56 protein-coding genes (2 of these 56 running past the window's edge) are annotated in these 53,019 nt (G+C 68.4%); 22 read left to right on the forward strand and 34 right to left on the reverse strand.

Going from position 1 to position 53,019, the window contains the following annotated elements:
- Window positions 1–458 carry the 3' portion of a hypothetical protein gene (locus ACSFBM_RS14795; RefSeq protein WP_435485010.1) on the forward strand. The gene continues 376 nt to the left of window position 1, outside the view, so only the last 458 of its 834 coding nucleotides appear in the window; its start codon lies off the left edge, out of view; the stop codon is at window positions 456–458.
- A 98-nt stretch (window positions 459–556) separates the two neighbouring features.
- On the opposite strand, the gene ACSFBM_RS14800 is transcribed toward ACSFBM_RS14795, so the two are convergent.
- Entirely contained in the window at window positions 557–1,426 is an 870-nt protein-coding gene (locus tag ACSFBM_RS14800) for a PhzF family phenazine biosynthesis protein (RefSeq protein ID WP_435485011.1), read from the reverse strand.
- Between the two features lie 211 nt (window positions 1,427–1,637).
- On the reverse strand, window positions 1,638–2,840 hold the full coding sequence (locus ACSFBM_RS14805; protein ID WP_435485012.1) for a pyridoxal phosphate-dependent aminotransferase: 1,203 nt from the start codon (window positions 2,838–2,840) through the stop codon (window positions 1,638–1,640).
- Between the two features lie 126 nt (window positions 2,841–2,966).
- Between ACSFBM_RS14805 and ACSFBM_RS14810 the strand changes: the two genes are divergently transcribed.
- Window positions 2,967–4,415 carry an aminotransferase-like domain-containing protein gene (locus ACSFBM_RS14810; RefSeq protein ID WP_435485013.1) on the forward strand — a complete coding sequence of 483 codons (1,449 nt, stop codon included), beginning with the start codon at window positions 2,967–2,969 and terminating at the stop codon, window positions 4,413–4,415.
- Window positions 4,416–4,432: 17 nt separating this feature from the next.
- Here the strand turns inward: ACSFBM_RS14810 and ACSFBM_RS14815 are convergent, their stop codons facing one another.
- The 3 genes from ACSFBM_RS14815 to ACSFBM_RS14825 all read right to left on the reverse strand — a co-directional run bounded on the left by ACSFBM_RS14815 (window position 4,433) and on the right by ACSFBM_RS14825 (window position 6,069).
- The gene (locus ACSFBM_RS14815) at window positions 4,433–4,849 is read right to left on the reverse strand and encodes a ribbon-helix-helix domain-containing protein (protein ID WP_435485014.1); all 417 of its coding nucleotides are present in this window, start codon (window positions 4,847–4,849) and stop codon (window positions 4,433–4,435) included.
- A 58-nt stretch (window positions 4,850–4,907) separates the two neighbouring features.
- Window positions 4,908–5,486: a DJ-1/PfpI family protein gene (locus tag ACSFBM_RS14820; RefSeq protein WP_435485015.1), complete on the reverse strand. Its 579-nt coding sequence runs from the start codon at window positions 5,484–5,486 to the stop codon at window positions 4,908–4,910.
- A gap of 124 nt (window positions 5,487–5,610) precedes the next feature.
- Complete coding sequence (locus ACSFBM_RS14825; RefSeq protein ID WP_435485016.1) at window positions 5,611–6,069, reverse strand: hypothetical protein; 459 nt, start codon at window positions 6,067–6,069, stop codon at window positions 5,611–5,613.
- A 234-nt stretch (window positions 6,070–6,303) separates the two neighbouring features.
- Here ACSFBM_RS14825 and ACSFBM_RS14830 point away from each other — a divergent pair, with 234 nt between their 5' ends.
- The 3 genes from ACSFBM_RS14830 to ACSFBM_RS14840 all read left to right on the forward strand — a co-directional run bounded on the left by ACSFBM_RS14830 (window position 6,304) and on the right by ACSFBM_RS14840 (window position 7,962).
- On the forward strand, window positions 6,304–6,720 hold the full coding sequence (locus tag ACSFBM_RS14830) for a hypothetical protein (protein ID WP_435436949.1): 417 nt from the start codon (window positions 6,304–6,306) through the stop codon (window positions 6,718–6,720).
- Window positions 6,721–6,780: 60 nt separating this feature from the next.
- Window positions 6,781–7,509, forward strand: a complete 729-nt coding sequence (locus tag ACSFBM_RS14835) for a class I SAM-dependent methyltransferase (protein ID WP_435485017.1) — start codon at window positions 6,781–6,783, stop codon at window positions 7,507–7,509.
- Window positions 7,510–7,599: 90 nt separating this feature from the next.
- Entirely contained in the window at window positions 7,600–7,962 is a 363-nt protein-coding gene (locus ACSFBM_RS14840; protein WP_435485018.1) for a hypothetical protein, read from the forward strand.
- A 36-nt stretch (window positions 7,963–7,998) separates the two neighbouring features.
- Here the strand turns inward: ACSFBM_RS14840 and ACSFBM_RS14845 are convergent, their stop codons facing one another.
- From ACSFBM_RS14845 to rtcR, 8 genes are all read right to left on the reverse strand, one after another.
- Window positions 7,999–8,229: a hypothetical protein gene (locus tag ACSFBM_RS14845; protein ID WP_435436952.1), complete on the reverse strand. Its 231-nt coding sequence runs from the start codon at window positions 8,227–8,229 to the stop codon at window positions 7,999–8,001.
- A 136-nt stretch (window positions 8,230–8,365) separates the two neighbouring features.
- A complete protein-coding gene (gene lhpI, locus ACSFBM_RS14850; protein ID WP_435485265.1) occupies window positions 8,366–9,322 on the reverse strand; it encodes a bifunctional Delta(1)-pyrroline-2-carboxylate/Delta(1)-piperideine-2-carboxylate reductase in 957 nt (318 codons plus the stop codon).
- A 2-nt stretch (window positions 9,323–9,324) separates the two neighbouring features.
- Window positions 9,325–10,185 (reverse strand): alpha/beta hydrolase, encoded by an 861-nt coding sequence (locus ACSFBM_RS14855; protein ID WP_435485019.1) that lies wholly within the window; start codon window positions 10,183–10,185, stop codon window positions 9,325–9,327.
- Window positions 10,182–10,775, reverse strand: a complete 594-nt coding sequence (locus tag ACSFBM_RS14860) for a 3'-5' exonuclease family protein (RefSeq protein WP_435485020.1) — start codon at window positions 10,773–10,775, stop codon at window positions 10,182–10,184. Before ACSFBM_RS14860 ends, ACSFBM_RS14855 begins: the two co-directional genes overlap by 4 nt.
- A gap of 4 nt (window positions 10,776–10,779) precedes the next feature.
- Entirely contained in the window at window positions 10,780–11,109 is a 330-nt protein-coding gene (locus tag ACSFBM_RS14865; protein ID WP_435485021.1) for a low molecular weight protein tyrosine phosphatase family protein, read from the reverse strand.
- Between the two features lie 3 nt (window positions 11,110–11,112).
- Window positions 11,113–11,640, reverse strand: coding sequence for a 2'-5' RNA ligase family protein (locus ACSFBM_RS14870; RefSeq protein WP_435485022.1), 528 nt, complete (start codon window positions 11,638–11,640; stop codon window positions 11,113–11,115).
- 25 nt (window positions 11,641–11,665) lie between these two features.
- Window positions 11,666–12,247: a hypothetical protein gene (locus ACSFBM_RS14875; protein ID WP_435485023.1), complete on the reverse strand. Its 582-nt coding sequence runs from the start codon at window positions 12,245–12,247 to the stop codon at window positions 11,666–11,668.
- A 72-nt stretch (window positions 12,248–12,319) separates the two neighbouring features.
- Window positions 12,320–13,927 carry an RNA repair transcriptional activator RtcR gene (gene rtcR / locus ACSFBM_RS14880; RefSeq protein ID WP_435485024.1) on the reverse strand — a complete coding sequence of 536 codons (1,608 nt, stop codon included), beginning with the start codon at window positions 13,925–13,927 and terminating at the stop codon, window positions 12,320–12,322.
- A gap of 703 nt (window positions 13,928–14,630) precedes the next feature.
- On the opposite strand from rtcR, the gene ACSFBM_RS14885 reads away from it, so the two are divergent.
- From ACSFBM_RS14885 to ACSFBM_RS14920, 8 genes are all read left to right on the forward strand, one after another.
- The gene (locus ACSFBM_RS14885; protein WP_435485025.1) at window positions 14,631–15,782 is read left to right on the forward strand and encodes a slipin family protein; all 1,152 of its coding nucleotides are present in this window, start codon (window positions 14,631–14,633) and stop codon (window positions 15,780–15,782) included.
- Between the two features lie 294 nt (window positions 15,783–16,076).
- Window positions 16,077–16,577 (forward strand): hypothetical protein, encoded by a 501-nt coding sequence (locus tag ACSFBM_RS14890; RefSeq protein ID WP_435485026.1) that lies wholly within the window; start codon window positions 16,077–16,079, stop codon window positions 16,575–16,577.
- 42 nt (window positions 16,578–16,619) lie between these two features.
- On the forward strand, window positions 16,620–17,843 hold the full coding sequence (locus ACSFBM_RS14895) for an RtcB family protein (RefSeq protein ID WP_435485027.1): 1,224 nt from the start codon (window positions 16,620–16,622) through the stop codon (window positions 17,841–17,843).
- A 101-nt stretch (window positions 17,844–17,944) separates the two neighbouring features.
- A complete protein-coding gene (locus ACSFBM_RS14900; RefSeq protein ID WP_435485028.1) occupies window positions 17,945–18,583 on the forward strand; it encodes a zinc-ribbon domain containing protein in 639 nt (212 codons plus the stop codon).
- An 11-nt stretch (window positions 18,584–18,594) separates the two neighbouring features.
- Entirely contained in the window at window positions 18,595–19,581 is a 987-nt protein-coding gene (locus ACSFBM_RS14905) for a ribonuclease Z (RefSeq protein WP_435485029.1), read from the forward strand.
- Window positions 19,578–20,447 (forward strand): nucleotidyltransferase domain-containing protein, encoded by an 870-nt coding sequence (locus ACSFBM_RS14910; protein ID WP_435485030.1) that lies wholly within the window; start codon window positions 19,578–19,580, stop codon window positions 20,445–20,447. Before ACSFBM_RS14905 ends, ACSFBM_RS14910 begins: the two co-directional genes overlap by 4 nt.
- Window positions 20,444–21,514: an RNA 3'-terminal phosphate cyclase gene (rtcA, locus tag ACSFBM_RS14915; protein WP_435485031.1), complete on the forward strand. Its 1,071-nt coding sequence runs from the start codon at window positions 20,444–20,446 to the stop codon at window positions 21,512–21,514. Before ACSFBM_RS14910 ends, rtcA begins: the two co-directional genes overlap by 4 nt.
- 94 nt (window positions 21,515–21,608) lie before the next feature.
- The gene (locus ACSFBM_RS14920; RefSeq protein ID WP_435485032.1) at window positions 21,609–22,670 is read left to right on the forward strand and encodes a maleylacetate reductase; all 1,062 of its coding nucleotides are present in this window, start codon (window positions 21,609–21,611) and stop codon (window positions 22,668–22,670) included.
- A gap of 24 nt (window positions 22,671–22,694) precedes the next feature.
- Here the strand turns inward: ACSFBM_RS14920 and ACSFBM_RS14925 are convergent, their stop codons facing one another.
- Together ACSFBM_RS14925 and ACSFBM_RS14930 are read right to left on the reverse strand one after the other, a co-directional pair.
- Window positions 22,695–23,051, reverse strand: a complete 357-nt coding sequence (locus ACSFBM_RS14925) for an alpha/beta hydrolase (RefSeq protein WP_435485033.1) — start codon at window positions 23,049–23,051, stop codon at window positions 22,695–22,697.
- Between the two features lie 113 nt (window positions 23,052–23,164).
- Window positions 23,165–24,826 carry an adenylate/guanylate cyclase domain-containing protein gene (locus ACSFBM_RS14930; RefSeq protein ID WP_435485034.1) on the reverse strand — a complete coding sequence of 554 codons (1,662 nt, stop codon included), beginning with the start codon at window positions 24,824–24,826 and terminating at the stop codon, window positions 23,165–23,167.
- Window positions 24,827–24,882: 56 nt separating this feature from the next.
- Between ACSFBM_RS14930 and ACSFBM_RS14935 the strand changes: the two genes are divergently transcribed.
- A complete protein-coding gene (locus ACSFBM_RS14935; protein WP_435485035.1) occupies window positions 24,883–25,623 on the forward strand; it encodes a Crp/Fnr family transcriptional regulator in 741 nt (246 codons plus the stop codon).
- 23 nt (window positions 25,624–25,646) lie between these two features.
- On the opposite strand, the gene ACSFBM_RS14940 is transcribed toward ACSFBM_RS14935, so the two are convergent.
- Together ACSFBM_RS14940 and ACSFBM_RS14945 are read right to left on the reverse strand one after the other, a co-directional pair.
- Entirely contained in the window at window positions 25,647–26,120 is a 474-nt protein-coding gene (locus tag ACSFBM_RS14940; protein WP_435485036.1) for a DoxX family protein, read from the reverse strand.
- A gap of 127 nt (window positions 26,121–26,247) precedes the next feature.
- A complete protein-coding gene (locus ACSFBM_RS14945) occupies window positions 26,248–27,177 on the reverse strand; it encodes a LysR family transcriptional regulator (RefSeq protein WP_435485037.1) in 930 nt (309 codons plus the stop codon).
- Between the two features lie 177 nt (window positions 27,178–27,354).
- Here ACSFBM_RS14945 and ACSFBM_RS14950 point away from each other — a divergent pair, with 177 nt between their 5' ends.
- Window positions 27,355–28,194, forward strand: coding sequence for an intradiol ring-cleavage dioxygenase (locus ACSFBM_RS14950; RefSeq protein WP_435436974.1), 840 nt, complete (start codon window positions 27,355–27,357; stop codon window positions 28,192–28,194).
- 127 nt (window positions 28,195–28,321) lie between these two features.
- Window positions 28,322–29,080: a sulfite exporter TauE/SafE family protein gene (locus tag ACSFBM_RS14955; protein WP_435485038.1), complete on the forward strand. Its 759-nt coding sequence runs from the start codon at window positions 28,322–28,324 to the stop codon at window positions 29,078–29,080.
- Between the two features lie 45 nt (window positions 29,081–29,125).
- Here ACSFBM_RS14955 and ACSFBM_RS14960 read toward each other — a convergent pair whose 3' ends face one another.
- From ACSFBM_RS14960 to ACSFBM_RS14975, 4 genes are all read right to left on the reverse strand, one after another.
- Window positions 29,126–29,485 (reverse strand): DUF1428 domain-containing protein, encoded by a 360-nt coding sequence (locus tag ACSFBM_RS14960; RefSeq protein WP_435485039.1) that lies wholly within the window; start codon window positions 29,483–29,485, stop codon window positions 29,126–29,128.
- A 67-nt stretch (window positions 29,486–29,552) separates the two neighbouring features.
- Window positions 29,553–31,013 (reverse strand): DHA2 family efflux MFS transporter permease subunit, encoded by a 1,461-nt coding sequence (locus ACSFBM_RS14965; protein ID WP_435485040.1) that lies wholly within the window; start codon window positions 31,011–31,013, stop codon window positions 29,553–29,555.
- A 32-nt stretch (window positions 31,014–31,045) separates the two neighbouring features.
- The gene (locus ACSFBM_RS14970; protein ID WP_435485041.1) at window positions 31,046–31,573 is read right to left on the reverse strand and encodes an SRPBCC family protein; all 528 of its coding nucleotides are present in this window, start codon (window positions 31,571–31,573) and stop codon (window positions 31,046–31,048) included.
- Between the two features lie 52 nt (window positions 31,574–31,625).
- Window positions 31,626–32,072, reverse strand: coding sequence for a VOC family protein (locus ACSFBM_RS14975; protein WP_435485042.1), 447 nt, complete (start codon window positions 32,070–32,072; stop codon window positions 31,626–31,628).
- A gap of 131 nt (window positions 32,073–32,203) precedes the next feature.
- Here ACSFBM_RS14975 and ACSFBM_RS14980 point away from each other — a divergent pair, with 131 nt between their 5' ends.
- Window positions 32,204–32,857, forward strand: a complete 654-nt coding sequence (locus ACSFBM_RS14980; protein ID WP_435485043.1) for a TetR/AcrR family transcriptional regulator — start codon at window positions 32,204–32,206, stop codon at window positions 32,855–32,857.
- A 19-nt stretch (window positions 32,858–32,876) separates the two neighbouring features.
- Here ACSFBM_RS14980 and ACSFBM_RS14985 read toward each other — a convergent pair whose 3' ends face one another.
- From ACSFBM_RS14985 to ACSFBM_RS15030, 10 genes are all read right to left on the reverse strand, one after another.
- The gene (locus tag ACSFBM_RS14985; protein ID WP_435485044.1) at window positions 32,877–33,368 is read right to left on the reverse strand and encodes a MarR family winged helix-turn-helix transcriptional regulator; all 492 of its coding nucleotides are present in this window, start codon (window positions 33,366–33,368) and stop codon (window positions 32,877–32,879) included.
- A gap of 63 nt (window positions 33,369–33,431) precedes the next feature.
- Window positions 33,432–35,189, reverse strand: a complete 1,758-nt coding sequence (locus tag ACSFBM_RS14990; protein ID WP_435485045.1) for an acyl-CoA dehydrogenase family protein — start codon at window positions 35,187–35,189, stop codon at window positions 33,432–33,434.
- Between the two features lie 31 nt (window positions 35,190–35,220).
- Window positions 35,221–36,948, reverse strand: a complete 1,728-nt coding sequence (locus tag ACSFBM_RS14995; protein ID WP_435485046.1) for a tannase/feruloyl esterase family alpha/beta hydrolase — start codon at window positions 36,946–36,948, stop codon at window positions 35,221–35,223.
- A 37-nt stretch (window positions 36,949–36,985) separates the two neighbouring features.
- Window positions 36,986–37,723 (reverse strand): ABC transporter ATP-binding protein, encoded by a 738-nt coding sequence (locus ACSFBM_RS15000; RefSeq protein WP_435436984.1) that lies wholly within the window; start codon window positions 37,721–37,723, stop codon window positions 36,986–36,988.
- Window positions 37,724–37,888: 165 nt separating this feature from the next.
- On the reverse strand, window positions 37,889–39,700 hold the full coding sequence (locus ACSFBM_RS15005; protein ID WP_435485047.1) for a branched-chain amino acid ABC transporter ATP-binding protein/permease: 1,812 nt from the start codon (window positions 39,698–39,700) through the stop codon (window positions 37,889–37,891).
- A gap of 1 nt (window position 39,701) precedes the next feature.
- Window positions 39,702–40,742, reverse strand: a complete 1,041-nt coding sequence (locus tag ACSFBM_RS15010) for a branched-chain amino acid ABC transporter permease (protein WP_435485048.1) — start codon at window positions 40,740–40,742, stop codon at window positions 39,702–39,704.
- Between the two features lie 34 nt (window positions 40,743–40,776).
- Window positions 40,777–41,913, reverse strand: coding sequence for an ABC transporter substrate-binding protein (locus ACSFBM_RS15015; RefSeq protein WP_435485049.1), 1,137 nt, complete (start codon window positions 41,911–41,913; stop codon window positions 40,777–40,779).
- Window positions 41,914–41,950: 37 nt separating this feature from the next.
- Entirely contained in the window at window positions 41,951–42,715 is a 765-nt protein-coding gene (locus ACSFBM_RS15020) for an SDR family NAD(P)-dependent oxidoreductase (protein ID WP_435485050.1), read from the reverse strand.
- 22 nt (window positions 42,716–42,737) lie between these two features.
- Window positions 42,738–44,588, reverse strand: coding sequence for a feruloyl-CoA synthase (locus ACSFBM_RS15025; RefSeq protein ID WP_435485051.1), 1,851 nt, complete (start codon window positions 44,586–44,588; stop codon window positions 42,738–42,740).
- 55 nt (window positions 44,589–44,643) lie between these two features.
- Window positions 44,644–45,417, reverse strand: a complete 774-nt coding sequence (locus ACSFBM_RS15030; RefSeq protein WP_435436990.1) for a crotonase/enoyl-CoA hydratase family protein — start codon at window positions 45,415–45,417, stop codon at window positions 44,644–44,646.
- A gap of 104 nt (window positions 45,418–45,521) precedes the next feature.
- Between ACSFBM_RS15030 and ACSFBM_RS15035 the strand changes: the two genes are divergently transcribed.
- Window positions 45,522–46,415, forward strand: coding sequence for an amidohydrolase family protein (locus ACSFBM_RS15035; RefSeq protein WP_435485052.1), 894 nt, complete (start codon window positions 45,522–45,524; stop codon window positions 46,413–46,415).
- On the opposite strand, the gene ACSFBM_RS15040 is transcribed toward ACSFBM_RS15035, so the two are convergent.
- Window positions 46,404–47,291, reverse strand: coding sequence for a MurR/RpiR family transcriptional regulator (locus tag ACSFBM_RS15040; protein WP_435485053.1), 888 nt, complete (start codon window positions 47,289–47,291; stop codon window positions 46,404–46,406). The two genes, ACSFBM_RS15035 and ACSFBM_RS15040, sit on opposite strands and share 12 nt — an antisense overlap.
- A 124-nt stretch (window positions 47,292–47,415) precedes the next feature.
- Here ACSFBM_RS15040 and ACSFBM_RS15045 point away from each other — a divergent pair, with 124 nt between their 5' ends.
- A complete protein-coding gene (locus ACSFBM_RS15045; RefSeq protein ID WP_435485054.1) occupies window positions 47,416–48,411 on the forward strand; it encodes a Bug family tripartite tricarboxylate transporter substrate binding protein in 996 nt (331 codons plus the stop codon).
- A gap of 4 nt (window positions 48,412–48,415) precedes the next feature.
- Window positions 48,416–49,366 carry a M14 family metallopeptidase gene (locus ACSFBM_RS15050; protein ID WP_435485055.1) on the forward strand — a complete coding sequence of 317 codons (951 nt, stop codon included), beginning with the start codon at window positions 48,416–48,418 and terminating at the stop codon, window positions 49,364–49,366.
- Between the two features lie 13 nt (window positions 49,367–49,379).
- On the opposite strand, the gene kefC is transcribed toward ACSFBM_RS15050, so the two are convergent.
- Together kefC and kefF are read right to left on the reverse strand one after the other, a co-directional pair.
- Window positions 49,380–51,239 carry a glutathione-regulated potassium-efflux system protein KefC gene (kefC, locus tag ACSFBM_RS15055; protein ID WP_435485056.1) on the reverse strand — a complete coding sequence of 620 codons (1,860 nt, stop codon included), beginning with the start codon at window positions 51,237–51,239 and terminating at the stop codon, window positions 49,380–49,382.
- Window positions 51,240–51,965, reverse strand: coding sequence for a glutathione-regulated potassium-efflux system oxidoreductase KefF (gene kefF / locus ACSFBM_RS15060; protein WP_435485057.1), 726 nt, complete (start codon window positions 51,963–51,965; stop codon window positions 51,240–51,242).
- Window positions 51,966–52,061: 96 nt separating this feature from the next.
- On the opposite strand from kefF, the gene ACSFBM_RS15065 reads away from it, so the two are divergent.
- Together ACSFBM_RS15065 and ACSFBM_RS15070 are read left to right on the forward strand one after the other, a co-directional pair.
- Window positions 52,062–52,682, forward strand: coding sequence for a nucleotide-binding protein (locus ACSFBM_RS15065; protein WP_435436994.1), 621 nt, complete (start codon window positions 52,062–52,064; stop codon window positions 52,680–52,682).
- 72 nt (window positions 52,683–52,754) lie between these two features.
- Window positions 52,755–53,019, forward strand: the 5' portion of a protein-coding gene (locus ACSFBM_RS15070) for a MaoC family dehydratase (protein WP_435447364.1). Its footprint extends 206 nt past the window's final position; the window shows 265 of its 471 coding nt (coding positions 1–265); its start codon is at window positions 52,755–52,757; the stop codon falls past the right edge of the window.

The following is a 53,019-nucleotide window of genomic DNA, read 5'->3' on the forward strand; positions in this document are numbered from 1 at the left end:
CCGCGCTTGCGACCTTTGCGATCGGTGTCCTGGAAGAGGTGAAGACCGTCGAAAGCGTCGAGACCTTGATCGGCTTTTGCGGCTCGGCGCAGTGGCAATCGACAGACGCCACGCATGCCGAATGGAAGGCGCTGGCGGCGTTGAACCTGCTGCTGAGCCTGGACGATGGCGTGAAGGTCGAGAAGGCCGTCATGGACGATCTTCTGCAGGTTGTGGTCAAGGCGTTCGGCGCAGCATCCGAGCCGATCCTTCAAAGCATGTGCCTCTGGGCCGTGCGTGGCGCGCCCGCGGCCGAGTCCCTCGCATGGGTGCAAACGCTCGACGTGGCGGATGCGGCTGTCGACGCGGCGCGGGCGACCGCGATCAAGTCGCTTCGACGCCGGCTGCCGCCCGACTACAAGGCGCCCGATGGTCGGCAGAAGCGGCAGATCCGGCGGCAACGCGCCGCAGACGTCTAGCGACGCGCCGCAAGCACCGCCTTCGCATCGAGCGGGCCAATCGTCACCGAGGCGTCCGTCGGTTTGTCACCAAGATGAAATCGGTCGCGGGCCTGTTGCTAGCTCAGCATCGAGCCATCCACGCACGTGACGCAGGAACCACCGACGCGAATGCCGCCCTTCGAATCGATGTTCACCGCGATGCGGCCATTGCGACCCACGCAGCGCCCCTGCGTGGCGAGGTAGTCCTTGCCGCTGGAAGGCAACAGGCCACGCGCCCAGAGGAACGCGGCCACGCTGCCGTTGCCGCTTCCGCAGACAGGGTCTTCGTCCACGCCGGAAGACGGTGCGAAGGTGCGCACTTCGATCGCGGCATCGCCGGACGGGTGCGGGCCGAATACCGTGACGCCGGTGACGCCCAGACGACGCTCCAGTTCCGCCAGCTTCGCAAGATCCGGACGCAGACCGATCACTGCGTTTGCATCCTCGAGCTGCGCAATGATCCAGACCGGTCCTACGTTCACGACACCAGGCTCGACCTTCAGCGCGCTTCCGAGAATGGCCTCCAGTTCGTTCAGATCCGCTTTCCCCAAGGTGGTGATCGCTGCCGGCGGAAGCTCAAAGCTCAAGCGACGATCTCCGCCCTTGTCCGTGACGGTCAACGCGACCAGCCCCATGTCGCACTCCTGGACCAGGCTACCGTTGTCACGCGGTGTCACGCGTCCGGCTTCCAGGAGCGCGTATGCGCTGCCGAGCGTGGGATGGCCAGCGAACGGGAGCTCGCTGCGGGGCGTGAATATCCGCAGGCGGTAGTCAGCCTCCGGCGATGTCGGGGGCAGCACGAAGGTCGTCTCGGAGAGATTGGTCCACCCGGCAATGGCTTGCATCTGATGGGTGTCGAGCCCCTCGGCGTCGAGGATCACCGCGACAGGATTGCCCATGAAAGGCTGGGAGGTGAATACATCGACCACCTTGTATGTTCTTTTCATTTCTTACTTTCAACGTTCATGTTCAGGGCCGAGCCTAAGGTTGAGCCTCCTGTGCGGACGCTCCACATCGGCGAGCTCGAGATCTGGCCGGTTGGAACGCCATTCGAGCCCGTCCAGTAAAAGGGCGGCTCTTCGATGTATGCGATACGTACTCTCATGCGTCGACTCCAACTGAACAGGGAAAAGGCTTCCTCGAATCCGCGCTTGCTCGTCAGCGAGAGGCTGCATCCAGACTCGAAGAAAGCGCAGCCAAGGCAGGCTTCAGCCTTGCGTGGGGCAGGTACCCGAAGCCGAGCCGGAACACCCGGTCGGCCTCGCCAAACCATTTCCCCGACGCAAGCTGCAGGTCGTGGGCCGGCAACAGATCCCAGAAGCGAGAGACGGCCGCATCGTCGAACACATCGGCGCGCAGCCGCAGGCAGCACAACGCACCGGCATCGGGTCGGATCCACTCGATGCGGCCCTGTTCGGCCTGGCACCAGTCCAACAACACGTCCAGGGCATTCGCAAGCAGGCGCCGACGAGGCTCGAGCACCACCGCCCTGTTGCGCAGCAATGCGGCGGCAAGCGCCTCATCGAGCACCGAGCCGGAGAGCACGGTGTTCATCTTCGCAACCGTGAGCCTCGAGCGGAGGTCCGCGTCAGGCACTGTGAGCCAACCGGTTCGCAGCCCCGGTGCACCCAGTGCCTTGGAGACAGACGCGCCGGTGACGATGCGCGGATCGAGTCCTGCAAAGCTCTCGACCATCTGGTTGTCCCCGTAGGAGGCCTCGCGGTAGGTCTCGTCGACAAAGAGCAGTGCGTCGGGCGACAGCCTGCCCATCAGTTCGAGGAGTTGCTCGATATCGGCGTGCGACATCCGCACACCGCTGGGGTTCTGGGGTGAAGCGATGCTCACCAGCTTCGTCTTCGACGTGAGGCATGCCTCGATCTGCGCGAGATCCAGGGTGTAGCCATTCTCGAACGAGAGCTTGACCTCCCGCACGGTCACGCCAGCGCCCAGGAGGCTGTCACGGCTCAGCGGGAAGCACGGCGTCGCCAGCACCGCTTCATCGCCCGCACGGCAAACCTCGAAAGCAAGAAGGAAAAGACCGAGTGCCGTCCCCTGCGTGGTGAGGACGTATTCCGCCGGGACCTTGCAGGCATCCGCAATCGCCTGCCGCAGGGCGAGCGAGCCGGCAGAGGTGCCGTAGCCGAGCTTCAGGTCGCGGATGTTCTCCAGACCCGGAAGCGCCAGAAGCTCGCCGAGGGTCAGGTCTTGCGAGGTGCTTTCCGCCAGATTGAACGGCCGGTTCACATCGAGAAGCGAAATGATCTCGTTGTACGGAAACCTTCCGCGCCATGGCGGCGAGGCCGCCTCGCGAACGTCGCGGTCTCTGCGCTGGACAAGACTTTCTGGGGTGGTTTTCATCATTCGGCTTCGAATCTGTGGTCGGGTGCGGAGGAATCGTAGCGAGCAGATGCAGACCGCAACAGCCACAGTTTTTCTCTTTTTCGACCGGTACAGTTGGCTTGTCGAAGTGCACCCGCATGGCAGAAAATGAGCGCCATCATGGAAGCGCACGCACCCTACCGATACGAACAGCTGGCCGACCTCATCGTCGGCATGATCGACAAAGGCGCGTTGTCCCCGGGCATGCGCGTGCCGTCCGTGCGTACCGTCAGCGAGCAGCACCAGATCAGCATTGCGACAGCGCTGCAGGCCTACCGCATGCTCGAGGATCGCGGCATCCTCGTGGCCAGGCCGCAGTCGGGCTTCTATGTATCGAGTGCTCACCAAAAGACGTTTGCGCTGCCTTCCACCTCCCGCGCACGCACCAGGGCATCGACCGTGTCGATCAGCGGCGCCGTTGCCGTGCTGCTGGAGCACGCGTCGAACCTGTCGCTCGTCCCGCTGGGGTGTGCCGTGCCCGATGCGGGCGTGCTGCAATCGAAGCGGCTCGATCTGACGCTCGCACGCGTGGCGCGTCAACACGGCGCGCGTCACAACGTCTACAGTCCGCCGCGAGGCGAAGCGGCCCTACGCCGCGAGATCGCAAAGCGGTCGATGCAGACGGGCCACGCCTTGTCGCCCGACGACATCCTCATCACCGGCGGTTGCACGGAAGCCCTCACGCTGGCGCTGGGCGCGGTAGCCAAGCCCGGCGACACGATCGCCGTCGAGTCCCCCACTTACTTCGGGCTGCTGCACACGCTGGAGGTCCTTGGACTGAAGGCACTGGAGCTTGCGACCGACCCGGTGCGCGGCGTCGACGTGGCTGCGCTGGCACGCCTGCTCGACAAAGAGCCGATAGCGGCCTGCGTGCTCTCGTCCGGCTTCAGCAACCCCCTGGGATACGTGATGGCCGAGAGCGACAAGCGCTCGCTCCTCGCGGTTCTTGCGAAGCACGCCGTACCCCTGATCGAAGACGACGTGTATGGCGACATCCACTTCGGCCGCGAGCGCCCCAAGCCCTTCATGGCGCTGGACCGGGGCGAGAACAAGATCATCTACTGCAGCTCCTTCTCGAAGAGCCTTGCGCCCGGATACCGGGTCGGCTGGATCGCCCCCGGCGCCTACGCACAGCGTGTGATGGAGCGCAAGCTGGCATTCAGCCTGAGCAGCCCGGTGTTGCCTCAAATGGCGATTGCGCAGTTCCTCGAAGGCAACGCCTACGACGTGCATCTGCGCCGGGTTCGGCGTGTGCTCGAGGAGAACCTGACGCGGATGGTCCGGGCCATCGAAGCCAGCTTTCCCGCTGAAACGAAGGTGAGCCGTCCCACCGGCGGCTTCATGCTCTGGCTCGAGCTGCCCAAGCATTTCGACTCGCGCGCGTTGTTCGAGGAAGCGCTCGAACAGGGCATCTGCTTTGCGCCAGGCGATGTGTTCTCGGCAAGCCGCCGCTACCGCAACTGCCTGCGCCTGAGCGCCGGACACGCATGGAACGATCGCATGGATGCCGGCGTGCGTCGCCTGGGTCGACTGGCGCGCGCACAGCTGGCGTCATAGGCGGCCGTGATCCAGCCTCAGGCCTGCCGCCGCGCCGCGGCGCGAAAGGGACGAATGTCCGCCTCGCAGGACTGCTGCTGCGAGCTTCCCCATCCCTGCGGCAGTTCATGCAGCACGGCCTTGGCATCGAGCGAGCCGATGGCCACCGAGGTGTCCGCCGGAATACGCCCCTGCGCCAGCATCGCCTCGTAGCGCAACGCGCACACGCGCAGGAACGACGCGAAGTTGCCGACCTCGCCGCGCGCCGCAACCAGTTCGTCGTACAGCCGCTCGATGAGCTGCACCACGACCATGCCGTCGCGCTGTGCGATTTCCTCGAGCACCTGCCAGAACAGGTTCTCGAGCCGGATGCTGGTGACCACGCCGTGCAGCCGCACCGAGCGCGTGCGCGCGTCGTAGCTCTGCGGGTCGGCACTGATGAAGACTTCGCACATGCGGCCTCCTGTGTGGGATGGTGGGCGACGCACGCACTGTAGCGCCGCCCAGGGGCCTTCAATGCGCGATGCGCGTACCGAGCACCACCAGGAACTGCGCGAGCCATGCCGGGTGCGCCGGCCACGCGGGCGCGGTGACCAGGTTGCGGTCGGTCACGGCCTGGTCGACCGGAATGCCCATGTACTCGGCACCGGCCAGCTCCACCTCGACCTGGCACGCCGGGTACGCCGACACCTTGCGGCCCTTGAGCAGGCCCGTGGCCGCGAGCAGTTGCGCGCCATGGCAGACCGACGCCACGGGCTTGTCGTTCGCCAGGAAGTGCTTGGCGATCTCGACCACGCGGCTGTGCATGCGCAGGTACTCGGGCGCGCGGCCGCCGGGGATGACGAGGGCGTCGTAGGCCTCGGGCTTCACGTCGGCGAAGTTGGCGTTCAGCGTGAAGCGGTGTCCCGGTTTCTCGCTGTAGGTTTGGGCACCCTCGAAGTCGTGGATGGCGGTGTGCACCCAGTCGCCGGCCTTCCTGTCGGGCGCCACCGCGTGCACCGTGTGGCCCACGGCGAGCAGGGTCTGAAAGGGCACCATGGTTTCGTAGTCTTCGGCGTAGTCGCCGCAGAGCATGAGGATCTTGCGAGCCATTGGTCTTGTCTCCTTCGAACGAGGTTGGAATGCGGCCCGGCGCTGGCGCCCGGGCCGTCGCCGCATTATTCGAAGGAGCAGGGCACAGCGGGTAGCAGCCGGCTGTGACCTTGCAACGCCCGCCTCAGATGAGCGTGGCGCCCACGCCGCGCGCCACCAGGGGCGCGATGCCGGCATAGAAAAAGCTCAGGTCGTCCTCGGGGCCTTTGGTGGCGCGGCCACGCACCTTGCCCATCACGCACACGCCGATCTGCGCATCGCCCTGGCCGATGACGAGCACGAAGGGGTTGTCTTCGTCGCCGCGCAGGTAGCGCCCGCCGAACTCGCGGCGCGCCACCTCGAAGACATAGGCCGACGCCAGAAAGTGAAGGTCGCCCGGCAGGGGCGCCTGCTGCTTGAAGAAGTCGTCGAGCACGCGATCGACCAGGGGCAGCGAGGCGGCCGTGTAGTCCAGCTTCGCGCCGTCGATGGGCGCGCCTGGTTGCGAGAACGCGCCGATGAAGTCGTTGGCCTGCGAGGCCATGCCGTCTTCGATCGTCTCCGGCATGGCGGGCTTCTTCTTCAAGAAATCGAACAGTCCCATGGTCTTGAGTTCCTTCCTGGTGAATTGAGTGGACAGACGCGCCAAAGACTGAATGCACCAGCGCACTGCAGCTATCAGAAATTCGCCCGCGTTGCAGTGCGGGTGCAAGAGCCCGTTCGCGCCTCGGGTCGTCACGGATCTGCCTTTTGCCTTGACTAGCCTTGCTCAGGGTTTTCCCGCATCTCCGGGCCGACTCCATCCAAACAGCCAGACAACTCACCCAAAAGACGAACCATGAAGACCACCCAACTCGCCCTTGCCGCCGCCGTTGCCTTGCTCGCGGTCGCTTCCGTCAACGCCCAGCAACGCACCCGCGAAGCCGTCGAAGCCGAAGCCATCGCCGCAGCGCATGCGCCGAACCAGAACGTGACGCGCGGTTCGCGCGGTGCCGACCCGTTCACGTCCACGGCCGACCCGGAAGCCATGTACAAGCAAGCCGTCGACACGGCCCACGCGCCCAACCAGAACGTGACGCGCGGCTCGCGTGGCGCCGACCCATTCACGTCGCAACGCGACCCGGCCCAGGTCTACCAGGAAGCCATGGCCACGGCCGCGGCACCCGACCAGAACGTGACCGGCGGCTCGCGCGTGAACAGCAAGGTCATCTCGACCATGCAGAACCCCGTGCTGCAGTCCGCGCAAAGCAAGTAAGGGCAAACGGAACGGGCCGTTGAAATAATGGGGTTCCGCCAGCAGGCAAGGACCCCATCGATGGCCCAGAACATCTACGACACGCCCGCCTTCTTCGAGGGCTACGAGCAACTGCCGCGCTCGGTGCACGGGCTCGACGGCGCGCCCGAGTGGCCGGCGCTGCGCGCGCTGGTGCCGCCGCTGCAGGGCCTGCGCGTGGCGGACCTGGGCTGCGGCTTGGGCTGGTTCTGCCGCTGGGCGCGCATGCAGGGGGCGCAGTCGGTGCTGGGCCTCGACGTGTCGCAGCTGATGCTCGCCAAGGCAGAAGCCTTCGGGGCGGACGGTGCCATCTCGTATGTGCGTGCGGACCTCGACACCTTGGCGCTGCCGCCGCAGTCGCTCGACTTTGCCTACAGCTCGCTCGCGTTCCACTACATCGAGGATCTGGCGCGCCTGCTGGGCACGGTGCACGACGCGCTGGTGCCCGCGGGCCGGTTGGTGTTTTCCATCGAGCATCCGGTCTTCATGGCGCCGCAAGCGCCGGGCTGGCATGTCGATGCGCAGGGGCGCAAGTCATGGCCGGTCGACAGCTACCAGATGGAAGGCCCGCGTGTGACGAACTGGCTGGCCGATGGCGTGGTCAAGCAACACCGCACGCTGGGCACCTTGCTGAACACGCTGGTGAAGACGGGCTTTCGCATCGAGCATGTGCAGGAGTGGGGGCCGAGCGACGAGCAGGTCGCCGCAGTGCCGTCGCTGGCCGAGGAGCGCGAGCGGCCGATGATGTTGCTGGTCGCAGCCAGCCGTTGAGCCGCATCGCGGGGCGGTAGACAGAACGCCCCGACAGTGAACACAATGCCGCCGGCCCCGTTGCCACTCTCTCCCTGAAAGGTCATCGCGATGAAAAAAGTGCTCGTGCCCGTCTGTCTGGCCCTGGCTCAGATGATGGTCGTGTCGGTGGCGTCCGCGCAGTCTTCCGGCGAAGCGGACCCGTCCCAGGGAAAGGCCATGCCGTCGCCGCCCACCACGCGCGCGGAGCGCACCGAGGCGCGCAAGGAGCGCCGCGTGGAGGGTGCCGCGGCCGCACGCGGACCGCAGATGCAGGAGGGCGAGGTTCGCGCGACCACCGGGCCGAAGATGACCCGGGAACAGCGGCGTGCCGCATCGGCCAAGCGCCGCGCGGCGAACCGCGAGGCCATGAAGGCGGGCCAGATGTCGCGCGGCGGCAGCGGCGACGCGCCTGAGAAGCAGAAGAAGCCCTGAGCGCACGGCCAGGCGCCGGTCAATCGCGCAGGTGGCTCAGGCGTAGGCCTTGGCCGAGCGCAGCTGCAGCATCGCCAGCATCCGCGCTTCTTCGGCGTCGCGCAGGCTCTTGGCGGCGCGGCTGGCGGCGTACGCCACATAGAGCGTCTCGATCGCCTTGCCCCAGCATTGGGGCGTCTGGTAGATGCTGTCCACGCTCCCGGGCACCGCAGGCACGGCGTACCCGGCCTTGCGCAGGATGTTGGCTTTGTGTTCGGTGCTGAGCATGCGGTGGGCCCCTGTCGATGTTGCAGGCAACGATAGCCACGCGATGTGACAGGCGCTATTGGCTACATGACGTATCCGGATGTAGGAAAAAACCCCTCCGCGGGCGCATTCGCGCCCCGGCGCTAAGCCATAAGGATTAGGCCGTGTCGCCCGCCTGCCACACCAGGGTGGCGGCGGCCAGGTCTTCCAGCGCGGTGCCGACGGCCTTGAACACGGTGCGCTCGGTGTCGTTGGCGCGGCCGGTGCGCTCCCCCCGGCACAGGCTGGCCAGCGTGCCCTGCACGTCCTGCGCGCGCAGCGTGCCGGCCGCCATTGCGTCGAGCAGGTCGCCGGACTTCTGCAGCGCCTCGTCGGTGTCGACGAAGGTGCGGGCCCCGGCAAAGCACTGCGCGTCGGCCTCGCGCATGGCGGGCGTGAAGCTGCCGATCAGGTCCAGGTGCGAGCCCGGCGCCAGCCATTCGCCGCGCACCAGCGGCGCGGTGGCCAGCGTGGCGCAGCTCACGATGTCGGCCTGGCGCACGGCCGCTTCCAGGTCGGGCCCGGCAACCGCCCGTGCGTTCCAGCCCTCGGCGCGCCATTGCGCCGCCAGCGTCTCGGCGCCTTCGGGGCGGTGGTTCCACACCCGCACCTCGTCGATGGGCCGCACGCTCGCATGCGCGGCCGGCAGCATGCGCGCGATGCGGCCGGTGCCCAGCACCAGCAGGCGGCGTGCATCCGGCCGCGCGAGAAACGATGCACCCAGCGCCGACGCGGCCGCCGTGCGGCGCGCGGTGATCTCGTTGCCGTCCATCATCGCCAGCGGCACGCCGGTGTGCGCGTCGTACAGCACGTAGGTCGCATGCAGGCCGGGCAGGCCGCGCGCGCTGTTGCCGGGAAAGATGTTGATGGTCTTGATGCCCAGGAAGCCCGCGTCGCTCCACGCCGGCATGATGAGCACGGTGCCCTTGCTGGTGCCGTCTGGCGTGGCCGTCTCGATGCCGTGCACATGGCGCGGCGGCACCTGGGCCGTGCCCGCGAAGGCCGCGCGCAGGGCGGGCACCAGCCGCTCGAAGCCCAGCGGGGCGCGGGTGGCGGCTTCGTCGAAGTGTTTCATCGTCATTGCTGCATGGGGTGCAGGGCCGCGTCGAAGAACTCGGTCAGCGCCTTGCGGTAGGCATGGCCGAAGCGCTGCCCCGTCATCGGCTCCAGGTGGCCGGCGCCCGGCACTTCGATCAGCCGCTTGGGCTCGCGCGCATCGGCCAGCAGGCGCCGCGAATGCTCGACGGGAATCACCTGGTCCGCCGTGCCGTGGATGAACAGCAGCGGAATGGGCGACACGGCCGCCACGTACCTCGACGCCGCGTACGTGTCGCTCACGAGCAGGCCGGCGACCTTGAACTTTTCGTTGGCGATCGACGAGTACGAATAGAAGGTCGACTCGATGGCCGCCGCCTTCACGCCCGCGCGGTTGCCCGAGCCCACCACCGCAATCGCGTTGGTGCCGCCCAGGCTCTGGCCGAAGACGAAGAGCCGGTCGGGGTCGACGTCGCTGCGCGTGCGCACGTAGTTCAGCGCAGCGTTGGCGTCTTCGAACACGCCCTTGGGTTCGGGCTTGCCTTCGGACTGGCCGTAGCCGCGGTAGTCGAACACCAGCACGTTGTAGTCCTGCTTCGGCAGCCAGGCCACGAAGCGCCAGTGCGTGCTCATGTTCTGCGCATTGCCGTGGAAGTGCACGACGGTGCCCCTGGCCTCCTTCGGGTTCGTGCGGCCCTCCGCGGGCAGGAACCAGCCGCTCAGGCGCGTGCCGTCGGCGCTGTTGAACTGCACGATCTCGTAGCGCACGCCGAGCGCGTCGGGCGTTTCGTAGCGCACGTCGTCGGGGTAATAGAACATCGACTGCACGCAGCCCGCCAGCAGCAGCGGCAGCGTGCACAGCGCGAGCTTGCCGCACCAGCGGCGCACCGTGCCGCCCGTCATGGCTTCGTGCCCGCGGCGGTTGCGCGGTTCTCTGCGAGCATGTTGCAAAAGAGCGCCCCTTGCTCGATGGCGTCGTCCAGCGCCACGTGCGTGTGCGGCATCTTGTCGAACCAGCGGCGCGGCATCGCGCGCTTGGTGCTGTCGCGGTAGTCGAGCCTGAGCATGGCCATGGCGAAGGACTTCACGTCCAGCGCCGAATGGCTGAACGGGCTCTCGCCCGCGAAGCGCATCAGGTACCAGTAGACGAACAGGAAGTCGAAGCCCGCCGGATACGCCACGAACACCGGCCGCGGCCTGGGAGCGTCGGGTGCCGCGGGCAGGCCCTTGAGCCAGGCCACGTAGGCCTTCATGGCGTGCGCGGGGTCTTGCAGGTCGGTGCGGCAGGCGGCCCAGGCCTCGGGCTGGGTCTGCCACCACGCGGCGGTCTTGGGGTCGGCCTCGGCGCCGGGCAGGGTGTGCAGGTTGGCGCTGAAGGTGGAGACCAGTCGCTTGTCGGCGGTGTAGGCGGCCGAGCCGAAGCTGAGCATCGAGTGCGGGCCGGGAATGGGGCCGTCGGATTCGACGTCGGTGCTGATGTAGATCTCTGGCATGGCTTCAGTCGATTCCAAGAATGGACGGCACCGAGCGCTGCAGCTCCTCGACCAGCTCCGCATCCATGTACCGGTACGCGTCCGGAATATCGAGCACATGGATCGGCTTGCCTTCGAGCATTCGCGTGAACTCGGCCACGAGCCGCGACTTGTGTTTTTCTTCCATCACGAGGATCACGTCGGCCCACGCGATGTCGTCGAGCGACACCCTGTGCCGCGCGTTCGGGCTGGTGCCCGCCGAGCGTGCCGCGACCAGCGGATGCCGGCGCCACAGCTGTTCGGCGGTGGGGCTGCGCCATTGGTTGCGGCTGCAGATGAAGAGAACGTTGCGCATGCGTCAGGGAGTGGCTGCGGGCAGCTGGAAGACATGCATGTCTTGCCAGCGGCCGCTGGAGTTTTCGATGAGCGTGACTTCGGTGCACATCGCGTGCACGGCGCCCGATGCACGCAGCCGTGCCTGCAGTTCGACAGCCGCTTCCTCCGCATGGCGCGCATCGCCATGGGCCACGGAGAGATGCGGAATCACGCCGTCATGTTCGCCGCCATAGGGCAGGAAGCCGGGAAAGGCCGTCACCAGCGCCAGCGTCATGGCGACGAAGGGCGCGGCCGGCTCCGGCGCCAGGTACGCGGTCTCGGGGAAGCGCCCGACCCTGCCCAGAGAGAACGCGAACGACGGCGTGCGTTGCAGCGCGCGCCCGGCGCGCTCGAGCACGTCGGCGGTGATGAGAGAAGGGTCCATGAACGGCACCAGCGCCGTGATGTGCGCCGGCACCCCCAGCGCCACGGTGGCGTCGAAGCGGCGTCGCAGGTCCCCGGCCAGCGGCTCGGCCGCGGGCACTTTCACGACGAATGCGGAGATGGCCATGGGGGCAGAGGATATCTAGTCAGCGCTACGGCGCGCCCAGCGCTTTCGCATCCTTGGTGGCGATCCAGCCGCGAACCACGCGGCCTTGCCCGTTCACGAAAGCGACTTCGAGCAGGTCCGCCCGCTCGGAGACGACGCCCAGCACATCGCCGCGAACCACATAGGCACGCCCCGCGTCGGCGGGCGTCTTGCGCAGAGGAGTCTTCTGCACGGCCACGCTCACCAGCCGGGTCCACGTGCCCTTCTGCGTGAGGTCCAGCTCCAGGCCCTTGTCGATCAACGGCGGCAGCACGTTGCCGCAGCCCGGCAATTGCTGGCCGCCCGGCAGGGCGAGGCTGACGCTGTCGGCGCCGGCGTACAGCCGGCCTTCCAGGGCAGGCAGGTCAGGGGTATCGCCGAGCGTGCGGACCACGGCCGTGCCCTTGGAGCTTGCGCGGCCCGCGATCTGGAAGGTGCAACTGCCTTGCTGCGCGAAGCTGCCGCTGACGGCACCGCTTTCGTCGACGGCCAGCATCAGGCCTTCGTACAGGCCCGAGCGCAGCGGGGCGGCCTGGGCGCTCGCGGCGAGCGTCAGCGCAACGCACGCAGACACCAAAGTTCTCTTCATTTCACGCACGCGTGTCATCGATCCGGCTCTCCCCTTGAATGTCTGTCTGGTCGGTATGGAGCGCCGAATCTATCAGCGGCCGACCTGGTTCCAGTCGAGCCCGTGCTTGACGAGGTACTTGCGCAGCCGGTCCGCATCGTTGACCACGCTGCGCTGGGCGCGCGAAGCCTGGAAGAGTTGGCGGCCCGCATCGCTCAGGCTGCGCGACTGCCGGCACACGCGCACCACCGCCTCGAGCTGCAGCCGGTCGAACAGGTCGAGCGCGGCGCTGCGCTCCTCGCCGAGCAATGCGTCCAGGTCGACATCGCCATCGCCGCCTTGCGCGGCCGCCGGCCCTTCGCGCTTCCACAGCCAGCGCAGCCGCGCGATCTCCGCCTCCACCAGCGCCACCGGAATGCGCCCGCCGTCGGCCAGCGTGGCCAACCGCGTCACGCTGGCCGACAGGTCGCGGAAGTTGCCGCTCCACAGCGCCTCGCCGCTCTGCGCAAAGCGCAGGTAGGCCGCGCGCGCCTCGGCGTTGAAGCGCACCACGCGGTGGTTCTGTGCGGCGTGCAGGGCCAGCAGGTGGTCGATGTTGGGCTCGATGTCCTCGGGCCGCTGCGCGAGGCCGGGCAGGTCGTAGGTCCACAGGTTGATGCGCGCGAACAGGTCTTCGCGAAAGCGCCCTTGCGCCACGTCGCTGCGCAGGTCGCGGTTGGTGCCGGCGATCAGCTGGAAGTCGCTTTCCACCTCCTTGTCGGCGCCCACGGGGAAGAAGCGCTTTTCTTCGATGGCCTTCAGCAGCATCGCCTGCTCGTCGGCCCCGAGCTCGCCGATTTCGTCGAGGAACAGGGCGCCCTGGTGAGCCGTGCGCAGCAGCCCGGGCCGGTCGCTGGCCGCGCCGGTGAACGAACCCTTCTTGTGGCCGAACAGGGTGGAGGCCGCGCCGTCGCCGCGCAGCGTGGCGCAGTTCACCTCCACGAACGGCCCGCTCATCTGGTGGCGCGCCTGCTTCAGCTCAAACATGCGCCGCGCCAGGAAGGACTTGCCCGCGCCCGTCGGCCCCACCAGCAATATCGGCGCGCGCGAGCGCACGGCCACATGCTCGATTTCGTCGATCAGCGTGTTGAAGCGCACGTTGCGCGTGGCGATGCCGCTCTTGAGGAAGGCGACCGCATCGCGCTGCTCCGCGCCGAAGCGCTGCGCGATCACGTCGTAGCGCGACAGGTCGAGGTCGATCAGCGTGCACTTGCCGGCCTCACCTTCGCGCTGGCGCTTCGGCGGCGAGGTCTGCGCGAGCACGCCCGGCACCACGCGCGATTCCGACAGCAGGAACATGCAGATCTGCGCCACGTGCGTGCCGGTGGTGATGTGCGTCCAGTACTGCTCGCGCTCGATGTCGAAGGGGTAGGCGCGCGCCCAGTCGTACAGGCGCGTGTAGACCTCGCCGAAGTCCCAGGGGTCGGCCAGGTCGAAGGGCACGAGGTTGACGGTGGTCTCGGGCGACACCGAGACGATGTCGGCCTTCACCACCTCGGCCAGCGCCTTGTGGCGCAGCGTGTAGAGCAACTCCATGCGCGAGACGACCATGTCCTCGTGCTGGGCGAGCGAGACGGTGGGACGCCACTTGTTCCAGCGGCCCGCGCCTTGGCCGGCATCGAGCTGGGTGCCTAGAAAGCCGATGACGACGATTGGCTTCATGGATATAAAACTAGCTGAATTTATAGAAATTCTGGAAATAGTACCAGGTGAGGTGAGTTGATGGAGCGTGGAAGAAAAGAAAATTACCCATGTGCATCAACAACTTGCATCACATCGGACGAAATTTCGTTGCCGTCGCCCCAGGCCTGGCACACCTGCTGCAATAGGTGATTCGTCCGGATGCAGTTCATCCGCTCGCAGGTGCCGCATGAAAGCGGCCCGGTGCCGCAGATCAGATCCTGTCTTGGGTCCGCGGTATGCCGCTGTTGAACTGGCTGGCGACTGAACTTGATTCAGTTCTGCTCATGGTTGAGCACCGTGCTAACCACATGGCGTTGCGGGTTCGATTCCCGCAAAAAACCCGGCGGTGCGTGCACCGCCATCTGACGGGGCGAAAGCCCCCCGCCCCGGCACACCGGAGCGTGCGGTGCAGGGCAACGAGGCCCTGCGGGCACGCAACACCGTGCCAAGCGCAGGCGGCTTGCGCACCGCATGTGCGGCAAGGAACTGCGTGCAGTCATCGCGCGGCGATGGGAGGTGACGGCGTTGCACACGCAACGCCGGGAGGCACTTGCCAAGCCGCGCGACCGCTGCACGACAGCCTGGCCTCCCGCTGTGCCCGCCGCCTGCCCTTTCGAGGGCCTGGATTGAATGACTGAACGAACCGAATAACCGACAACGAACAACGAACGGGAGAGAAAAAATGCTGGGTTTCGACCAATACACCATCAAGAAGAACGAACGCGCGCTGCTGCTGCGCAATGGCGACTTCGAGAAACTGCTCGGTCCGGGCAAGCACCGCGTGTTCGCGGGCTTCGACACCTTGAAGCTGGAGCGCTTCTCGCTCGCCGAGCCGGTGTTCGAGCACGAGCTCACCGACTACTTCCTGGCGCGCGAGCCCGAACTGGTGGAGCGCGAGTTCGTGCAGGTGTCGCTCGGCGAAAACCAGGTCGGCCTGCGCCATGAAGACGGCGTGCTGGTGCAGATCCTGCCGCCCGCCACGCGCAAGCTCTACTGGCGCGGACTGCGCGAGCAGCGCGTCGAAGTGATCGACCTGGCCGCCGATGCGCGCCTGCCGGCCGAGCTGCTGGCCAAGCTGCAGAGCGTGGCCCTGCGTCCGCGTGCGGTGCAGGGGCTCGAAGGCGTGCTACTGGTGCAGGTGCCCGAGTTCCATGCAGGCGTGCTGACGCTCGAAGGGCAGATGCAGGCGATGCTGCCGCCGGGTAACCACGGTTTCTGGCGCTTCAATCGTCAGGTGTCGGTGACTTCTGTGGACCTGCGTTCGCAGATCGCCGAGGTGAGCGGCCAGGAAATACTCACCCGCGACAAGGTGGGGCTGCGGCTGAACCTGTCGGCGGTGTGGCGCTTCCTCGATGTGCGGCAGGCGATGGCGCAGATGTCCAAGCCGGCCGAGCATGTGTACCGCGAACTGCAGTTCGGCCTGCGTGCCGCAGTGGGCGAACAAACGCTCGACGCGCTGCTGGAGAACAAGGCGGCCATCGACCAGACGGTACTGGCGCAGGTGCGCGAGCGGCTGGAGGGTTCGGGCATCTCGCTGGAGAGCGTCGGCGTGAAGGACATCATCTTGCCCGGCGAGATGAAGACCATCCTCGCCCAGGTGGTGGAGGCGGAGAAGTCGGCCCAGGCCAACGTGATCCGCCGCCGTGAGGAAACTTCGGCCACGCGCTCGCTGCTGAACACCGCCAAGGTGATGGAGGGCAACCCCGTCGCATTGCGGATGAAAGAACTCGAGACGCTGGAACGCGTGGCCGAGCGCATCGACAAGATCTCGGTGATCGGCGGGTTGGACCAGGTGCTCAACGGGCTGGTGACGCTGCGCCCGAATGGGGCCTGAACGATAGAGAAAAGAGATACGGGCACGCAGGCACCGAAGGGAGCGCCACTGCGAAAAATGTTGTTGTCATGTCCGCAGTCCGGGTAGCACCGGATGCGGCGGGAAAGTCGGTTGACGAGTACGGTTGAGGATGCAGGTGCTGGCTCCGATGACGGGTCTGTCACTGGCGCGCGTTTCCAATCGTCGACTGGGCCATCGGACTCAAGAACCATGGTCGCCGTATTGATGCGGGTTCGAATCCCGCCGTGTCCACCAAGTCAGTGAACGCCGTTGTTGTCAGATAGAAAGAAGATCATGTTGGAAGAAGATCGCACCCAGGAACGGATCGGCTACGTGCTGAGCGGCACCGGCTGGGCCACGTTCAGTTTTCGTGACGACGCCGAAACGATGGCGTTCGCGGTGTCGTACCTGCACGATTCGCTGGGCGACCTCGCGCGCATGGGGGTCGAGCTGGTGAAGGGCGCGCAAAGCGCCACGGCGGTATTCATGGACGAGCCTGGTGAAGTGCAGCTGGTGGTGACGGGCGACAAGGACGACCTGAGCTTCGAGCTGCGCAGCTACCACGATTGGGCGAGCTGGGAAATGACCGCCGCCGACAACTACAAGGTGCTGGCAAGCGGCTTCGTCCGGCGTGTGGACTTGGTGCGCAACATCCATGCGATTCTGGAGCGCATCTATGTGGAGTGCGGGCCCGAGACGTATCGCGAGCGGTGGGTGGAGCACGACTTTCCGCTTCGTGCCTACGAGGTGCTCATCGCGGCATTCAAGAAGCGGCCGCAGGATTTCTACAAGTAGCAAACGAACAAGACAAGACAGAAAAGAGAGAGAAAAAAAGAAATGGAACAGAACTACAAACTGCACGAAGTACCCAACGGCGTCCCCGTGAAGATGTGGACGAACGGCGTGCCCGTGGAAGACGAAGCGCAGAAGCAGCTGGAAAACGCCGCCCGCCTGCCCATCGTGTTCAAGCACATCGCGGCCATGCCCGACGTGCACTACGGCATCGGTGCGACCGTGGGCTCGGTGATCCCGACCTTCAAGGCGATCATTCCCGCCGCAGTGGGCGTGGACATCGGCTGCGGAATGATGGCCTGCAAGACCACGCTCAACGCCCGCGACCTGCCCGACAACCTGGGCCCGCTGCGTTCGGCGATCGAGAAGGCCGTGCCGCACGGATCGAACCCCAAGCGCATGGGCCGCGACAAGGGCGCGTGGGAAACGCCGCCCGACGAAACCGACGCCGCCTGGGCCAAGCTGGTGGATGAGTTCGACTTGATCTGCGAGGACTACCCGCGCATCAAGAACACCAACAACCACAAGCACCTGGGAACGCTGGGCACCGGCAACCACTTCATCGAGGTGTGCCTGGACGAGGCGGGCGCCGTGTGGTTCATGCTGCACTCGGGGTCGCGCGGCGTGGGCAACGCCATCGGCACGCACTTCATCGAACTCGCGAAGAAGGACGCCGAGCTGCACCAGCGCAACCTGCCCGACCAGGACCTGGCGTACTTCGAGGAGGGCGCCAAGTACTTCGGCGACTATGTGCGCGCGGTGGGCTGGGCCCAGAAGTTCGCGCGCGCCAACCGCGAAGTGATGATGCAGCGCGTGGTCGCGGCCGCGCGCAAGGTGATCGTCAAGCCCTTCGAGGCGCACGTGGACGCGGTGAACTGCCACCACAACTATGTGAGCCGCGAAACGCACTTCGGGCAAGACGTGCTCGTCACCCGCAAGGGCGCGGTGAGTGCGAAGGCCGGCGAGCTGGGGATCATTCCCGGCAGCATGGGCGCGAAGAGCTACATCGTGCGCGGCAAGGGCAACCCCGAGAGCTTCATGAGCTGCAGCCACGGCGCCGGTCGAAAGATGAGCCGTACCAAGGCGAAGAAGCTCTTCACCATCGCCGACCAGATCGCCGCGACCGAAGGCGTGGAGTGCCGCAAGGACGCCGAGGTGATCGACGAAATTCCGATGGCCTACAAGGACATCGACGCGGTGATGGCGGCGCAGCAGGACCTGGTGGAGGTGGTTTACACGCTCAAGCAGGTGGTGTGCGTGAAGGGGTGACGATGACGGCCTGGTGCCGCCATTTGAAAGTGAAGGCGCTGCCGAAGGGGTGAGTCGTTGGGGCCGCCTTCGCAGCGCTGGTCGACGGAGGTTGAAAAAAAATGAAAAGCAACAAGCAGCGGCGCGCCGAAATCAAGGCGCATCGCCTGCAGCGCGCTGCCACGCTGACTGCGCGGCGCTGTGCGCAAGGCGCCTTGAAGCCCTGGTCGCACGGTGATGAATCGAACAGCGAGCCCGCGGACCGGTCCGTGCTGCAGAGGTACAACAACACCTGCGGGCCGCTGCCGGCGTCTTACCTCGCGCGCCCCTTCACCTGCCGCGATTGCGGCGCTGAAGAAGTGTGGACCGCCAAGCAGCAGAAGTGGTGGTACGAGACGGTGCACGGCCCCATCGACAGCCGCGCCGTGCGCTGCCTGGCTTGCCGCCGCGAGCGCCGCGCGCGCTTGCGCAATGCGGGACCGGGCGCGAACCTTCTGGGCGAGCAGACCGATCGCCTGCGCGTGCTGGGCGACATGAAGCCCTGCGCGCAAGCGTTGGCCGAAGTCGATGCGGCGCTGCAAAGCAAATGGTGGAGCCTGCGTGTCGTGGCGATCCAGACGATGGCGCGCTGGGGTGGCGAAGCGCAGCTTGAAAAGCTCCGTGCACTGATGGCGAACCGCCCGCAAGGCGGTCGCCGATACTTTGGTTGGGAGCGCGTCGCCGCAGACGCCGCCGCAAGCGCGCTGATGCGCAGGGAGTGATCGACGTGATGATGAAACTGACTTTTCTGGGAACCTCTTCAGGCACCCCCACGCGGCACCGCAACGTGTCCGGACTCGCCGTTCAAACCGTGCTCGGCGCCGACTGGTTCCTCGTCGACTGCGGCGAAGGCACGCAGCACCGTCTGCTGCAGACGCCGCTGTCCCTGCACGACATGGCCGCCGTCTGCATCACGCATGTGCACGGCGACCATTGCTACGGCCTGCCGGGCCTGCTCGCGAGCGCGGGCATGGGCAAGCGCACCCGCCCGCTGAAGCTGATCGCGCCGCTGCCCGTGTGGCAGTGGTTCCAGGCCACGCGCGCGTTGACCGACCTGCACCTGCCGTACGAGGTGGAGCACGTGGACGTCGAAGACCAGGCGCTGGTGTACGAGGCGCCCGGCGTGCGCATCGAGCGGCATGTGCTGCGCCACCGCGTGCCCAGCCACGCCTACCGCGTGCAGGTGCAGACCCGTCGCGCGCGGTTGAAGGCCGAAGCGCTCAAGGCCACCGGCCTGCCGCCCGGCCCCGCGTGGCGCGCGCTGCAGACCGGGGAGGATGTGCCGTTCAACGGCAAGCTGCTGCGCAGTGCCGACTTTGCCGAGACGCAGGTCGACACCGCGGCCGCCGTGCTGGGCGGCGACAACGCCGCGCCCGCGCTGCTGCACGACGCCTGCCAGGGCGCGCAACTGCTGGTGCACGAGGCCACCTACACGCAGGACGTGCTCGACAAGGTCGGCCCCGGCCCGATGCACAGCTCGGCGCGCCTGCTGGCCGAAGCCGCGCAGGCCGCCGGCGTGCCGAACCTGGTGCTCACGCATTTCAGCGCGCGCCACCAGAACGACGAAGGCATGGCGGCGCTGATGGCCGAGACGCAGGCGCACTACCGCGGCCATGCGTTCCTGGCCAACGACCTGGATGTATTTGCGCTTGACAGTGCCGGCACGGTGACCGTGGCGCGTGCGCAAGAAGAAAAAACGAAGAAGGGAGAAGACCAATGAACAACACCGAAGAATTCCTGCGCTCCGACCACCCGATAGCGCCCGCCATGCGCGCGCAGATCATGGACAACCTGCGCGACATCGAAGCGAAGCACGACGTCACCGTGCTCTTCGCCTGCGAATCCGGCAGCCGCGGCTGGGGCTTCGCCTCGCCCGACAGCGACTACGACGTGCGCTTCATCTACGTCAACCGCCTGCCGTGGTACCTCACGGTGCAGCCGCGCCGCGACGTGATCGAAGTGCCGATCAGCGGCGACCTCGACATCAACGGCTGGGACCTGCGCAAGGCGCTGGGCCTGATGCGCGAGTCGAACCCGACGCTGCTCGAATGGCTGCGCTCGCCCATCGTGTACCGCGACGACGCCGTGGCGATGCCGCGTTTTCGTGCGCTGTCGGAGGCGGTGTTTTCCAACGCGCGCGGCTGGCACCACTACGCCTCGATGGCGAAGAAGAACTTTCGCGAGCACCTGCAGGCCGACGAGGTGCGCTACAAGAAGTACCTCTACGTGCTGCGCCCGCTGCTGGCCGCGCGCTGGATCCGCGCACAGCCCGGCGTGCCGCCGATGCGCTTCGCCGACCTGGCGCAGGGCACGCTCGATGCGGTGCGCGACGCCGCGCTGATCGACGAGATCAACGCGCTGCTCGAGGTGAAGATGCGCGCCGGCGAAGCCGCGACCAGCCCGCGCTGGCCCGGCATCCATGCGTTCATCGAGTCCGAGCTGGCGGCCAACGCGGCCGAGCCGGTGACGCCGCTGCCGTCGGCCGACGGTTCGGGGCTGGATGCATTCCTTTGCGAGACGGTGCTGCGCTTCGATGCGGCGGCGGGGGCAAGGGCAACGGTTGCAGGCGAAGGAGGCCGCGCATGATCGAGCTCGACGGCTCGCAAGGCGAGGGCGGCGGCCAGATCCTGCGCACCAGCCTCGCGCTGTCGGTGGCCACGGGCCAGCCGCTGTCGATCGAGAAGATCCGCGCGGGCCGCGCCAAGCCCGGCCTCATGCGCCAGCACCTGGCCTGCGTGAACGCCGCCGCGGCCATCAGCGGTGCGCAGGTCGACGGAGCCGAGCTCGGCTCGCAGTCGCTGCGCTTCGTGCCCGGCCCGGTGCGCGCGGGCGAGTACCGCTTTGCGATCGCCAGCGCGGGCAGCTGCATGCTGGTGCTGCAGACGGTGCTGCCGCCTCTGCTGCTGGCCGGTACGCCAAGCACGGTGCACCTGAGCGGCGGCACGCACAACCCGATGGCGCCACCCTTTCATTTCCTGGAGCGCGCTTTTGTGCCGCTGGTGCGCCGCCTGGGCGCGGACCTGCAGCTGACGCTGCGCCGCTGCGGTTTCTATCCAGCCGGTGGCGGCGAGGTCGACGCGCTCATCGTGCCGGCGGCCGGCGCGCTGCAGCCCTTCGACCTGATGGCGCGCGGCGCGCACCAGTCCGGCTACGCGGAATGCCTGGCCCCCGGCCTGCCGCGCCACGTGCCGACGCGCGAGCTCGACACGCTGGGCAGTGCGATGGGCTGGTCGGGCGAGCAGCTGCGCTTCGGCACGGCGAGGCAGAACGAGGGCCCGGGCAATGCGCTGCTGGCCACGCTGGCCTATGAGCACGTCACCGAGGTGTTCACGGCCTTCGGCGAGAAGGCACTGAGCGCCGAGCAGGTGGCGCACGGGCTGGTGAAGGAGCTGCGCGAATACCAGAAGAGCGAGGCGGCGGTCGGTCCGCACCTGGCCGATCAGCTGGCGCTGCTGCTGGCGCTTGCCGCGTGGCAGGGGCAGAAGGCCTGCGCCTTCACCTGCAGCGAGGTGACGGAGCACACGCGCACCAACTGCGCGGTGATCGAGCGCTTCCTGCCGGTGTGCTTCGCCATCACCGAAAGCCGCCAGGCTTGCACGGTGCAGGTCGCGCCGCTTGAAGGCAAACCCGTTCGCCCAGGCTCAGCCCGCTGAACGGAAAACTCCTTTCCGCCCGTGGGGTTGAACGGGACCGTGCGCGCGTGAACACTCGCGTGGACGCACGATTCCCCCGCAGAAAGACAGCACCATGCCGCTCCAGCCCTTCATCTACAACAGCGTTCCCCAGCGGGTGGTGTTCGGTGCCGGGTCGCTGCAGCACCTGGCGCGCGAGATTGACGCGCTGGGCGCGCGGCGTGCGCTGGTGCTGTCCACGCCCGAGCAGCGGCCGCAGGCCGAGCGCATCGCCGACATGCTGGGCGCGCACGCGGCCGGCGTGTTCGACCGCGCGGTGATGCACGTACCCATCGAGACCGCGCGTGAAGCCCGCGAGGTGGCGCAGCGCCTGGGCGCCGACTGTGCCGTGGCCATCGGCGGCGGCTCGACCACCGGGCTGGGCAAGGCCATTGCGCTCGACTCGGGCCTGCCGATCCTGGCCATTCCGACCACCTACGCGGGCTCGGAGATGACGCCGATCTACGGCATCACCGAGGCCGGCATGAAGAAGACGGGAAAAGATTTCAAGGTGCTGCCGCGCACCGTGATCTACGACCCCGAGCTGTCGTTGACGCTGCCCGTGGGCATGAGCGTGACCAGCGGCATCAACGCCATCGCGCACGCAGCCGAAGGGCTCTACGCGGTCGATTCGAACCCGGTCATGGACCTGATGGCGCAGGAAGGCATTGCCGCGCTGGGCCGCGCACTGCCCGCCATCCGCGCCACGCCCAAGGACCTGGGCGCGCGCAGCGACGCGCTCTACGGCGCCTGGCTGTGCGGCACGGTGCTCGGCAACGTGGGCATGGCGCTGCACCACAAGCTGTGCCATACGCTGGGCGGCAGCTTCAACCTGCCGCATGCCGAGACGCACACCATCGTGCTGCCGCATGCGCTGGCCTACAACGCCGAGGCGGCGCCGCATGCGATGGCCCGCATCGTGAAGGCGCTGGGCGGAAGCAGCGCCGCGCAGGCTGTGTACGACCTGGCACGCGACAACGGCGCGCCGGTCGCGCTGCGCGACATCGGCATGAAGGAATCGGACCTCGACCTGGCCTGCGCGCATGCGCTGCAGAAGCAGTATCCCAACCCGCGCCCTCTGGCGCGCGATGCGATCCGTGCCTTGCTGCAGAACGCCTGGGAGGGTGTGCGGCCCTGATTCGCGGCAGGGCCGCGTGGCGTTTTACAGGCCGGCCTGGCGCGTGAACGACACCGTCGGCTTGTTGTAGGCCGAGGGCACCTGGTCGCGGTAGAACGCGCGGCGGTCCAGGCTTTGCAGCGGGTTGTGGGCAGCGGCCACGGCCTGCTCGCGCACGGCGCTGCGCTCGAGCGTGGAGTTGACGGCCACGGTGCCTTCGGCGGCGCTGTCCGAATAGGGGTTGCCGGTGCGCGCGGCGGCCACGGCTTCGGCCTGCACGTCGGCGCGGCTGGCGTACGAGGTGACGGCGTGCACGCCTTCGTAGGTCTCGGCGTGTGCACCGGCCGCACCCAGCATGGCGAGGGCGGCGGCGGAGATGGCGATGAGTTGCTTGGTGTTCATGGTGAGAGTCCCTTGGTTGTCTCTGTGGGCGGCGGACATTCGTCGTTGCCACGGTATGCAGTGTGAAACCGCATCGTGGTTGGCGATGTGCGTTTGCGCACCGCTTTCGGCGATTACCGGGGGACTGGCGCCTGCGGTGGGTACAGCACCGGGAGGGGTTCGGAGCGGCCGCGCACGGCAAGCATTTCGGGCGTGCCCATCGACCCGGCCACGCCTGCCTGCTCGGCGGCAAACAGCGACACGACGAGCCGCGATGCAGCCATCTTCGAGTGGTCCTGCAGCCGGCTCGCGGTGTTCACCACTTCGCCGATGGCGGTGAAGGTGGTGGTTTCGAGGTAGCCCACTTCACCCACCGCCGCGCGGCCCGCGTGCAGGCCCATGCCGAACTCCAGCCGCTGGCCGAACTGGGCCTCGAAGCCTTCGCTCCATGCGTCCATGCGCTCGCCGATCAACTCGGTGGCGCGCAGCGCCTGCCGGCAGGCCGTGGGCAGGTCGCCCTCGAGCCCGAAGATCGCCATCACGCTGTCGCCGATGAACTGGTTGGGCACGCCGCCGCTCTCGCGCACGGCGGCGCCCACGGTGGCGAAGTAGCGGTCGAGCACATAGGCCAGGTCGAAGGGCCATTGCCGCTCCGACAGGCCCGACCAGCGCCGCAGGTCGACGAACAGGATCGCCACGTCGCGCTCGCGGCCGAAGTTGCCCACCGGCGCGGGCCGGCCTTCGTGGGGCCGCGGCGCGAACAGCGGCGTCACCTCGATGTCGCCGCGCGGGCGCAGCTGGCAGGCCAGGCGCACGTCGCCCGGTGCGCGCACGCGCTCCAGCGTGCGCTGCTCGTCGCGGCCCGGCTCGCCGATGTGCTCTGCCGGGCCGGCCACGCGCACGCGGCAGGTGGAGCAGCGCGCCCGCCCGCCGCAGATCGACACATGGTCGATGCCGTGCGAGCGGCTCGCCTCCAGCACGCTCCAGCCGCGCGGCACCTGCACCGTGCGGCCGGGGTAGCGCAGCGTGACCGAGGGCTGGCGCGTCCAGCGCGCGAACCCGTTGCGCCCCCAGCGTGCGGCCAGCAGGGCGAGCAGCGCCATGCCGTAGATCCACTTGATGTAGCTTTCAGCCGTGTTCAGCGCCTGGCCCTGCTCGGGCGTCGGCAGCACGACCGGCGGCACGCCGGCCCACTGGAACTCGCGCCCCATCGACACGAAGCCCATCGCCGCCGCCAGCGGCAACACCACCGCCACGGCCAGCAGCAGGTGCGAGAAGCGCCGGTACGCCGGCTGCACCCGCAGCGCGAAGTGCAGGCCCAGGCAGCCGTGCGCCCAGGCCGCGAGCATCATGCCGAGCTGCGCGGCGGCGCCCTGCCAGTCCCACAGGCCCCAGACCACGCGCACGTAAGAGCCTTCGATGCCGTAGGCCAGGTAGGCGCCGCGCATGGCCGTGAGGTGCGTGGCCAGCAGCAGCGGCAGCGCGAAGCCCAGCAGCACGCGCAGGCCTTCGAGCGGCGGCATGCGCAGCGTGCGGCGCTCCCACAGCGCGACGACGGCCAGCGCCAGGTGCGTGGCGGCCGCGCCGTACAGCAGCGCGGTACCGGGCAGGCTGTGCCAGAACTTCTGCACGCCGCGCAGCACCGTCTCGGCCGCGGCGAACGAATAGATGCCCAGCGCATGGTTCAGCAGGTGGAACGTGATGTAGGCCATCAGCACCAGGCCGCTCACCCAGCGGAGATTGCGCCGTGTGGGCGTTCTCAGCGAAAAAAGGGAGGGGTGGGAACGTCTGTCCATGAACGGGTTCGAAACGGCACCCGAGCATAATGCGCGCGCCCCCACCGACCCCCGGCATGGCCAAACCCGAACCCGAACCCTCTTCTTCTTCCGCGGCTCCGCGCTCCAGCCTCGCGCTGCGCCACGTCGCGCTGCTCCAGGGCCTGCCCGACCGGCGCCTGGACCTGCTGGCCCAGCAGTGCCTGTGGCACAGCGTGGAGGCGGGCAAGCCCTTGCTGCTGCGTGCCGAGCAGCAGGGCGAGGTGTTCCTGCTGGTCTCGGGCCGGGTGCGGGTGACGACCTATTCGGCCAACGGCCGGCAGGTGACCTTCCGCGACTCCGAGGCCGGCGAGCATTTCGGCGACATCGCCGCCATCGACGGCGGCCCGCGCTCCGCCGACGTGGTCACGCTGGAGCCCAGCGTGGTGGCCAGCCTGGACCGCGCTGCCTTCATGGCCCTGCTGCGCGACGAGCCGCTGGTGGCCGAGCGGGTGATGCAGCGGCTGGCCTCGCTGGTGCGCCAGCTGTCCGAACGGGTGATCGACCTGAGCACCCTGGGCGTGCAGAACCGGCTGCATGCCGAGCTGCTGCGCCTGGCCCGTGCTGCGGGCATCGAAGGCAACCAGGCCCGGCTGGCGCCGGCGCCCAAGCACGCGGCGCTGGCCAGCCAGATCAGCACCAACCGCGAGCAGGTGACCCGCGAGCTCAACGTGCTGGTGCGCAGCGGCGTGCTGCGCAAGGACGACAAGGCCCTGCTGGTGGCCGACGTGGCCCGCCTGGAGCTGATGGTCTCGCAGGTCAGGGGTGACGCCGGCTGAGCCGCAAGGCGCTCAGTGGCAGCTCAGTTGTAGCGGCCGTTGCGCCCGCCGATGCTGAAGCGCCCCGCGCCCAGCAGCACCACGGTCAGCGCGCCGAACAGGTACAGGCCCTGCAGTTCCAGCGCCCAGCCGCCTTGCTTGCCCAGCGCGAACAGGTCGGCCATGTGCACCAGGCCGAAGGCCACCAGCATGTTGATGACCACCACCGCTGCGGCGGCGCGGGTGAAGACGCCGGCAATCATCAGCAGCGGCGCGACGATCTCGCCCACGTACACCAGGTAGGCCAGCCCGCCCGGCAGCCCGGCCTTGGCCAGCATGCCGCCGATGAAGCCCACGCCGGCCGACAGCTTGAAGATGCCGTGCAGCAGCACCAGGAAGCCGACCGTCAGGCGGATCACCAGCTTGCCGGCGTCGTCGGTGTTGGTCGGGGACAGGGCGGACAGCGACGATGCGATCGGCGCACGCGGGGTGTTGGCGGCTACAGCCTGGGTGTTCATGGCAGATCCTTGGAAACGGGAAGGGTCCGCCACGGAATGCGGCGGTTGCGCTTCCAGTGTGCGCAGCTGCCGCAATGCGGGATGTGCGTTTACGCACATGTTTTGGCGCAAAGGCCGCCTGGCGCGCTCAGTGGCTGCCGAAGTGGCCGGTCCATTTGCGTTCGTAGTCCATCTTCTGGAAATGCGCCGCCATGAAGTCGATGAAGCTGCGCACCTTGGCCGACAGGTGCTTGCGGCTCGGGTAGGCCAGGTTGATGGTCAGGTGCGGCAGGTCCCAGTCGTCCAGCGTGGGCACCAGCCGGCCGGCCACGATGTCGTCGTAGACGATGTAGGTCGGCTGCACCAGGATGCCCATGCCGTCGAGCGCGGCGGCGCGCAGCACCTGGCCGTCGTTCGACTCCAGCAGCCCGGTGACCGACACCGTGCGGGTCTCGCCCGCGCGGCTGAAGCGTAGCTCGTTCGGGTTGTTGGCGTGGGTGTAGATCAGCAGCTTGTGCTGCGCGAGCTCGTCCAGCGTCTTCGGAAACCCGTGCTGCGCAAAGTAGCGCGGCGACGCCGCCAGGATGCGCCGCGTCTCGCCCAGCCGGCGGATCGTCACGTTCGAGTCGGGCTCGTACTCGCGCGTGCGGATCGCCACGTCGATGTTGTTGTCGATCAGGTCGAAGTAGCGGTTGGCCGCCTCCACGTGCACCGTCACGCCCGGGTAGCGCTGCGTGTACTCGCGCAGCAGCGGCGCGATGTGGTGGATCGAGAAAGAAAGGGACGCCGTCACGCGCAGCACGCCGGTCGGGTTCAGCGCGGTGGCGTTCACCGTCGATTCCGCGTCCGAAAGGTCGGCCAGGATGGTCCGTGCGCGGCCGCAGAACTCGCGGCCGGTGTCGGTGAGGTACAGGCGGCGCGTGTTGCGCTCCACCAGCCGTGCGCCCAGCCGGGCCTCGAGCGCGCTCAGGTGGCGGCTGGCCGCGGCGTTCGACAGGCCCAGCGCCTCGGCCGCGCGGCTCAGGCTGCCTGCGTCGGCGATCTGCACGAGCAGGGCGATCTCGGTCCAGCGGTCCATGGGCGTGTGTCTCCGGGCTTTTCGGCCTTGTCTTTTGTCGGGCCGGGGGATTTTGGCGCAGTGCCGGGGCCGACCGTTCCGCTGGGCGGAAAAATCATTTGCGCCCCGGGTGCTTCCAGGGGATACGGCCGGGGCCTACAGTGCGCCGTACCCCCGAGATCCATGGAGACAACCACGATGCGCAACCTCAACCAGGACAACATCACGCAGGCCGTGCTCGCGCGCTTCGCCGACACGCCCAGTCCGCGCCTGCACGAGATCATGACCAGCCTCGTGCAGCACCTGCACGCCTTCGCGCGCGAGGTGAAGCTCACCGAGGAAGAGTGGTTCCAGGGCATTCAGTACCTCACGGCCACCGGCCAGAAGTGCGACGACAAGCGCCAGGAGTTCATCCTGCTGTCGGACGTGCTGGGCCTGTCGATGCTCACCATCGCCATGAACAACGACAAGCCCGCCGGCTGCACCGAGGCCACCGTGTTCGGCCCCTTCTACTTCGAGGGCGCCCCCGAGTATGAGCAGGGCGCCGACGTGGCCAATGGTGCCGCCGGTGCGCCTTGCGACGTGCATGCCACGGTGCGCGGCCTGGGCGGCGAGCCGGTGGCCGGCGCGGTGGTCGACGTGTGGCAGGCCGACGAGGGCGGCCACTACGACGTGCAGCACGAAGGGCTCGACCACTCCGAGAACCGCGGCCGCCTGCGCACCGCACCCGACGGCTCGCTGCACTTTCGCAGCGTGCTGGCCGAGGCCTACCCCATTCCGGTCGACGGCCCCGTGGGCGACCTGCTGCGCGCCACCAGGCGCCACCCGTGGCGGCCCGCGCACCTGCATTTCAAGATCGAGGCGCCGGGCTACGAGCCGCTCATCACACACGTGTTCCGCGACGGCGACCAGTGGCTCGACTCCGACGCGGTGTTCGCGGTGCGCCAGTCGCTGGTGGCGCCGTGGACACAGCAGGCCGACGGCCGCTGGCGGCTCGACTTCGACTTCGTGCTGAACCCCTTGAAGCAGCCGGCCTGAGTAGCGCCAGCGCCCTGCAGGCCCTGCGCGAAAGGCGATCGCCGCCCGGCCAGCGGGCGTGGCCTCATCCTGCTACGCTCGCCGAGCCCGCCGCCCCGGTGGGCTTTTTTCTGCGTTGCGTTTTCCCATGGCCTTTCCCCTGATCACCGACCCGCATTTCTATGCGGTCGCCATTCCCGCCGTGCTGCTGCTCGGCATCAGCAAGAGCGGCTTCGGCGCCGGCTTCGGTTCGCTCGCGGTGCCGATGATGGCGCTGGCCGTCACGGTGCCGCAGGCGGCCGCCATCCTCATGCCGCTGTTGCTGCTGATGGACGTGCTGGGCCTGGCGGCGTTCCGGCGCGACTTCGACCGCTCGCTGCTGAAGTTCCTGATTCCGTTCGGCCTGCTGGGCACGGTGATCGGCACGCTGCTGTTTCGCATGCTGTCGGCGCACACGGTGGCGGGCATCGTGGGCGTGTTCACGCTGCTGTTCCTGGCGCAGCGCCTGCTGTTCCCTCCCAAGCCCGACGACCCGCTGCCCTCGCGCGGCGTGGGCGCGGTGCTGACCACGGTGTCGGGCTTCACCAGCTTCATCGCGCATGCGGGCGGGCCGCCGATCAACGCCTACGTGATCCCGCTGCGGCTCACGCCGGTGGTGTTCACGGCCACCATGGCGTACTTCTTCTTCGTGGTGAACCTCAGCAAGTGGGTCCCGTATGCGTGGCTCGGCCTGATCGACCTGCGCACGCTGGCCACCTCGCTGGTGCTGATGCCGATCGCGCCCTTCGGCGTGTGGGTCGGCATTCGCATTGCGCGTCGCATCGATGCGACGTGGTTCTATCGCTTCGTGTACCTGGGCATGCTGCTCACCGGCCTGAAGCTCGTCTACGACGGGTTCCTGGCCTGAGGCCGGCGCAGCCACGCCCCTTCGGGATGCAGCCCGGGGGCGAGCTCAGTACTCGACGATCGACTTGAAGCCGCCGAAGATCATCCGCTTCGCATCGAACGGCATGGTCTTCGGGTCCATCGACGCGATGCGCGGGTCGGCCATGACCTTGGCGTTCACCGTGTCGCGGTGCTTGCGCGACTTGTAGGTGATCCAGGAGAAGGCGACCGTCTCGTCGGCCTTCTGCTTCACGCTCTGCGGAAACGAGGTGAGCTTGCCGGGCTTCACGTCGTCGGCGATGCACTCCACGTACTCGAGCGCGCCGTATTCCATCCAGACCTTGCCGGCCTTGCGCGCGAGCTTGCGGTAGGCCTCGACGTTGGCGGTGGGAACGGCGACGATGAATCCGTCTACATAGCGGGCCATGGTGCATCTCCTGAACAAAGAGTGGAAACGTTGAAGGAAGAAAAGCGGCACTTGCATGGCGTGCTGCTCATGAGGCCGCCGTGCCGCGGGGTGCTGCTTCTTCGTTGTTCTGCGTCGGCCCCGGCATGGCGGAGCGAAGCAGCAACACCCCGATGAGGCCCGCGGCCGCCGCGAACACGGCGCCGACGAGAAACGCCAGGTTGTAGCCGCCGGTGAGCGCCAGCGGCAATTGCGCGCCGGCCGCTTCCATCGACGCGGTGCGCGCCGCCGCGGCACTGGCCAGCACGGCCAGCCCGAGCGCGCCGCCCATCATGAAGGCGGTGTTGACCACGCCCGAGGCCAGGCCCGAATCGGTGGGGCTCACCTCGCTCATGGCCGCCAGCAGCACCGGGTTGAACGCCATGCCCGCGCCCAGGCCGAGCAGCATCATCCCGGGCAGCACGTCGACCACGAAGCTGCCGTTCACCGGTGCGCGCGCGAACAGTGCCAGGCCGATGGCCGCGAGCCACAGCCCGGCGGCCAGCGGCTTGCGGATGCCGAAGCGCATCACGATCCTGGCGGACAGGCCCAGCGAGAACACCGCCATGATCACGTTGGCCGGCAGGAAGGCCAGGCCGATCTGCATCGGCGTGTAGTTCAGCACCAGCTGCATGTACAGCGCCGAGATGAAGAACCACGCGAACATGGCCGCGGCCCACAGCACGCCCACCACGTTGGCCACCGACACGCTGCGCAGGCGGAACAGCCCCAGCGGCATCAGCGGATGCCGCACGCGCGACTCGATGGCGATGAACGCGGCCAGCAGCACCACGGCCGCGCCCAGCAGGCCCAGCGTCTGCGCGGAGCCCCAGCCGGCCTCGTTGCCGTTGACCACGCCGTACACCGCGAGCATCAGCGACAGCGTGACCGTGACCGCGCCGGCCACGTCCAGCTTCTCGCCGTGCGCATGGCCGCGCGCGCCGGGCAGCAGCGCCACGCACAGCGCGTACACGGCCACGCCGATGGGCAGGTTCACCAGGAAGATCCAGTGCCAGCTCAGCGTGCTCGTGAGCAGGCCGCCCAGCAGCACGCCGATGCTGCCGCCGCCCGCGCACACGAAGCCGTACACGCCCATGGCCTTGGCGCGGTCGGCCGGTTCGGTGAAGAGATTCATGATGAGCGAGAGCGACACGGCGGACACCACCGCGCCGCCCAGCCCCTGCACCGCGCGCGCCGCCACCAGCAGGCCCTGCGAGGTCGACACCCCGCAGGCCAGCGAAGCCAGCGTGAACAGCACCAGGCCCGCGAGGAACACGCGGCGGTGTCCGTACAGGTCGCCCAGGCGCCCGCCCAGCAGCAGGAAGCCGCCGAAGGTCAGCATGTAGGCGTTCACCACCCAGACCAGCGAGGTCTCGCTGAAGCCCAGGTCGGTGCGAATGGAGGGCAGCGCCACGTTCACGATGGTGGTGTCGAGCACGATCATCAGAACGCCCAGGCACAGCACCATCAAGGCGAGCCAGCGCTTGCGGTTGTCGGGTTGCGCAGTCATGAGAGGTGGAACTCCTCGAAGCGTCGCTTCGGTTACTTTTCGGTGGCGGCCTTCAGATTGGCGAGGCCAGCTTCAAAGTCCTTGCCGATCATCTGGTCCATGTTGAAGAAGATGCCCATGAGCTTGGCGATGTACGGGCTCTCTCCCTGCATCGACCAGGTGACCTGGGTCGCGTTGCCTTGGGGCTGCAGCGTGAACTCCGCGAGGTTGTGGCCTTCCAGGGGCTTGGTGAAGTCGAGGTTGATGCCGACCTTCGACGCAGGCGTCGACTCCACGATCTCCATGCGCCCCGCACCCGCCTTGCCGTCGCTCTCCCAGGCATAGGTGGCGCCCTTGCCGCTGGCGGCGCCGCCGAAGCTGCGCTTCATGGCGGGGTCGAGCTTCTCGTAGGGCGACCACGTGCCCCAGCGGTGGAAGTCGTCGATCAGCGGAAAGATCTTCTCGGGCGGTGCGTCGATGCGCGCGGTGCGTTCGACGCGGAAGGTGCCGGGCCGGGTGGCCGCGAAGATCAGCAGCGCGGCGACTGCGACGACGATGGCGAGTGCGATGGTCTTGAGCATGGAAAGCGTCTCTGGAGGCTGTGTATGAAAGTGAAAGGCGTGCGGCGATGGATCAGCCGGGTTGATGCACCACCAGCAGCCAGCCCAGGCCGAAGCGGTCGTTCAGCATGCCGAAGCTGGAGGTGAAGAAGGTGGGCATCAGCGGCTGCAGCACCTGGCCGCCGTCGGCCAGCGCGTCGAACCACTGGCGCGCCTCGGCGTCGGTGCTGGCGGTGAGCGCGAGCATCACGCCCTTGAACTCGGCCTGGCCCGAGCAGCGGCCGTCGGAGGCCATGAGTTCGGTCTCGCCGATGCGCACCACCGCGTGCATCACCTTGTCGCCGGCGGGCATGGCGCCGCCGCAGCTGGCGTCGGCGTTGTCCGAGGGCGGGGACGATGGTGCGGGAGGGGCCTCGCTGTAGCGCATCAGCTGCACGACCTGGGCACCGAGCGCCTTCTTGTAGAAGCCGAGCGCTTCGTCGCAGCGGCCTTCGAACGAGAGGTAGGACTGGACTTTCATGGCAATTCCTTTGGAAGGATGGGGGTGGGTCGGCAGGCCCCGGTGTCATGGCCGCAAACCATCTGATTACTTTGTGTACACCGTCCACAAAGAATAGCAGGGATAATGGACAGTGTCCACATGGAATTTCGATGAAGCTCAACAACGTCCCTGAAAGCCTGCCTGCCGCCCGCAGCACCTATCGCCACGGTGATCTGCGCCGGGCCTTGCTGGATGCGGGCATCGAACTGGCGCGCGACGGTGGCCCCGACGCGGTGGTGCTGCGCGAAGCCACGCGGCGCGCGGGCGTGGTGCCGAATGCGGCGTACCGGCATTTCGGCAGCCGCCAGGAACTGCTGCTGGCAGTGCGCGGGGCGGCCCTGGCCGCGGCGGCGGGCGCGATGGAAAAGGAACTGGCCGTGCTGCCCTGCGACCAGCCGCCCGCCGACTTCGCGCGCGCGCAGGTGCGCGCCATCGGCACCGCCTACCTGGGATTCGCGCAGGCCGAACCGGGCCTGTTTCGCACCGCGTTCGTGATTTCCGACGAAGGCCGCGGCGAAGTCGGCCCCGACAAGGCCGGCGCGAGCGGGATGGACCCTTTCCAGCTGTTGGGCAAGGCCATCGACCGGCTCGTGGATGCCGGCGTTCTCGACCCGGCACGGCGCCCGAACGCCGAGTACCTCGCGTGGTCGGCCGTGCACGGGCTGGCGTTGCTCATCATCGACGGGCCGCTGCGCGGCATGGGCGCCGAGGTCATCCAGCCGTTGGGCCAGCGCCTCATCGACATGGTCGAGCGCGGGCTCTAGAAGCCGGGCGCTGCAAGGCCTAGAGGTAGATCTTCTGCAGCAGCTTGATCAGCGTCTCGCGCTCGCGTGCGCTGAGCCTGGCGCTGGCTTCGGCTTCCAGCTGCACCACGGCCTGCTCGGCCTCGCGGATCAATGTCTCGCCGGCCGGCGTCAGGTGCAGGCCCACGGCGCGCCCGTCGTGCGGATGCGGCCGGCGCTCGATGAGGCCGCGGCTGTCCAGCGTGGCCACCAGGCTCACGAGGTTGGGCGGCAGGATGTCCAGCGTGTTGCACAGCTGGCGCGACGTGGCGCCCGGGTTGTGCGCCAGCAGCGAGAGCACTGAAAAGTCGATCTGCTTGAGCCCGTAGGGCGCCATGCGTTCCGAGAAGAGGTCGGTGACGATGAGCCATGCGCGCCGCGCGTTGTAGCCGACCAGGGTTTCGAGCATGCGGGCATCGAGCCGGTCTGACTTGGCTTGCGAGGCCATGCTCAGCTCGCCCTTTGCGGGAACGGATTTCGAGGAAGACGCCATGGCCCGAGCCTAACCGCCCGCGACGCCCAGAATGCCCCGGACACCCGGTCCGCCGCCCGATGGCTACTGCGCGACACCGGGGCGCTCCCCCACCTGCTGCGCCGAATGCGTGAGCGCCACCGTCTCGCAGGCCTTCTTGACGATGCCCAGGCGCATCTCGAACTCGGGCAGCACCCAGCGCCGGAAGGCAGCCGCCGAGCGAGCCTTGCCCGCGTCCTCGGGCGCCACCGCCTCGATGCGCGCCCAGGCCCACGCCATCATCGTGAGCATCGTCACGCGCAGGTAGTCGTCCGCCACTTCGTACGGCAGCACCGGGTTGGCATGCGCGGCCATGGCCACGGTGGTGCCCAGGTAGCGCAGCTGCGCGAGCCGGCGCTGCACGTCGGCATCGGCCTCGCGCGAGGCGTCGAGCGTGTCGCGCAGCTCGAGCAGCACGCCCGACATGCCCGCGCCGGCGTCGGGCAGCACCTTGCGCACCAGCAGGTCGATGGCCTGGATCTCGTTGGTGCCCTCGTAGTTCATCGTCACGCGCGCGTCCCGCACCACCTGCTCGATGCCCCATTCGCGCACGTAGCCGTGCCCGCCGAACACCTGCAGGCATTCGCTCGCGCCCTGAAAGGCCTGCTGCGTGCAGGCCGCCTTGAGCACCGGCGTGACGAACGAACACCAGCGCTGCGCGCGCTCGCGCGCCTTGGGGTCGGCGTCGTGCGCGGCCACGTCGAGCATCAGCGCACTGCGGTAGGCCAGCGTGCGCGCGCCGTCGATCCAGGCGCGTTGCGTGTCGAGGATGCGGCGCACGGCCGGGTGCTCGGCGATCAGGTCGGCGCTTTCGCTGCCGCGGCTCGCGGGCACGGGGCCGGGCGCGCGCATCTGGCGGCGTTCGGCGGCATAGGCGTCGGCCTTCTGCCAGGCGGCGTCGAGCAGGCCGATGCCCTGCAGTGCCACATGCAGGCGCGCCGAATTCATCATCACGAACATCGCGGCCAGTCCGCGGCCGGGCTCGCCGACCAGCCAGCCGGTGGCGTCGTCGAAGCGCATCGTGCAGGTGGGGCTGCCGTGCAGGCCCATCTTTTCCTCGATGCGCTCGCAGTGCACCGCATTGCGTGCGCCGTCGGGCAGCAGCTTGGGCACCAGCGCCAGCGACAGGCCCTTGGGGCCCGCGGGCGCATCGGGCAGGCGGCACAGCACCAGGTGCACGATGTTCGGCGTCAGGTCGTGCTCGCCGCCCGAGATGAAGATCTTGCCGCCGTTCACGCGCAGGCTGCCATCCGCTTGGGGCACGGCGCGCGTGCGCACCTGGCCCAGGTCGCTGCCCGCATGCGCCTCGGTGAGGCACATGGTGGCGAGCCATTCGCCGGTCGCGATCTTCGACAGGTAACGCTGCTTCAGCGCGTCGCTGCCGTGGTGCTTCAGGCAGGCATAGGCGCCATGCAGCAGGCCGGGCGCCATCGTGAGGCCATGGTTGGCGGCGGCCAGCCATTCGTAGAGCACGGCTTCGAGCACCGCCGGCAGGCCCTGGCCGCCGTCTTGCGTGGCGGCCGACAGCGCGGGCCAGCCGCCATCGACGAAGGCCTGGTAGGCCTCCCGAAAGCCGGGTGGCGACACGACTTCGCCATTTGCAAAGCGGCAGCCGATTTCATCGCCGCCGCGGTTGATCGGCGCCACCACCTCGCCGACGAAGCGGCCGGCCTCTTCGAGCACCTGCGACTGCAGCGCCTCGTCGACTTCGGCGAAGGGCGCCAGCGCACGCAGGCGCGCGGGCGCGTCGAGCACGGCGTTCAGCAGGAAGCGGATGTCGTCGGGGCGGGGCTGGTAATCCATCGGGGGCTCGGGTTCGGCACAGGTTCGGGAACTAGGGGGCCTTGCAGACGAAGCTGCTGGCGCGCTCGGTGTCGCCGCCGGCGTAGGTGGCGACTTGCGGGTAGGGGCACAGCGGCCGCGTGCGTTGCGCCGACCAGCTGGCCGGCACTTCGGCATTGGGCACCGGCGTGCCCGGGCCGCGCGCGGAGGCGGTGACCGAGGCGGGCGCCTTGCCCTGCTCGACCCAGTCGACCAGCGCGCTCAGCATGTCGAACTGGTCGGTGGCCGGGCCGCCCGCGCAGTGGTTCATGCCGGGCACCGGGAAGTAGCGCGCGAACGAAGACGCATCGCCCCCGTTCGCGGCCTGCACGCGCTCGTACCAGGCGGCGGTGTCGTCGGACGAGAACACCGGGTCGCTGGTGCCGTGGTAGACGATCATGCGGCCGCCCTTGTCGCGCAGCGCACCCAGGTTGGAGGCTTGAGGCGGCGTCATGAACGACAGCGCCGATTCGCGGAACACGCCGTCGGTGGCCGCGATGCGCGGCGCATCGCGGTCCATGTCGAAGCCGAGCGCGAAGGGCAGGCCCTGCCGCCGGTCGGCCTGCGGTGGCGTGCTGAAGATGAAGGCCACGGCGCCCGCGTCGCGCGTGGGCGGGCTCGCGAACTTCCACTCTCGCCAGTTGGCGCCGCTCACGCCCGCGTCGAACGGGAAGCTGCTGTAGATCGGCTGCCCCGCGCTGTTGCGCGCGCCCTTGAACACGTTGGCGAGCGCATTCTTCTGCGGTGCGCTGAGGCACATGCCGTCGCGTGCACCCACTGCACACGTGGGCACCGCGGTCTGGATGTCGAAGCGCGTCTTGCAGGCCTGCACGTTCGACACGATGCCGTCGGCCAGGCCGTCCAGCGCATCGCAGCGCTGCAGCACCTTCTCGGCCACCAGCTTCATTTCGGCGGGCGTGAAGGCGCTCTGCAGGTCGGGGTCGCCGGTGGGTGTCTTCGCACGCGCAACGGCCGCGTACTGCTGCGCGCCGTAGAGCTGCGCCACCGCCGCCTTCGGCAGGTTGAAGCCGGGGTCGCCCGCGAGGATGCCGTCGTACTGGTCGGCCGATCGCACCGCCGCCACCATCGCGTGCCGCCCGCCGTTGGAGCAGCCGCCGAAGTAGGAGCGGTCGGGGCCGCGGCCGTAGGCCTTGGCGATGAGGTTCTTGGCCATCGGCGTGAGCTGCGCGACGGCGTTGTAGCCGTAGTCCAGCCGCGCCTGCGGGTCGAGCCCGAAGCGCGGGCCCATCGCGCCGGCATGGCCCGCGTCGGCGCTGATGACGGCAAAGCCCATCTGCAGCGCGCTGCTGCGCGGGCCGCCTCCGCCGATGCCGCCGAGTGCGGGAACGACCACGCCGTCGAGCCCGCCGTTGGCCTGGTAGAAGAAGCGCCCGTTCCAGGCGGCAGGCAGCCGCATCTCGAAGCCGATGGCGTAGCGCTGGCCGTCGACGGGGCTCGTGCGTTCGTTCATGCGGCCCTGCACCAGGCAGTGCGCGGGCGCGGCCATGGCCACGCCGCCGACCGTGACGGTGCCGGCCGGCACGTCGGTGACCGAGGTGTAGACCGTGCCCGGCAGCGCGGCGCGGGCGGCCAGGTCGGTGCACGCCTGCAGCGTGCCGGGGCGTGCGGCGGCCAGCGGTGCATGCGGCGCTGGGGCACGGCTGGCACACGCCGCGAGCAATGCGGCAACGCCGAGCGCGGTCGCGCACAGGCCAAGGGGAAGGTGGCGTTGCAGTGTCATGTCGTCTCCTTGCCGCGAACGCTGCGGCGTCTTGGTGTCAGGCCGCCTTCTTGGCTGCGCCCAGGTAGGTGTCGATCACGCGCGAGTCGACGGCCAGCTTCTTCGCTTCGCCTTCGAGGCTCACGCTGCCCATTTCGAGCACGTAGCCGTGGTCGGCCACTTCGAGCGCGGCGCGCGCGTTCTGCTCCACCAGCAGGATGGTCACGCCCGTGGCGCGCAGTGCGTCGACCGTGCGAAAAATTTCCTGCACCACCAGCGGCGCCAGGCCCAGGCTGGGTTCGTCGAGCATCAGCAGCGTGGGGCGCGACATCAGCGCGCGGCCCACCGCCAGCATCTGCCGTTCGCCGCCCGAGAGCGTGCCGGCCAGCTGCGCCCGGCGTTCCTTCAGGCGCGGGAACAGCGTGTAGACCTCGTCGATGCGGTCGCGCCATTGCTTGTTGCGTAGCCGCACCTGGCGGAAGGCGCCGAGCACCAGGTTGTCTTCTACCGGCATGGTGCCGAACAGCTCGCGCTTCTCGGGCACCAGCGCAATGCCGAGCATCACGCGTTCTTCGAGCGACAGCGCCGCAATCGGCTGGCCCTTGAACTCGATGACGCCCTTGGCGGGCAGCACGCCCATCAGCGCGTTGAGCAGCGTGGACTTGCCGGCGCCGTTCGGGCCGATCACGGTGACGACGCTGCCCTGGTCGGCCTTCAGGTCGATGCCGTGCAGCACTTCGGCGCGGCCGTAGCCGGCGTGCAGGTCGCGGATGCGGAGCAAGGGGGGTGTTTTCATCTCGGATGCTCCAACGCGCTGCGTGTGACGCACGATGCATGAAACCGGCAGGGGCAAAGGCCAGGAACACCGCGGAACCGGCTTTGCCGGGCCGCCAGTGTTGCCCCCGGCGAGGGGGAAGGAGAAGCGACACGAAGTGCGCGAAGCCTGGGGGAGTGCTTCATATTAGTGTTCCGTGCCCAGGTACGCGGCGCGCACCTTGTCGCTGTTCTGTACCTCGGCGGGCGTGCCCTCCATCAGGTGCGTGCCGAATTCCATCACCACGATGTGGTCGCAGATGTCCATCACCAGCCCCATGTCGTGCTCGACCAGGAGGATGCTCATGCCTTCGCCGCGCAGTTGCCGCAGCACCTGGCCCAGCGCTTCCTTTTCCTTGTGGCGCAGGCCGGCCGCGGGCTCGTCGAGCAGCAGCAGGGCTGGGTCGGCGCACAGGGCGCGCGCAATTTCCAGCAGGCGCTGCTGGCCCATGGCCAGGTTGCCCGCGAGCTCGTGCAGGTGGTCGCCCATGCCCACGCGCTGCAACTGGCGCTCGGCCTCGCGGAACAGCGCGCGCTCTTCGGCGCGGTCGATGCGCAGCATGGCGGCCACGGCGCCCTTGCGCCCGCGCAGGTGCGCGCCCAGCGCCACGTTTTCCAGCACCGTCATGTCGGCCACCATCTTCACGTGCTGGAAGGTGCGCGACACGCCGCGCCGCGCGATCTGCCGCGCGCCCAGGCCGCCGATGGCTTCGCCCCGGAAGCGCACCGCGCCGCCCGACAGGGCCAGCACGCCGGTCACCAGGTTGAAGGTGGTCGACTTGCCCGCGCCGTTCGGCCCGATGAGGCCGACGATCTGGCCGGCGCGCGTCTGGAAGCTGATGTCGTTCACCGCCACCAGCCCGCCGAAGGTCTTGCGGATGGCCTGCACGTCGAGCACCACCTCGCCGGGGGCCGGCTTGGTGCGCGCGGGCAGGTCCTTGGCGCCTTGCCAGTCGACGCTGCGGCGCGGTCGCGGCAGGCGCCGGTCGACGAAGGCCCAGAGCCCGTCGGGCAGGTACTTGAGCACCAGCACGATCATGATGCCGAACACGATCAGCTCGTAGCTGCCGGCCGTGCCGATGAGTTTGGGCAGCAGCACCTGCAGCTGGTCTTCGAGCAGCTTGACGATGCCCGCGCCGGCAATGGCGCCCCACACATGGGCCGCGCCGCCGAGCACCGCCATGAAGAGGTACTCGATGCCCATCTTCAGCCCGAAGGGCGAGGGGTTCACCGTGCGCTGGAAGTGCGCGAACAGCCAGCCCGAGATCGAGGCGAGCATGGCCGCCAGCACGAAGATGCCGATCTTGAAGCGCAGCGTGTTCACGCCCATGGCCTCGGCCATCTGCGAGCCGCCCGCCAGGGAACGGATGGCGCGGCCGCTGCGCGAGTCGAGCAGGCGAATCACCGCGAACGCCGCCAGAATCGCGAACGCCCACACCACGCCGTAGAACAGGCGCTGCTGGCCGAACTCGAAGCCGAACAGCGACAGCCCCTTCACGCCCAGGATGCCGTCGTACTTGCCCAGCGCGTCGAGGTTGCCCATGAGGTAGTACAGCGACAGCGCCCATGCGATGGTGGCCAGCGGCAGGTAGTGCCCCGACATGCGCAGCGTGATCGCGCCGATGAAGGCGGCGCTGAGGCCGGTGAGCGCGAGCCCGATGAACAGCGTGACCCACGGCGACAGGCCGGTGTTCACCGTGAGGTAGGCGGTGGTGTACGCCCCGATGCCCACGAACGCCGCCTGCCCGAAGGAGGTGAGGCCGCCCACGCCGGTGAGCAGCACCAGGCCGAGCACCGGCAGCGTGTAGATGCCGATGTAGTTGAGCTGGATGATCCAGAAGTCGGGCAGCGGCAGGAACGGCAGCGCGATCAGCACCAGGATCAGCGCGAGCGGGCCCCAGGTGCGCAGCGCGCTCTTGTCGGGCGCGCGGGCCGAAGATGGGTTCAGGAGCGCTTCCATGTCAATGCTCCTCGTCCGAATGGCCGCTGGTCAGCGAGCGCCACAGCAAGACCGGCAGGATGATGGTGAACACGATCACTTCCTTGAACGAGCTGGCCCAGAACGAGCCGAACGCCTCGATGACGCCCACGGCCAGGGCACCGAGCAGCGCCCCCGGATAGCTGGCGAGCCCGCCGATCACGCCGGCGACGAAGCCTTTCAGCCCGATGAGAAAGCCCGAGTCGTAGAACACCGTGGTCGTCGGCCCGATCAGCAGCCCCGACAGCGCGCCGATCAGCGCCGCCATCGCAAAAGTCAGTTGCCCCGCAGCCTGCGTCGAGATGCCCATGAGCCGCGCGCCCAGGCGGTTCACCGCCGTCGCGCGCAACGCCTTGCCGTACAGGCTGCGCTCGAAGAACAGCCACAGCAGCACGATCAACGCCGCCGACACGCCGAAGATAATCAGCGCCTGCCCGCTCACGTTGAGCGGACCGAGCGCCATGCGCTCGTCCCAGAACGGCGGGTTGCGAAAGCCCTCCGCGCCGAAGAACAGCAGGCCCAGCCCCGTCATCGCGAAGTGCACGCCGACCGAGACGATCAGCAGCACCAGCGAACTCGCGCCCGCCAGCGACTGGTAGGCCACGCGGTACACCAGCGGCCCGAAGGCCGTGACGATGAACACCGTGAGCAATGCCTGCACGCCGATCGGCAGGTTGCGCGGACCGGCCCAGGCCGACACGGCGCAGATGATGGCGGGCGCCGCGAAGGTGCGCAGCGCCGCCTTCAGCCCGCTGGCCGCCCTGCCGCTGTGGCGCCAGGTGGTGACCAGGTCCATCAGCGCGGCAACGCCAGCCAGGATGAGCAGCAGCCACACCGTGCCCGGCGTCTTGCCGGTCTGGAAGATTGCCAGCGTCAGCGCGCCGTACGCCACGAATTCGCCCTGCGGGATGAAGATGACGCGGGTCACCGTGAAGACGAGCACGATGCCCATGCCCAGCAGGGCATAGATCGCGCCATTGGTGAGGCCGTCCAGCGTCAGGATGCTGGCGATCGAGAAATCCATGGCTTGTGTCTGTTGCGGCTGCTGCGAGGAAGGATTACTGCTCGACCTTGAAGGCGCCGTTCACCACCTTGAGCATCACGCCGGTCTCGGTCGTGTAGCCCCAGTGGTCCTGCGCAGTCCAGTTGAGCACGCCGTGCGCGAGCACCGTGCGGCCCATGCCTTCGAGCGCGTCGCGCAGCGCGGCGCGGAACTCCGGCGTGCCTGGCTTGGCCTTCTTGAGTGCGACCGGGACGGCCTTCTCGAGCACCGTGAGCGCGTCGGCCGCGTGGCCGGCGAACTGGTTGCGCGAGCCGGGGCCGTAGGCCTTCTCGTAGCCCTGCACGAAGGCCACGGCTGCCGCCTTCGACGGGTGGCTGTCGGGCAACTGCTCGGCCACGGTGGCCGGACCCGACACCACGAAGGTGCCCTCGGCGTCCTTCCCGGCGGTGCGCATCAGGTCTTGCGTGGCGGCGGCATGCGTCTGGTAGACCTTGCCCTTGAAGCCGCGCTCCATCACCGCCTTCTGCGGCATGCCGGCGCCGCTGCCCGAGGCCACGATGAGGATGGCGTCCGGGTTGGCCGACGTGAGCTTGAGCACCTGGCCGGTCACGCTGGTGTCGGCACGCGCGAAGCGCTCAGTGGCGACGATCTTGATGCCGTTCTTGGCGGCTTCGGCGGTGAGTGCCTTGAGCCACAGCTCGCCGTAGGCGTCGGTGTAGCCGAGGAAGCCGACCGTCTTCACGTTCTGCTTCTTCATGTGCGCGACCACCGCGAAGGCCATCACGTCGTTCGACTGCGGCAGGCGGAAGAACCACTTGTCCTTGCCCGGGGGCAGGCCGGCCGGTGCGGTCGACAGCTGGGGCGTGCCGGCTTCGGCCGTCACGTCGGCCATCGGAATGGCGACCGGCGTGGCGCTGGAGCCAACGATCACGTCGACCTTGTCTTCGGTCACCAGGCGCTGCGCGTCCTTCACGCCCGTGGTCGGGTCGGTGGCGTCGTCGAGCACCACCACCTTGAGCGTTTCGCCGGCGATGGTCTTGGGCCAGATGGCGATGCCGTTCTTCACCGGAATTCCCAGGCCCGAGGCCGGGCCGGTGAGCGGCTGCACCACGCCGATGGTGATGTCGGCATGGGCGGCGCCCATGGCAATGAGCGCCAGCACGGCGGCCAGGGTGGTCTTCTTGAAGGTCATCGTTGTCTCCTGAGGTGGAAGCGGGAAGAAAGAAGGCTCAGCGCGGCGCCATGCGCAGGGCGCCGTCGAGGCGGATCACCTCGCCGTTGAGGTGGCCGTTGGTGACGACGTGGCAGGCCAGTTCGGCGAATTCCGAAGGCTTGCCCAGGCGCGGCGGGAAGGGAATGGACGCGGCCAGCGAGTGCTGCACCGCCTCGGGCAGCTCCAGCAGCAGCGGCGTGGCGAACAGGCCCGGCGCCACGGTGCACACGCGGATGGCGTGCTGCGCGAGGTCGCGCGCCATCGGCAGCGTCATGCCGACCAGGCCGCCCTTGGAGGCGCTGTAGGCCTGCTGGCCCACCTGGCCGTCGAAGGCTGCCACCGATGCGGTGAAGAGCATCACGCCTTTTTCACCGTTGTCGAGCGCGGCGAGCTTGGCGCAACGCGCCGCGAACAGGCGCGCCATGTTGTAGCCGCCGATCAGGTTGATGTTGACCACGCGCACGAAGTCGTCGAGCGGCGCGGGGTTGCCGTCCTTGCCGACGATGCGCTTGGCGCTGCCGATGCCGGCCACGTTCATCAGGATGCGCGCGGGGCCGTGCGCGGCCTCGGCCTTGTCGAGCGCGGCGTTCACGCTGTCGGTGTCGGTGATGTCGCAGACGCAGGCGACGCCGCCGATGTCGGCAGCCACTTTCTCTGCGAGCGCGGCGTTGCGGTCCAGCACGGCGACCTTGGCGCCCAGGCGCGCGAGCTCGCGTGCGGTGGCTTCGCCCAGGCCCGATGCGCCGCCGGTGACGAGAGCGGCTTGTCCTTCGATCTTCATGGTGTGTGGTCTCCTGGAATGTCTAGCGCGGTGTGAGGGTGAAAGGCAGGGTTCCCGCGTGCATCGCATCGGCCAGCGCGGCGCGGTGCTTGAGCACCGCGCGCTGGTTGATGGAGCCCTTGTCGGTCACCTCGCCCTTGTCGATGGACGGCGGCTCGGCCATCAGGTGCAGCCGCGCGATGCGGTTGGCGCTGCCGGTGCCCATGGCCGCCAGGTCGTTGGCGACCTGCTGGAAGTGCGCCTGCACGGGGGCGCTTTCGAGCACCTGCTGCATCGGCGCGTTCGCATCGAGGCCTGCAAGTTGCCGCACCTTCTGCGTCGGGAAGATCAGCGCGCCGACTTCCTTCAGGTTGATGCCGGTGAGCACCGCGTCCTGCACGTAGGGCGAGCCGGCCGCGATGATCTTCGCGCGCAGCGGTCCCACGCTCACGAAGGTGCCGGTGGCGAGCTTGAAGTCTTCGGCGATGCGGCCGTCGAAGCGCAGGCCGCGGTGGATGTTGTCGTCGGCGATCCACTTCACGGCGTCGCCGGTGGAGAAGAAGCCTTCGTCGTCGAAGGCCTCGGCCGTGGCTTCGGGCGCACGCCAGTAGCCGGGCGTGATGTTGGGGCCGCGGTAGCGCACCTCGGTCTTGCCGTCGACGTCGATCAGCTTGAGCTCGATGCCGGGCGCGGGCAGGCCCACGTCGCCCGACTTCACGTCGGGGCCGGTCACGTACAGCGCGAAGGGGCCCGACTCGGTCATGCCCAGGCCGGTGCCCATGACGATGCGCTCGCCCACTTCGGACTCCTGCGTCTTGTGCAGGCTGTCCCACACGGGCTGCGACAGTGCCGCGCCCGAGTAGAAGAACATCTTCACGCGCGACAGCAGGTTGCGCCGCAGCACGGCGTCGGTTTCCATCGCCTGTGCGATGGCCTCGAAGCCGGTGGGCACGTTGAAGTAGATGGTGGGCGCGATCTCGCGCAGGTTGCGCAGCGTCTCGGCCATGCCGCCGGGCGTGGGCTTGCCGTCGTCCACGTAGAGCGTGCCGCCGTTGTCCAGCACGATGCCCACGTTGTGGTTGCCGCCGAAGGTGTGGTTCCAGGGCAGCCAGTCGACCAGCACCGGCGGCTCATCGCCCAGCGCGGGAATCGACTGGCGCAGCTGCTGCTGGTTGGCGCACCACATGCGGTGCGTGTTGATCACGGCCTTGGGCATCTTGGTCGAGCCCGAGGTGAAGAGGAACTTGGTGATGGTGTCGGGGCCGGTGGCGCGCATCGCTTCGTCGATGGCGGGCGTGGCGGGCGTCGAGGCCAGCGCGTCGAACGAGGTGACGGCGCGGCCCTCGAGCGTGCCTTCGGCGATCACGACTTCGGTGCCGGCCGGCACGACCGCCCGGATGGCGCGGCCGTAGCGCGCGGCGTCGGTGGCGAACACCAGGCCGGGTGTCAGCGTGTCGAAGACGTGGCGCAGCTTTTCGAAGTCCTGGCTCACGAGCGAGTAGGGCGGCGAGACGGGGCAGTAGGGCACGCCGGCGTAGAGGCAGCCGAGCGCGAGCAGCGCGTGATCGATGCCGTTCTCGCTCAGGATGGCCACGGGGCGCTCGGCGTTCAGGCCCCGGTCCAGCAGGGCCTGTCCGATACCGCGCGCCTTCTGCAGTGCCTGCGCGTAGCTCACGCGCAACCAGTCGCCGGTGCTGCCGTCGGCCAGCCGTTCGCGGCGGGCGATGAAGGTGCGCTCGGGCGTGGCGTCGGCCCAGTGCTGCAACCGGTCGGTCATGCGGTCGCGGTAGGCCTCGAGCTGCGTCTCGGCCTTCAGGTACTGCGTGCCCGGCGCGCCGTCGCGCAGGGTGGCGCGCGTCACGCCGAAGGCCAGCGGGCGGTATCGAACGGTCATTTGAAAGTCTCCCCCATGCTTCGCCACTGCGTGGCTTCGGGCGGCCGTGCGGCGCTCATCCCTTGCTCACCTTGGCGCCGCGGCCTTCGAGGAAGTCGCGCACGCGCTCCTTGGCTTCGGGCGCGGCCTGCGCGATGCCGGCCATCAGCGCCTCGGTGAAGAAGCCGTGGTCGGCCGACTGCTCGGCGATGCGCGGCAGCGCGTGCATGAGCGCATAGTTGGTCAGCGGTGCGTTGGTGGCGATGCGCCTGGCGAGTTCCAGGGCCTTGTCGAAGGCGGTGCCTTCGTCGACCAGGTACTGCGCGAAGTTGGCGCGCTCGCCGTCCTCGGCGTTGTAGACGCGGCCGGTCATCATCATGTCGGTCATGCGCGCCACGCCGATGAGCTTGGGAATGCGCACCGAGCCGCCGCCGCCCACGAAGATGCCGCGCGAGCCTTCGGGCAGCGCATAGAAGGTGCTCCTGTCGGCCACGCGGATGTGACAGGCGCTGGCCAGCTCCAACCCGCCGCCGACCACCGCGCCGTGCAGCGCGGCCACCACCGGCACCGGCCCGTGCTGGATCAGGTCGAGCGCGGCATGCCACATGCGCGAGTGCTGCAGGCCCTGGCCGGCGTCGCGCTCCTTCAGTTCGCTCAGGTCGAGGCCGGCGCAGAAGTGCGGGCCTTCGCCGTCGAGCACCGCGGCACGCACGGTGGACGGCAGCGTCTCGAAGGTGTTGCGCAGCGCGAGGATCAGGCCGTCGGACAGTGCGTTGCGCTTGGCACCGCGTGTGAGGCGAACAATGGCGACTTCGTCGCTGATCTCGATGTGAAGGTCTGGATTGGTCATGATGGTGTTCGGGGTTGCGTTGGATTATGGTTATGAGAAATAATCAATTCAAGGCACTTGAGGCCCCCATTCCCTAGGGACTTACCCGTACCGGAGACAACGACATGGACCATCAGAACCTGATCGCGATCGACATCCACACCCACGCCGAAGTGAGCTGCTGGAACCCGTTCGACAACTACGGCGAGGAGTACGACCGCGCCGCCGACAAGTACTTCGGCTCCAGCGGCCGGCCCACCATTGCGGAGAGCGTGGCGTACTACCGTGAAAGAAAGATCGGGCTGGTGATGTTCATGGTCGACGCGGAGTCGAACATGGGACGGCGGCGCATCCCGAACGAGGAGATCGCGGAGCACGCGCAGAAGAACAGCGACATGATGATCGCCTTCGCCAGCATCGATCCGCACAAGGGAAAGATGGGCGCGCGCGAGGCGCGCCGGCTCATCGAGCAGCACGGCGTGAAGGGCTTCAAGTTCCACCCGACGGTGCAGGGCTACCACCCCTACGACAAGATGGCCTGGCCGATCTACGAGGTGATCGCCGAGTACGGCCTGCCGGCCATCTTCCACACCGGCCACAGCGGCATCGGCTCGGGCATGCGCTGCGGCGGCGGCCTGCGGCTGGAGTACAGCAACCCGATGCACCTGGACGACGTGGCCATCGACTTCCCCGACATGCAGATCGTCATGGCCCACCCCAGCTTTCCCTGGCAGGACGAGGCGCTGAGCGTGGCCACGCACAAGCCCAACGTGTGGATCGACCTGTCGGGCTGGAGCCCGAAATACTTTCCGAAGCAGCTGGTGCAGTACGCCAACACGCTGCTGAAGGACCGCATCCTGTTCGGCAGCGACTACCCGCTGATCACCCCCGACCGCTGGATGCGCGACTTCGAGGTGGCCGGCTTCAAGCCCGAGGTGATGCCGGGCATCCTGAAGGGCAACGCGGTGCGCCTGCTGGGGCTGGACAAGCCGGTGGCTCCGGCGGCTTCAGCGCCCTGAACCCGCGCGGCGCGCCGGGTCGGCGGCGTCGTTCCAGTGGTGTTCGGTCAGGGCCTCGTAGCGTTGGAGCGAGACGCCCAGTTCCTTCTTGCGGCGCTGCGCCACCGCGGTGATCAGCGCATTGCAGACCGAGAGCGCCGCCGTGTAGGAGTCGAACGGCGATGCGCTCGACGTGCGCACCAGCAGCAGGTGGTCGGCCGATGCGGCCGCCGGCGCCGTCGGCCCGTCGGTCATCACGATGACCTTCGCGCCCTTGTCGCGAAAGTACTTGGCCGTGCGCACGATGGCCAGCGAGTGGCGCCTGAAGGTGGGCGTGAGCAGCACGTCGTGTTCGTCGATCCACAGCAACTGGTCTTCGAGCAGCAGCGGGCTCGCCGAGGTCATCGAGCGCACGTCGGGCAGGCACATGTTCAGGTGCAGGGCCAGATGGTTGGCCAGCTGCGCGCCGTGCCGCTGCCCGAGCACGTGCACACGCACCTTGCGCTGCGTGAGCAGCCGCACCGCGCCTTCGAACGCACCCACGTCGAGCGCGGCGAAAGTGGCGGCCAGGTTGTGCTGGTCGTGCAGCAGCGCGTTGTCCAGGCAGGTGCGGATGGAGGCGTCCCCCTCGATGCCGGCGCTGGCGCGCGCGGCGGGCGAGGCCAGCAGCGCGGTGACTTCCAGTCGGGCTTCCATCTGCGCCTGCGCATAGCTCTCGTAGCCCAGCTTGGCGAGCAGCCGCACCACGGTGGAGGCGCTGGTGCCGACCTTTCTTGCAAGGCTCGTTGCAGATTCGAGCAGGCCCTGCGGATGCTGCGCCTGCAGTTCCGCGATCAGGAGCCGCTCGCTTTTCGTGAGCTTCTTGCCGTAGCCCGAGATGCGTTGATTCAGATTCATGGTCGCGGGCATTCTGCATGCCAAGAGAGGTCGGCCCCAATTTTGCAGTATGTATTGCAAAAATGAAATCGTCTTGCAACAATGATCGCACTTTTAAACCGGACCCACCGCATCAGGACGCCCCATGAATTCCACCTTCACCGTTCCCGCCCTGCGCCGCCGCACGATGCTCGGCGCCGGTCTTGCCGCCCTGCTGCCGCTGGCGGCGCGGGCCGAGGCCTGGCCGTCGCGCCCCGTCACGCTGGTGGTGCCGTTCCCGGCGGGCGGCTCGGTGGACCTGATCGCGCGGCTGTACGCCGATCCGCTGTCGAAGGCGCTCGGCACGCCGGTGGTCATCGACAACCGGGCCGGCGCGGGCGGCTCCATTGCCAGCGCACAGGTGTCGCGCGCCAAGCCCGACGGCTACACGCTGGTGGTGTCGTCGCAAAGCTCGCACCTGGCCAACCCGCTCACGCAGGCCAACCCGGGCTACGACCCGATCAAGGACTTCGCGTCCATCAGCCAGCTGGCGCGCTCCATCAACGTGCTGCTGGTGAACCCCGCGGTGCCGGCAAAGACCTTCAAGGAGTTCGTCGCGCTGGTGAAGTCGCGCCCGGGCGAACTCAACTTCTGCAGCGCGGGGCCGGGCAGCATGGGCCAGCTCAACGTGGAACTGATGAAGTCGCAGCTGCAGCTCAATGCCACGCACGTGCCCTACCGCGGCGGCGGTCCGCTGGTGACCGCGCTGATCTCGAACGAAGTGCAGTTCGGCCTGGACAACCTCGCGCCCTTCCTGCCGCACATCCAGGCCGGCAAGCTGCGCGCGCTGGCGGTGGCGTCGCCGACGCGCGTCGCGGCGCTGCCCGACGTGCCGACTTTCGCCGAGCTGGGCTACCCGGTGCTGAACACCACCTCGTGGATCGGCCTGGCCGCGCCCGCGAAGACGCCGCCCGAGGTCATCGCCGCGCTGCACAAGGCGGTGCGTTCGGTGGCCGACCAGCCGGCCATGGCCGAGGCGCTGCTGTCGCGCGGCTCGCTCACACCCGAGGTGCAGACGCCCGCGCAGTTCACGGCCATGATGTCGGAGCGGCTCGTGGTCTACGGCGAGATGGTCCGGCGCGCCGGCATCCGGGGCGAGTGACGCCATGACCGACACATCGTTCGCTCCCGATACCGCGCCGCTGGAGGTGCTGCCGCGCGACATCTCGGCCTACCGGCAGGGCAACACCGGCATCGACTACGTGCACCGCTTCGCATCGGGCCTGCCCGGGCCGCACGTGCTGGTGACCGCGCTGACGCACGGCAACGAGATCTGCGGCATGGTCGCGGCCACGCACCTGCTGGATGCGGGCGTGCGCCCCAAGATCGGCACGCTCACCGTGAGCTTCGCGAACGTCGAGGCCTACGAGGCCTTCGACATCGAGCGGCCCTACGAGAACCGGCAACTGGTGCACAACCTCAACCGCATCTGGTCGCCCGCCATGCTCGACGGCGCGCAGCAAAGCCCCGAGCTGCGCCGCGCGCGCGAACTGCGGCCTGTGCTGGACGCGGCCGACTACATCCTGGACATCCACTCGACGCGCGCGCCGGTGCAGCCCTTCTGGGTGTACCCGGAGTTCGAGCGCAACGCGGGGCTGGCGCTGGCCATCGGCAACCCGCTGGTGCACCTGGTGATGCCCGTGGGCGGCGCTCCGGGCACGGGTGTGACGGCGTATGGCCGGCATGGTGAAGCCGGTGTCGACGGCGGCGCGCTGGTGGTGGAGTGCGGCCAGCATTTCAGCCAGTCGGCGGCCGACCTGGCCACCGATGTGACGCTGCGTTTCCTGGCGCACCTGGGGTTGGTCGACGCATTGCCGGCCGCACCGGCAAGGGCGCCCGCGCGCCGCTTCCGGCTGCTCGAAGTGCACATGGTCAAGACCGAGGGCTTTGCCTTCGCCCGGCCCGTGCTCGGCTTCGAGACCTTCCAGAAGGGCGAGCTGATCGCCGTCGATGCAGGCCAGGAAATTCGCTCGCCCTGCGACGACTGCACGATCTTCATGCCCACGCGCGCCGCACTGGTCGGGCGCGAAGGCGTGTACCTGACGGTGGCGGTCTAGGCCCCGGCGCCCGTCAGGGCCTCTGCTCCGCCGACGGCTCGTCTTCTTCGAGGCGGTCCCAGTCGCGACCCGAGCGCTTCTGGCGCTCCTCGCGCTCGCGCGCCATCTGTTCCTCGAACTGCTGGCGGCCTTCCTTGTTGGCCGCGATGAGCTTGGCGCGGTCCTTGTAGTGCGGATAGATCTCGTCGGTGAGCTTCAGGTTGCGCAGGCGAAAGCGCATGGTCGATTCGCGCGCCTCGTGCGCCGGCCAGTTCAGCGCTTCGAGCACCGAGCGGGCGCTGCGCAGCGACGACTCGAACACCTCGCGCTCCACATCCGTCACGCCGCGGTCGCGCAGCTGGAACAGGTGCGTCACGTTGCGCGCCCGCGCAATGATGCGGGCCTGCGGAAAGTTCTCTTTCACCAGGTCGACGATGTCCAGCGACTGCTCGATGTCGTCCACCGCCACCACGATGGCCTTGGCCGAGCCCGCGCCCGCGGTGCGCAGCAAATCGAGCCGCGTGGCGTCGCCGTAGAACACGCGAAAGCCGAACTGGCGCAGGCCTTCGACGGTGTCGGCGTCGTGGTCGAGCACGGTCACGCGCAGGCCCTGCGACATCAGCATGCGCCCGACGATCTGGCCGTAGCGGCCGAAGCCGCAGATGAGCACCTTGGCGTCCTGCTGCTCCGAGATTTCCTCCAGCTGCGGGCCGTTGTTGCGGCTGTAGCGCGGCAGCACGAACTTGTCGAGCAGCACCAGCAGCAGCGGCGACAGCAGCATCGACAGCGCCACCCCGCCGATCAGCAGCGAGGTGATTTCGGGCGGCAGCACGTCGGGGCCCGCGGCCTGGAACACCACGAAGGCGAACTCGCCGCCCTGCGCAAGCAGCAGCGTGAACACGGGGCGCTCCTGGTAGGCGATGCCCATCGCCTTGGCGAGCGCGTAGATCACCACCAGCTTGATGGCCATGAAGCCGACCACCAGCGCGGCCATGATCCAGGGGCTGGCGATGAGCACGCCGAAGTTGATCGACATGCCCACGGCAATGAAGAACAGCCCCAGCAGCAGGCCCTTGAAGGGCTCGATGTCGGTTTCCAGTTCGCGCCGGTACTCGCTCTCGGCCAGCAGCACGCCGGCGAGGAAGGCGCCCAGCGCCATCGACAGCCCGACCAGCTGCATCAGCGCGGCGATGGCCACCACCAGCAGCAGGGCGGCGGCGGTGAAGATCTCGGGCGTGTTGCTGCGCGCAATCCAGCGCAGCACGGGGCGCAGCAGCAGGCGGCCGCCGAGGATGATGCCGCCGATCACGCCGATGATCTTGGCCGCCTCCAGCGCCCGGTCCAGGCCGGTGATGGCCTGCTCGGCCGCGGTGGCGCCGGCCAGCAACGGCAGCAGCGCCAGGATGGGGATCGCGGCCACGTCCTGGAACAGCAGGATCGAGAAGCCGGCCTGGCCGCTGGGCGTCTTCAGCAGGTTGCGCTCGCCGAACACCTGCAGCGCGATGGCGGTGGACGACAGCGCCAGTCCCAGCGCGGCCACCAGCGCCACGCGCCATTCGGCGCCCACGGCACAGCCCGCGGCGAACAGCACGGCGGCGCAGCTCAGCACCTGCGCGGCGCCCCAGCCGAAGATGGGCCGGCGCAGGTTCCACAGGCGCTTGGGCTCCAGTTCGAGGCCGACCAGGAACAGCATCAGCACCACGCCGAACTCGGCGAAGTGCAACACGTCTTCCACGCTGGACACGAGTCCCAGGCCCCAGGGGCCGATGGCGATGCCGGCCACGAGGTAGCCGATGATGGAGCCGAGCCCGAGGAACTTCGACAGCGGCACCACCAGCACGGCGGCGCCCAGGTAGATCAGGCTGCTGGTCAGCCAGGCGGGTGCGTGTTCCATTCAGGCCGCCTTGCTTGCAGAGACGCTTGCCAGCCCGTGGGTGATGGCCGCATGAAAGGCGTTGGAGACGATCTTGTCGATGTGCTCCGGCTCGGCCGGCCGGTCGCTCTCGGGCACGGGGCAGGCCACGCAGGCGTCGATCTCCTCGATCTCGGGCCATGCGGGGTAGCTGCCCAGGCGCTGGGCGAAGGTTTCGACGTGCGAGGCGACCTCGGCCTCGGGCGCGCTGCGCGCGCCGTGGAACATGAGCGGCGGCAGGAAGCGCATGCCGCACAGCGCGGCGGTCTGCTCGTAGGGCGGCAGGAAGGCGTCGAAGAAATAGCGGTGGTAGTTCTGCGGGTGGTAGCTGGCCTCGGGGCTGCCGGTGGTGGCGACCAGCCAGAGGTCCTTGCCCTGCAGCGCGTTGCCGCCAGGGCCGTAGGCCCAGCCGTAGGCGAGCACGTCGTCGAGCCAGAGCTTCTGCAGCGCGGGCATCGAGTACCACTGGATCGGGTGCATCAGCACCACCAGGCTGGCCTTGGCGAGCCGGGCCTGCTCGGCCTCGACGTCGATGGCGTAGTCGGGGTAGCTGCCGTACAGGTCGTTGACGTCCACACCCGGCACGGCACGGGCGGCGGCCAGCATGCGGCGGTTGACGCGGGAGTCGCGCCAGTGCGGGTGGGCGGCGAGCACGTAGACGCCGCTGCTTTGCACGGCGGGGTTTCCCATGGATGTTGTTGTAGTCATCCCGCGAACATAGCGCAGTCGCGGCGGGCTTGCCGGGCAAAAAACGGGGGGCAGCCACTACCATGGAGCCCGTTCCCAGTTCTGGAGGAGAGCGCTATGCCGGTGGTTCTGGTCGCCAACCCCAAGGGTGGCGTAGGCAAGTCGACGATCGCAACGAACGTTGCGGGCTATTTCGCAAGCCGCGGCCACGCCGTGATGCTGGGCGACGTGGACCGGCAGCAGTCTTCGCGGCTCTGGCTGGGGCTGCGTCCGCCGCAGGCCCGGCCCATCGCCACCTGGGAGGCCTCGGGCGACAGCACGGTGGTGCGGCCGCCGCGCGGCACCACGCACGCGGTGCTCGACACGCCGGCCGGCCTGCACGGCTGGCGCTTCAAGGAGGTGCTGGCGCTGGCCGACCGGGTGATCGTGCCGCTGCAGCCGAGCATCTTCGACATCTACGCGACGCGCGACTTCCTCGACCGGCTGCTGGAGAGCCGCCGCGCCGAGAAGACGAAGATCGGCCTGGTCGGCATGCGCGTGAACGCGCGCACGCTGGCTGCCGACCGGCTGCACGAATTCATCGCGGGGCTGGGCGTGCCGGTGATCGGCGAGCTGCGCGACACGCAGAACTACGTGCAGCTCGCGGCGCGCGGGCTCACGGTGTTCGACATTGCGCCCGGCCGCGTGCAGCGCGACCTGGCGCAGTGGCAACCCGTCTGCAACTGGCTCGACGCCTGAAGGTGCCCCCCGGTTTTCCCTGAGCCCGCTTGTCGCGAGCCCGACAGCCGGCCGCACAGGCCACGCGCCAGAATGCCCCGCATGACAAAAAAGACATTCCAGACCCTTCAGGACCTCTCCGCTTGCGTCGGCCAGGAAGTCGCCGTGAGCGACTGGATCACCATCACGCAGGAGCAGGTGAACCAGTTCGCCGAGGCGACGGGCGACCACCAGTGGATCCACGTCGACGTGGAGCGGGCCAAGGCCGGGCCCTTCGGCGGGCCGATTGCGCACGGCTTTCTCACGCTGTCGCTGCTGCCGAAGTTCTTCGAGGTGGCGATCGAGGTGGTCGAGTCGC

Origin of the sequence: Variovorax pasteuri, from assembly GCF_051216435.1 — a bacterium.
Lineage (GTDB): Bacteria > Pseudomonadota > Gammaproteobacteria > Burkholderiales > Burkholderiaceae_C > Variovorax.

Excerpts from the sequence above, each read along its gene's own strand:
- ACSFBM_RS14805 (WP_435485012.1), bottom strand. The coding sequence starts at position 2,840 with ATGATGAAAACCACCCCAGAAAGTCTTGTCCAGCGCAGAGACCGCGAC.
- ACSFBM_RS14970 (WP_435485041.1), bottom strand. The coding sequence starts at position 31,573 with ATGCTCAAGACCATCGCACTCGCCATCGTCGTCGCAGTCGCCGCGCTG.
- rtcR (WP_435485024.1), bottom strand. The coding sequence starts at position 13,927 with ATGAAGCCAATCGTCGTCATCGGCTTTCTAGGCACCCAGCTCGATGCC.
- ACSFBM_RS14860 (WP_435485020.1), bottom strand. The coding sequence starts at position 10,775 with ATGCCAGAGATCTACATCAGCACCGACGTCGAATCCGACGGCCCCATT.
- rtcA (WP_435485031.1), top strand. The coding sequence starts at position 20,444 with ATGATCGAGCTCGACGGCTCGCAAGGCGAGGGCGGCGGCCAGATCCTG.
- ACSFBM_RS15050 (WP_435485055.1), top strand. The coding sequence starts at position 48,416 with ATGACCGACACATCGTTCGCTCCCGATACCGCGCCGCTGGAGGTGCTG.
- ACSFBM_RS15005 (WP_435485047.1), bottom strand. The coding sequence starts at position 39,700 with ATGGAAGCGCTCCTGAACCCATCTTCGGCCCGCGCGCCCGACAAGAGC.
- ACSFBM_RS15040 (WP_435485053.1), bottom strand. The coding sequence starts at position 47,291 with ATGAATCTGAATCAACGCATCTCGGGCTACGGCAAGAAGCTCACGAAA.
- ACSFBM_RS14955 (WP_435485038.1), top strand. The coding sequence starts at position 28,322 with ATGGCCTTTCCCCTGATCACCGACCCGCATTTCTATGCGGTCGCCATT.
- ACSFBM_RS14925 (WP_435485033.1), bottom strand. The coding sequence starts at position 23,051 with ATGAACACCAAGCAACTCATCGCCATCTCCGCCGCCGCCCTCGCCATG.
- kefC (WP_435485056.1), bottom strand. The coding sequence starts at position 51,239 with ATGGAACACGCACCCGCCTGGCTGACCAGCAGCCTGATCTACCTGGGC.
- ACSFBM_RS14980 (WP_435485043.1), top strand. The coding sequence starts at position 32,204 with ATGAAGCTCAACAACGTCCCTGAAAGCCTGCCTGCCGCCCGCAGCACC.
- ACSFBM_RS14900 (WP_435485028.1), top strand. The coding sequence starts at position 17,945 with ATGAAAAGCAACAAGCAGCGGCGCGCCGAAATCAAGGCGCATCGCCTG.
- ACSFBM_RS15010 (WP_435485048.1), bottom strand. The coding sequence starts at position 40,742 with ATGGATTTCTCGATCGCCAGCATCCTGACGCTGGACGGCCTCACCAAT.
- ACSFBM_RS14975 (WP_435485042.1), bottom strand. The coding sequence starts at position 32,072 with ATGAAAGTCCAGTCCTACCTCTCGTTCGAAGGCCGCTGCGACGAAGCG.
- ACSFBM_RS14800 (WP_435485011.1), bottom strand. The coding sequence starts at position 1,426 with ATGAAAAGAACATACAAGGTGGTCGATGTATTCACCTCCCAGCCTTTC.
- ACSFBM_RS14845 (WP_435436952.1), bottom strand. The coding sequence starts at position 8,229 with ATGCTCAGCACCGAACACAAAGCCAACATCCTGCGCAAGGCCGGGTAC.
- ACSFBM_RS14935 (WP_435485035.1), top strand. The coding sequence starts at position 24,883 with ATGGCCAAACCCGAACCCGAACCCTCTTCTTCTTCCGCGGCTCCGCGC.
- ACSFBM_RS14870 (WP_435485022.1), bottom strand. The coding sequence starts at position 11,640 with ATGGCCATCTCCGCATTCGTCGTGAAAGTGCCCGCGGCCGAGCCGCTG.
- ACSFBM_RS14920 (WP_435485032.1), top strand. The coding sequence starts at position 21,609 with ATGCCGCTCCAGCCCTTCATCTACAACAGCGTTCCCCAGCGGGTGGTG.
- ACSFBM_RS14960 (WP_435485039.1), bottom strand. The coding sequence starts at position 29,485 with ATGGCCCGCTATGTAGACGGATTCATCGTCGCCGTTCCCACCGCCAAC.
- ACSFBM_RS15045 (WP_435485054.1), top strand. The coding sequence starts at position 47,416 with ATGAATTCCACCTTCACCGTTCCCGCCCTGCGCCGCCGCACGATGCTC.
- ACSFBM_RS14815 (WP_435485014.1), bottom strand. The coding sequence starts at position 4,849 with ATGTGCGAAGTCTTCATCAGTGCCGACCCGCAGAGCTACGACGCGCGC.
- ACSFBM_RS15015 (WP_435485049.1), bottom strand. The coding sequence starts at position 41,913 with ATGACCTTCAAGAAGACCACCCTGGCCGCCGTGCTGGCGCTCATTGCC.
- lhpI (WP_435485265.1), bottom strand. The coding sequence starts at position 9,322 with ATGAAACACTTCGACGAAGCCGCCACCCGCGCCCCGCTGGGCTTCGAG.
- ACSFBM_RS14820 (WP_435485015.1), bottom strand. The coding sequence starts at position 5,486 with ATGGCTCGCAAGATCCTCATGCTCTGCGGCGACTACGCCGAAGACTAC.
- ACSFBM_RS15025 (WP_435485051.1), bottom strand. The coding sequence starts at position 44,588 with ATGACCGTTCGATACCGCCCGCTGGCCTTCGGCGTGACGCGCGCCACC.
- ACSFBM_RS14885 (WP_435485025.1), top strand. The coding sequence starts at position 14,631 with ATGCTGGGTTTCGACCAATACACCATCAAGAAGAACGAACGCGCGCTG.
- ACSFBM_RS14875 (WP_435485023.1), bottom strand. The coding sequence starts at position 12,247 with ATGAAGAGAACTTTGGTGTCTGCGTGCGTTGCGCTGACGCTCGCCGCG.
- ACSFBM_RS14905 (WP_435485029.1), top strand. The coding sequence starts at position 18,595 with ATGAAACTGACTTTTCTGGGAACCTCTTCAGGCACCCCCACGCGGCAC.
- ACSFBM_RS15035 (WP_435485052.1), top strand. The coding sequence starts at position 45,522 with ATGGACCATCAGAACCTGATCGCGATCGACATCCACACCCACGCCGAA.
- ACSFBM_RS14865 (WP_435485021.1), bottom strand. The coding sequence starts at position 11,109 with ATGCGCAACGTTCTCTTCATCTGCAGCCGCAACCAATGGCGCAGCCCC.
- ACSFBM_RS14840 (WP_435485018.1), top strand. The coding sequence starts at position 7,600 with ATGAAAAAAGTGCTCGTGCCCGTCTGTCTGGCCCTGGCTCAGATGATG.
- ACSFBM_RS14995 (WP_435485046.1), bottom strand. The coding sequence starts at position 36,948 with ATGACACTGCAACGCCACCTTCCCCTTGGCCTGTGCGCGACCGCGCTC.
- ACSFBM_RS14895 (WP_435485027.1), top strand. The coding sequence starts at position 16,620 with ATGGAACAGAACTACAAACTGCACGAAGTACCCAACGGCGTCCCCGTG.
- ACSFBM_RS14985 (WP_435485044.1), bottom strand. The coding sequence starts at position 33,368 with ATGGCGTCTTCCTCGAAATCCGTTCCCGCAAAGGGCGAGCTGAGCATG.
- ACSFBM_RS14945 (WP_435485037.1), bottom strand. The coding sequence starts at position 27,177 with ATGGACCGCTGGACCGAGATCGCCCTGCTCGTGCAGATCGCCGACGCA.
- ACSFBM_RS15065 (WP_435436994.1), top strand. The coding sequence starts at position 52,062 with ATGCCGGTGGTTCTGGTCGCCAACCCCAAGGGTGGCGTAGGCAAGTCG.
- ACSFBM_RS15000 (WP_435436984.1), bottom strand. The coding sequence starts at position 37,723 with ATGAAAACACCCCCCTTGCTCCGCATCCGCGACCTGCACGCCGGCTAC.
- ACSFBM_RS14855 (WP_435485019.1), bottom strand. The coding sequence starts at position 10,185 with ATGACGGGCGGCACGGTGCGCCGCTGGTGCGGCAAGCTCGCGCTGTGC.
- ACSFBM_RS14835 (WP_435485017.1), top strand. The coding sequence starts at position 6,781 with ATGGCCCAGAACATCTACGACACGCCCGCCTTCTTCGAGGGCTACGAG.
- ACSFBM_RS15030 (WP_435436990.1), bottom strand. The coding sequence starts at position 45,417 with ATGACCAATCCAGACCTTCACATCGAGATCAGCGACGAAGTCGCCATT.
- ACSFBM_RS14825 (WP_435485016.1), bottom strand. The coding sequence starts at position 6,069 with ATGGGACTGTTCGATTTCTTGAAGAAGAAGCCCGCCATGCCGGAGACG.
- ACSFBM_RS14965 (WP_435485040.1), bottom strand. The coding sequence starts at position 31,013 with ATGACTGCGCAACCCGACAACCGCAAGCGCTGGCTCGCCTTGATGGTG.
- ACSFBM_RS14990 (WP_435485045.1), bottom strand. The coding sequence starts at position 35,189 with ATGGATTACCAGCCCCGCCCCGACGACATCCGCTTCCTGCTGAACGCC.
- ACSFBM_RS14950 (WP_435436974.1), top strand. The coding sequence starts at position 27,355 with ATGCGCAACCTCAACCAGGACAACATCACGCAGGCCGTGCTCGCGCGC.
- ACSFBM_RS14940 (WP_435485036.1), bottom strand. The coding sequence starts at position 26,120 with ATGAACACCCAGGCTGTAGCCGCCAACACCCCGCGTGCGCCGATCGCA.
- ACSFBM_RS14910 (WP_435485030.1), top strand. The coding sequence starts at position 19,578 with ATGAACAACACCGAAGAATTCCTGCGCTCCGACCACCCGATAGCGCCC.
- ACSFBM_RS14830 (WP_435436949.1), top strand. The coding sequence starts at position 6,304 with ATGAAGACCACCCAACTCGCCCTTGCCGCCGCCGTTGCCTTGCTCGCG.
- ACSFBM_RS14930 (WP_435485034.1), bottom strand. The coding sequence starts at position 24,826 with ATGGACAGACGTTCCCACCCCTCCCTTTTTTCGCTGAGAACGCCCACA.
- ACSFBM_RS14810 (WP_435485013.1), top strand. The coding sequence starts at position 2,967 with ATGAGCGCCATCATGGAAGCGCACGCACCCTACCGATACGAACAGCTG.
- ACSFBM_RS15020 (WP_435485050.1), bottom strand. The coding sequence starts at position 42,715 with ATGAAGATCGAAGGACAAGCCGCTCTCGTCACCGGCGGCGCATCGGGC.
- ACSFBM_RS14890 (WP_435485026.1), top strand. The coding sequence starts at position 16,077 with ATGTTGGAAGAAGATCGCACCCAGGAACGGATCGGCTACGTGCTGAGC.
- kefF (WP_435485057.1), bottom strand. The coding sequence starts at position 51,965 with ATGACTACAACAACATCCATGGGAAACCCCGCCGTGCAAAGCAGCGGC.